The organism is Nitrospira sp. (genome assembly GCA_016873435.1).
Taxonomy (GTDB): Bacteria; Nitrospirota; Nitrospiria; order Nitrospirales; family Nitrospiraceae; genus VGXF01.
The window spans coordinates 1-56745 of sequence record VGXF01000003.1 but is presented as its reverse complement, the minus strand read 5'-3'; the positions used below and the strand labels follow the sequence as shown (position 1 = coordinate 56745).

Annotated in this window: 55 protein-coding genes and 1 other RNA gene (1 of these 56 only partly in view); 35 read left to right on the top strand and 21 right to left on the bottom strand. The window is 61.0% G+C overall.

The genetic code is table 11. From position 1 onward, the window contains the following. Positions 1-728 carry the 5' portion of a TIGR02710 family CRISPR-associated protein gene (locus FJ248_03145; protein MBM4119884.1) on the bottom strand. It extends 607 nt beyond the left edge of the window, so the window shows 728 of its 1335 coding nt (coding positions 1-728); it begins with the start codon at positions 726-728; its stop codon lies off the left edge, out of view. 289 nt (positions 729-1017) lie between these two features. Here FJ248_03145 and FJ248_03140 point away from each other — a divergent pair, with 289 nt between their 5' ends. The 8 genes from FJ248_03140 to FJ248_03105 all read left to right on the top strand — a co-directional run bounded on the left by FJ248_03140 (position 1018) and on the right by FJ248_03105 (position 10657). Next, on the top strand, positions 1018-1596 hold the full coding sequence (locus tag FJ248_03140) for an SIS domain-containing protein (protein ID MBM4119883.1): 579 nt from the start codon (positions 1018-1020) through the stop codon (positions 1594-1596). Positions 1597-1612: 16 nt separating this feature from the next. Further along, complete coding sequence (locus FJ248_03135; protein ID MBM4119882.1) at positions 1613-2575, top strand: hypothetical protein; 963 nt, start codon at positions 1613-1615, stop codon at positions 2573-2575. Between the two features lie 4 nt (positions 2576-2579). Continuing rightward, positions 2580-3218 (top strand): SprT family zinc-dependent metalloprotease, encoded by a 639-nt coding sequence (locus FJ248_03130; GenBank protein ID MBM4119881.1) that lies wholly within the window; start codon positions 2580-2582, stop codon positions 3216-3218. Continuing rightward, on the top strand, positions 3088-4389 hold the full coding sequence (locus tag FJ248_03125; GenBank protein MBM4119880.1) for a DNA polymerase IV: 1302 nt from the start codon (positions 3088-3090) through the stop codon (positions 4387-4389). Before FJ248_03130 ends, FJ248_03125 begins: the two co-directional genes overlap by 131 nt. 387 nt (positions 4390-4776) lie before the next feature. Beyond that, positions 4777-5268 (top strand): D-glycero-beta-D-manno-heptose 1-phosphate adenylyltransferase, encoded by a 492-nt coding sequence (gene rfaE2, locus FJ248_03120; protein ID MBM4119879.1) that lies wholly within the window; start codon positions 4777-4779, stop codon positions 5266-5268. 67 nt (positions 5269-5335) lie between these two features. Beyond that, the gene (gene mfd / locus FJ248_03115; GenBank protein ID MBM4119878.1) at positions 5336-8809 is read left to right on the top strand and encodes a transcription-repair coupling factor; all 3474 of its coding nucleotides are present in this window, start codon (positions 5336-5338) and stop codon (positions 8807-8809) included. Next, positions 8806-9711 carry a hypothetical protein gene (locus tag FJ248_03110; protein ID MBM4119877.1) on the top strand — a complete coding sequence of 302 codons (906 nt, stop codon included), beginning with the start codon at positions 8806-8808 and terminating at the stop codon, positions 9709-9711. Before mfd ends, FJ248_03110 begins: the two co-directional genes overlap by 4 nt. After that, positions 9542-10657: a hypothetical protein gene (locus FJ248_03105; GenBank protein MBM4119876.1), complete on the top strand. Its 1116-nt coding sequence runs from the start codon at positions 9542-9544 to the stop codon at positions 10655-10657. The genes FJ248_03110 and FJ248_03105 overlap by 170 nt, the downstream gene beginning before the upstream one ends. A 37-nt stretch (positions 10658-10694) precedes the next feature. On the opposite strand, the gene FJ248_03100 is transcribed toward FJ248_03105, so the two are convergent. Continuing rightward, positions 10695-11318: a YihA family ribosome biogenesis GTP-binding protein gene (locus FJ248_03100; GenBank protein MBM4119875.1), complete on the bottom strand. Its 624-nt coding sequence runs from the start codon at positions 11316-11318 to the stop codon at positions 10695-10697. On the opposite strand from FJ248_03100, the gene mtgA reads away from it, so the two are divergent. Beyond that, positions 11317-12135 carry a monofunctional biosynthetic peptidoglycan transglycosylase gene (mtgA, locus tag FJ248_03095; GenBank protein ID MBM4119874.1) on the top strand — a complete coding sequence of 273 codons (819 nt, stop codon included), beginning with the start codon at positions 11317-11319 and terminating at the stop codon, positions 12133-12135. The genes FJ248_03100 and mtgA overlap by 2 nt on opposite strands. 174 nt (positions 12136-12309) lie before the next feature. On the opposite strand, the gene FJ248_03090 is transcribed toward mtgA, so the two are convergent. The 9 genes from FJ248_03090 to FJ248_03050 all read right to left on the bottom strand — a co-directional run bounded on the left by FJ248_03090 (position 12310) and on the right by FJ248_03050 (position 19534). Continuing rightward, positions 12310-12744, bottom strand: coding sequence for a glyoxalase (locus FJ248_03090; GenBank protein MBM4119873.1), 435 nt, complete (start codon positions 12742-12744; stop codon positions 12310-12312). Between the two features lie 38 nt (positions 12745-12782). Next, complete coding sequence (locus tag FJ248_03085) at positions 12783-13733, bottom strand: hypothetical protein (protein MBM4119872.1); 951 nt, start codon at positions 13731-13733, stop codon at positions 12783-12785. 173 nt (positions 13734-13906) lie between these two features. After that, positions 13907-14470, bottom strand: coding sequence for a hypothetical protein (locus FJ248_03080; protein ID MBM4119871.1), 564 nt, complete (start codon positions 14468-14470; stop codon positions 13907-13909). A 93-nt stretch (positions 14471-14563) separates the two neighbouring features. Continuing rightward, positions 14564-15010, bottom strand: coding sequence for a D-tyrosyl-tRNA(Tyr) deacylase (locus FJ248_03075; protein MBM4119870.1), 447 nt, complete (start codon positions 15008-15010; stop codon positions 14564-14566). 83 nt (positions 15011-15093) lie between these two features. After that, positions 15094-15714 (bottom strand): methylated-DNA--[protein]-cysteine S-methyltransferase, encoded by a 621-nt coding sequence (locus tag FJ248_03070; GenBank protein MBM4119869.1) that lies wholly within the window; start codon positions 15712-15714, stop codon positions 15094-15096. Between the two features lie 16 nt (positions 15715-15730). Next, positions 15731-17335: a murein biosynthesis integral membrane protein MurJ gene (gene murJ, locus FJ248_03065; protein MBM4119868.1), complete on the bottom strand. Its 1605-nt coding sequence runs from the start codon at positions 17333-17335 to the stop codon at positions 15731-15733. A 348-nt stretch (positions 17336-17683) separates the two neighbouring features. After that, on the bottom strand, positions 17684-18187 hold the full coding sequence (locus FJ248_03060) for a sel1 repeat family protein (protein ID MBM4119867.1): 504 nt from the start codon (positions 18185-18187) through the stop codon (positions 17684-17686). A 61-nt stretch (positions 18188-18248) separates the two neighbouring features. Further along, complete coding sequence (locus tag FJ248_03055) at positions 18249-18767, bottom strand: nuclease (GenBank protein ID MBM4119866.1); 519 nt, start codon at positions 18765-18767, stop codon at positions 18249-18251. A 59-nt stretch (positions 18768-18826) separates the two neighbouring features. Beyond that, entirely contained in the window at positions 18827-19534 is a 708-nt protein-coding gene (locus FJ248_03050) for a tetratricopeptide repeat-containing protein (protein MBM4119865.1), read from the bottom strand. Positions 19535-19556: 22 nt separating this feature from the next. On the opposite strand from FJ248_03050, the gene FJ248_03045 reads away from it, so the two are divergent. Then, positions 19557-19880 carry a transcriptional regulator gene (locus tag FJ248_03045; GenBank protein MBM4119864.1) on the top strand — a complete coding sequence of 108 codons (324 nt, stop codon included), beginning with the start codon at positions 19557-19559 and terminating at the stop codon, positions 19878-19880. A gap of 91 nt (positions 19881-19971) precedes the next feature. Here the strand turns inward: FJ248_03045 and FJ248_03040 are convergent, their stop codons facing one another. Further along, positions 19972-20220: a hypothetical protein gene (locus tag FJ248_03040; protein MBM4119863.1), complete on the bottom strand. Its 249-nt coding sequence runs from the start codon at positions 20218-20220 to the stop codon at positions 19972-19974. Between the two features lie 235 nt (positions 20221-20455). Between FJ248_03040 and xth the strand changes: the two genes are divergently transcribed. The 6 genes from xth (at position 20456) to FJ248_03010 (ending at position 26453) form a co-directional block, all read left to right on the top strand. Next, the gene (xth, locus tag FJ248_03035; protein MBM4119862.1) at positions 20456-21232 is read left to right on the top strand and encodes an exodeoxyribonuclease III; all 777 of its coding nucleotides are present in this window, start codon (positions 20456-20458) and stop codon (positions 21230-21232) included. 168 nt (positions 21233-21400) lie between these two features. Continuing rightward, complete coding sequence (locus FJ248_03030) at positions 21401-22867, top strand: YdiU family protein (protein MBM4119861.1); 1467 nt, start codon at positions 21401-21403, stop codon at positions 22865-22867. 314 nt (positions 22868-23181) lie between these two features. Further along, positions 23182-24585, top strand: coding sequence for a 3-isopropylmalate dehydratase large subunit (leuC, locus tag FJ248_03025; protein ID MBM4119860.1), 1404 nt, complete (start codon positions 23182-23184; stop codon positions 24583-24585). Positions 24586-24649: 64 nt separating this feature from the next. Next, on the top strand, positions 24650-25264 hold the full coding sequence (leuD, locus tag FJ248_03020; protein ID MBM4119859.1) for a 3-isopropylmalate dehydratase small subunit: 615 nt from the start codon (positions 24650-24652) through the stop codon (positions 25262-25264). Between the two features lie 13 nt (positions 25265-25277). Further along, on the top strand, positions 25278-25676 hold the full coding sequence (locus FJ248_03015; GenBank protein MBM4119858.1) for a hypothetical protein: 399 nt from the start codon (positions 25278-25280) through the stop codon (positions 25674-25676). Between the two features lie 27 nt (positions 25677-25703). After that, complete coding sequence (locus tag FJ248_03010) at positions 25704-26453, top strand: hypothetical protein (protein ID MBM4119857.1); 750 nt, start codon at positions 25704-25706, stop codon at positions 26451-26453. Here the strand turns inward: FJ248_03010 and FJ248_03005 are convergent. Further along, a complete protein-coding gene (locus tag FJ248_03005) occupies positions 26446-27165 on the bottom strand; it encodes an esterase (GenBank protein ID MBM4119856.1) in 720 nt (239 codons plus the stop codon). The two genes, FJ248_03010 and FJ248_03005, sit on opposite strands and share 8 nt — an antisense overlap. Positions 27166-27530: 365 nt before the next feature. Here FJ248_03005 and FJ248_03000 point away from each other — a divergent pair, with 365 nt between their 5' ends. Next, positions 27531-27908, top strand: coding sequence for a hypothetical protein (locus tag FJ248_03000; GenBank protein ID MBM4119855.1), 378 nt, complete (start codon positions 27531-27533; stop codon positions 27906-27908). Here the strand turns inward: FJ248_03000 and ettA are convergent, their stop codons facing one another. Continuing rightward, complete coding sequence (gene ettA / locus FJ248_02995; protein MBM4119854.1) at positions 27909-29588, bottom strand: energy-dependent translational throttle protein EttA; 1680 nt, start codon at positions 29586-29588, stop codon at positions 27909-27911. A 145-nt stretch (positions 29589-29733) separates the two neighbouring features. Here ettA and FJ248_02990 point away from each other — a divergent pair, with 145 nt between their 5' ends. Both FJ248_02990 and FJ248_02985 read left to right on the top strand, forming a co-directional pair. Continuing rightward, positions 29734-29940: a DUF1653 domain-containing protein gene (locus FJ248_02990; GenBank protein ID MBM4119853.1), complete on the top strand. Its 207-nt coding sequence runs from the start codon at positions 29734-29736 to the stop codon at positions 29938-29940. A gap of 3 nt (positions 29941-29943) precedes the next feature. Next, the gene (locus FJ248_02985) at positions 29944-31215 is read left to right on the top strand and encodes an MFS transporter (protein ID MBM4119852.1); all 1272 of its coding nucleotides are present in this window, start codon (positions 29944-29946) and stop codon (positions 31213-31215) included. Here FJ248_02985 and FJ248_02980 read toward each other — a convergent pair. Continuing rightward, positions 31208-31678 (bottom strand): MEKHLA domain-containing protein, encoded by a 471-nt coding sequence (locus tag FJ248_02980; GenBank protein ID MBM4119851.1) that lies wholly within the window; start codon positions 31676-31678, stop codon positions 31208-31210. The two genes, FJ248_02985 and FJ248_02980, sit on opposite strands and share 8 nt — an antisense overlap. Before the next feature lie 55 nt (positions 31679-31733). On the opposite strand from FJ248_02980, the gene FJ248_02975 reads away from it, so the two are divergent. Further along, positions 31734-32009: a hypothetical protein gene (locus tag FJ248_02975; protein MBM4119850.1), complete on the top strand. Its 276-nt coding sequence runs from the start codon at positions 31734-31736 to the stop codon at positions 32007-32009. Positions 32010-32196: 187 nt separating this feature from the next. On the opposite strand, the gene FJ248_02970 is transcribed toward FJ248_02975, so the two are convergent. Together FJ248_02970 and FJ248_02965 are read right to left on the bottom strand one after the other, a co-directional pair. Continuing rightward, positions 32197-33237 carry a tetratricopeptide repeat protein gene (locus FJ248_02970; GenBank protein MBM4119849.1) on the bottom strand — a complete coding sequence of 347 codons (1041 nt, stop codon included), beginning with the start codon at positions 33235-33237 and terminating at the stop codon, positions 32197-32199. Between the two features lie 8 nt (positions 33238-33245). Further along, the gene (locus FJ248_02965) at positions 33246-34730 is read right to left on the bottom strand and encodes an alternative thymidylate synthase-like protein (protein MBM4119848.1); all 1485 of its coding nucleotides are present in this window, start codon (positions 34728-34730) and stop codon (positions 33246-33248) included. A 202-nt stretch (positions 34731-34932) separates the two neighbouring features. On the opposite strand from FJ248_02965, the gene FJ248_02960 reads away from it, so the two are divergent. The 9 genes from FJ248_02960 (at position 34933) to FJ248_02920 (ending at position 45823) form a co-directional block, all read left to right on the top strand. Beyond that, entirely contained in the window at positions 34933-36189 is a 1257-nt protein-coding gene (locus FJ248_02960; GenBank protein ID MBM4119847.1) for a histidine--tRNA ligase, read from the top strand. A gap of 133 nt (positions 36190-36322) precedes the next feature. Next, positions 36323-36643 carry a DsrE family protein gene (locus FJ248_02955; GenBank protein ID MBM4119846.1) on the top strand — a complete coding sequence of 107 codons (321 nt, stop codon included), beginning with the start codon at positions 36323-36325 and terminating at the stop codon, positions 36641-36643. Between the two features lie 22 nt (positions 36644-36665). Further along, positions 36666-37013 (top strand): DsrE family protein, encoded by a 348-nt coding sequence (locus FJ248_02950; GenBank protein MBM4119845.1) that lies wholly within the window; start codon positions 36666-36668, stop codon positions 37011-37013. A 20-nt stretch (positions 37014-37033) separates the two neighbouring features. Then, on the top strand, positions 37034-37321 hold the full coding sequence (locus FJ248_02945) for a hypothetical protein (protein ID MBM4119844.1): 288 nt from the start codon (positions 37034-37036) through the stop codon (positions 37319-37321). Between the two features lie 351 nt (positions 37322-37672). Then, complete coding sequence (dnaA, locus tag FJ248_02940) at positions 37673-39010, top strand: chromosomal replication initiator protein DnaA (protein ID MBM4119843.1); 1338 nt, start codon at positions 37673-37675, stop codon at positions 39008-39010. A gap of 4 nt (positions 39011-39014) precedes the next feature. After that, positions 39015-40145, top strand: a complete 1131-nt coding sequence (dnaN, locus tag FJ248_02935) for a DNA polymerase III subunit beta (GenBank protein ID MBM4119842.1) — start codon at positions 39015-39017, stop codon at positions 40143-40145. A gap of 7 nt (positions 40146-40152) precedes the next feature. Next, positions 40153-42630: a DNA topoisomerase (ATP-hydrolyzing) subunit B gene (gyrB, locus tag FJ248_02930; protein MBM4119841.1), complete on the top strand. Its 2478-nt coding sequence runs from the start codon at positions 40153-40155 to the stop codon at positions 42628-42630. A gap of 36 nt (positions 42631-42666) precedes the next feature. Beyond that, positions 42667-45138 carry a DNA gyrase subunit A gene (gene gyrA, locus FJ248_02925; GenBank protein ID MBM4119840.1) on the top strand — a complete coding sequence of 824 codons (2472 nt, stop codon included), beginning with the start codon at positions 42667-42669 and terminating at the stop codon, positions 45136-45138. A gap of 34 nt (positions 45139-45172) precedes the next feature. Beyond that, positions 45173-45823 (top strand): hypothetical protein, encoded by a 651-nt coding sequence (locus FJ248_02920; GenBank protein ID MBM4119839.1) that lies wholly within the window; start codon positions 45173-45175, stop codon positions 45821-45823. On the opposite strand, the gene FJ248_02915 is transcribed toward FJ248_02920, so the two are convergent. After that, entirely contained in the window at positions 45812-46294 is a 483-nt protein-coding gene (locus tag FJ248_02915) for a DUF721 domain-containing protein (protein ID MBM4119838.1), read from the bottom strand. The two genes, FJ248_02920 and FJ248_02915, sit on opposite strands and share 12 nt — an antisense overlap. Before the next feature lie 169 nt (positions 46295-46463). Here FJ248_02915 and smpB point away from each other — a divergent pair, with 169 nt between their 5' ends. From smpB to FJ248_02895, 4 genes are all read left to right on the top strand, one after another. Next, positions 46464-46946: an SsrA-binding protein SmpB gene (gene smpB, locus FJ248_02910; GenBank protein MBM4119837.1), complete on the top strand. Its 483-nt coding sequence runs from the start codon at positions 46464-46466 to the stop codon at positions 46944-46946. Between the two features lie 201 nt (positions 46947-47147). After that, positions 47148-48353 (top strand): efflux RND transporter periplasmic adaptor subunit, encoded by a 1206-nt coding sequence (locus FJ248_02905; GenBank protein ID MBM4119836.1) that lies wholly within the window; start codon positions 47148-47150, stop codon positions 48351-48353. Then, positions 48350-51490 (top strand): multidrug efflux RND transporter permease subunit, encoded by a 3141-nt coding sequence (locus FJ248_02900; protein MBM4119835.1) that lies wholly within the window; start codon positions 48350-48352, stop codon positions 51488-51490. Before FJ248_02905 ends, FJ248_02900 begins: the two co-directional genes overlap by 4 nt. After that, positions 51487-52896, top strand: a complete 1410-nt coding sequence (locus FJ248_02895; protein ID MBM4119834.1) for an efflux transporter outer membrane subunit — start codon at positions 51487-51489, stop codon at positions 52894-52896. The genes FJ248_02900 and FJ248_02895 overlap by 4 nt, the downstream gene beginning before the upstream one ends. Positions 52897-53453: 557 nt before the next feature. Here FJ248_02895 and FJ248_02890 read toward each other — a convergent pair. After that, positions 53454-53876 (bottom strand): hypothetical protein, encoded by a 423-nt coding sequence (locus FJ248_02890; GenBank protein ID MBM4119833.1) that lies wholly within the window; start codon positions 53874-53876, stop codon positions 53454-53456. 140 nt (positions 53877-54016) lie between these two features. Next, positions 54017-54363, bottom strand: a transfer-messenger RNA (tmRNA) gene (ssrA, locus tag FJ248_02885). Between the two features lie 669 nt (positions 54364-55032). Here ssrA and FJ248_02880 point away from each other — a divergent pair. Continuing rightward, positions 55033-56052 carry a chromosome partitioning protein ParB gene (locus tag FJ248_02880; GenBank protein MBM4119832.1) on the top strand — a complete coding sequence of 340 codons (1020 nt, stop codon included), beginning with the start codon at positions 55033-55035 and terminating at the stop codon, positions 56050-56052. Between the two features lie 13 nt (positions 56053-56065). Further along, on the top strand, positions 56066-56407 hold the full coding sequence (locus tag FJ248_02875; GenBank protein MBM4119831.1) for a 4a-hydroxytetrahydrobiopterin dehydratase: 342 nt from the start codon (positions 56066-56068) through the stop codon (positions 56405-56407). A 24-nt stretch (positions 56408-56431) separates the two neighbouring features. Here FJ248_02875 and FJ248_02870 read toward each other — a convergent pair. Next, positions 56432-56745: 4-carboxymuconolactone decarboxylase (locus tag FJ248_02870; GenBank protein ID MBM4119830.1), on the bottom strand; the 314-nt coding region annotated here is incomplete at its 5' end.

Genomic DNA, 56745 nt, shown 5'->3' with positions numbered 1-56745 from the left:
TTGTCCCACGTCTGCCGGTACTGGAATCGTTCCCACAAGCCATAGCCTTCCGCCAGATCAGCGAAGGCCCGGTACATCGGTTTCTGCCCGCCGCTCACACGCGCTTCAATTTGACGGAACAGCCCCTGCGCCGCTACGAAGGAACCTCGGTTGAAATGGTCGCAGGCCTCGCGGCGCAATTGGGTCGCCGCGGTATCCCACGGATTGCCCTGCAGCCAGGCTCTGCTCCGTCCCTCAAGAATAACAGGGTCATCGTCAGGGCCCGCTGTGTCTCCGATCGCCACCACGCGCGAGGTGAAGGGTAGCGCCGCCAGCGACAGCGCCGCGGCCATCGCGGGCGTGGCGTCGGTCAGATCCACGACCAGCTCTCCCGGCTGTACCTCCCAGGTTTTCATCATCTCGGGTAGTGCGCGCGCGACCGCCTGATACGATGACATGAAGCGCGCCACATTCGGCGTCACAATCCAATCCCACTTGCGCACCATCTGCTCGATCTTCGGCTGCACGGACGACTCAACGAGGGGTTGAGCGGATTCGGGGCCGAAGATGCAGAGCAACTCCGGCTTGAGCCGGTTGATGACATACACCGTGGCCGGCGCGTCATTGGTCAACGCCACAAGCAATGCTTTAACCGGTTGTTCGGCCGCCATACCGCGCGGACTATAGCATCGGGGCAACAGGCGTTCAACGAACCGGTGCCCGGATGCTTTCCCTTGGCGGCTGTTCATAGACACCAGTCTTTCGCCCGCATCGCGGGCGGGCGAACACACGCGGTGGACGATGGGCGGGCGGGACTGGCTCTTGCTGAAAAATGGATGGTGGCCGGCACAGAAATGACCGCGTTGACCATGAGCCTGACCGGCAAAAGCACGAAGCACCACCCGCTGCGAAGTGCCGCACAGCGCGCCTGCGGCTGCAGCATCCCGTTCATTTCAACGGACCCGCCGCCGAAGCCCCGCGAAGGCAGGGAACGCAGTTTGACAGTTCGCGCGCGGTTCCCTACAATCGAGTTACTCCATGAACGATCGTGCGATCAAAGCGTTTGACGATAGCGCCGAGGTCAAACGTAAGTTTGTTCGTGACCACGCGGACAAAATCTCCCACGTGGTTCCCCTCATCGCCCGCGCCCTTAAAGAGGGCCGCAAGATTCTCCTGTTCGGCAACGGCGGCAGCGCCACCGATGCTTCGCATCTCGCAGCGGAATTCGTCGGCCGCTATCACAAAGACCGCACGCCGCTCCCGGCCATCGCGCTTGGGTGCGATCCGGCGGCCGTCACCTGCATCGCCAACGACTACGGCTACGAGGAACTGTTTGCGCGTCAGGTGACCGCTCACGGCCAGAAGGGCGATATCGCCATCGCCATCAGCACCAGCGGAAATTCGCCCAACGTGCTCAAGGGTGTTGCGGCAGCGAAAGCCGGGGGCCTCATCACGATCGGCTGGACGGGCGGCACGGGCGGCAAGCTGGCCGGAATGGTGGACCAGGCGTTTATCGTGCCCTCAACGGTGACCGCGCGTATTCAGGAAAGTCACATCACGCTGGGTCATGTCCTCTGTGAACTCATCGAGAGCGAACTGTTTGAAAAAGTCCGTTAAAAGACTCCGCCCCCCCGTGCTTCCGCGCACGGCCCTGCCGCCAATCGACGTGTCGAAATTGAAAACCTACTCGCTGGGCCGCCGGCACAGCAAGGTGCGGCTGTCGGATTTTGCCTCGCCGTGGCGGCGAGGTGACTCGCTCCGTTCGTTCCTGAAGAATCTCCCCGACATCCTCGCCGTCAAAAACCTGCGTGCGGTGGCGCAGGCCATCGCAAAGGCGAATAAGCGCGGCAAGCCGGTGATTGTTGGCATGGGCGCCCATCCGACGAAGGTCGGCTTGAACCCGATTCTCGTTGATTTGATCGAGCGTGGTATCGTCACCGCCGTGGCGATGAACGGCGCCGTTGTTATCCACGATTTTGAACTCGCGCTGATGGGCCACACGTCTGAGGACGTGGACGCCGAGATCGACGACGGCCGCTTCGGTATGGCGGAGGAAACCGGCCGCATGCTCAACGACGCGATCACGCGCGGCGCAAAGGAAGGCTGGGGACTCGGCGAAGCGGTCGGTCATTACATCAACCGCTATCAGGGGCAGTTTCCCAACCGGGCATACAGCCTGCTCGCCACCGGCGCGCGGCTGGGCATCCCTGTGACCGTGCACGTCGCATTAGGAACAGATATCATCCACATGCACCCGTCGGCCGACGGTGCGTCCATCGGCGCGGCGTCGCTGCTCGATTTTCGCCGCCTTGCCGCCGTCGTGTCGCAGATGGAAGGCGGGGTCTACATCAACCTTGGCTCCAATGTCATCATGCCTGAAGTGTTCTTGAAAACCGTCACGCTGGGACGTAATCTGGGCCACGCGCTGGCGGACCTCACGACGGTGAACATGGATTTTCTGCCCCACTACCGGCCGCTGACGAACGTGGTGAAGCGTCCGACCCAGAAAGGTGGCAAGGGCTATTCGCTCGTCGGCCACCACGAGATCATGGTGCCGCTGCTGGCCGCAGCAGTATTGGAAGAACTCGGAGGCTGACCGGATGGTGCGGATGCTGCTCGCCGAAACCACCCCCGTCGCGCTCGAACAACTCCACGCCCATTGGGCCGACCTCAATACCAAATATTTCGACGGCATCTTACAGACAATCCGCATCGAGTGGAGCGCGCGGCTGACCTCATCGGCCGGCATGTTCGTAATTAGAATTGGGGGGGGCGGCCGCGAGGACAACCGCCCCCGCCGGCTCATCCGCCTCTCGACGCCGTTGCTCCAGCACCGCTCCGAGCAGGAACTGCTCAGCACGCTGGCCCATGAGATGATCCATCAGTGGCAGTTCGACGTGCGTCGGCGCCGGCCGGACCATGGCGATGACTTCCTTGACAAGATGGCGGTAATGAACGCGGACGGTCTTCGTATCACGATTCATCACGCGCTTGATGAGGAAGTGGGCGCCTTCATGACCTACGCCTGGCGCTGCCTCGACTGCGGGCAGGATTACCGGCGGCAGCGCCGGACGATCCGACCCAGGGACCACCGCTGCGGGGCCTGTCATGGCCCGCTTGGCGAGGTGTTGCCGGGTAAGCTACTGCGCAAGCGGCGGCCCGTGCGCCCCTTGCATCGCTCCGCGCAGTACCGGCCACCGCCCTTCGTCCAACTGGAACTCCCCTTCCCGAACTCCTGACGAGGATCGCGCCATGGCGAAATGGCCACGGCAAATCGTCTTCGGCGACGTGGATGCGATGTTCGCCTCCGCGGCAGTCGTGGCCGATCCGTCGCTGGCCGGCAAGCCGATCGCCGTGGGCGGGCCGCCGCCACGCGGCATCATCGCCGCTGCCAGCTACGCGGTCCGCTCCTTCGGCGTCCATTCGGCCATGCCGACCGCGCAGGCCAAGAAGCTCTGCCCGGGCCTTATTCTGATTCCACCGGACCGTCCGCTCTACAAACGTCTGCATGAGCAGATGCGCGCCGTCACCGATCGCCTGTTCCCGGTGACCGAGTGGAGCAGCATCGATGAGTTCTATGCCGACGCGACCGACCTACAATTGCTCCATCCCAATCCAAAGGCCCTAGGCCAGATGGTCAAGGACGAGATGTTCAAGGCAACCGGCCTGTGCTGCACGATCGCGATCGCCACGAGCAAGCCCCTCGCCAAAATCGCCGCTGACGCCCACAAGCCGGACGGGCTTGCCATCATCGAGCCGAGCACTGAGGCGGCGTTTCTGGCACCGCTTCCGGTGAAATCGCTTCCGGGCATCGGACCAAAGACGGCCGAGGCGCTCAAGCGGATCGGCGTCCGCACGATCGGCGATTTATTAGAGCCTCGCTTCGATGTGGCGCTCGCGCGCATGTGGGGCCCGCGGCTCCCTCTCGTGCAGGCGCTCGCGCAGGGAACGGACGATGACCCGGTCGTCCCCGAACGCGACCAGAAAAGCCTCGGGCACGAGACCACGTTTGACCATGACACGACTGATCTCGCGTTGCTAGAAAAGACGCTGAAAGAATTTCTGGCTGCGCTCGCGCATGAACTGCGCGTCGAGAGGCTGGCCGCCGGGTCCTTCACGGTCAAACTGAAGGACTCGGCGCACAAGATCACGACGAAGCAGCGTCACTTTCCCAAGCCGCTCAACGACGATCCGATGATGTGGCCGGATATTCGCGCAGCGCTAAAACATCTCATGGCTCCGGACACAAGGTACCGCCTCGCTGGCGTCACACTGACCGATCTCGTCCCCGCCTCCGCCGGACTATTCGATCAGAAGCGGAGCAAGGCTCTTGCCGCCATGGACGCAATCATCGAAAAGCACGGCGCAAAGGCAATCGGTTTAGGAAAGACGTCGGAGAAGAATTCCTGACAAAACGCTACGCGTCGGGCGGCCGTACGGAGTTCAGAAACGCCTCCACTTCCTTAATCACGACGGCTTGTTCGGACGGGCTCAGCTTACCCCAGTGCTCGCGCAGCGGCTCGAAGAAGCGCCGCAGTGAAGAATACAGCGCGTAAGTTTTACTGTTCATGTCGTCCGGACCGGCCATGCTCATTTCTCCTATCGTCGAAACGCGTCTTTGCCCTTGACCACATCTTCAAGTAATTGATCGGCCAGTTTGACCGCGCGGCGCCGCTTGAGCCAGTCCCGCACAGCAAACGCGACCAGAAAAACGGCTCCGACCAGCAGGGGCAGAGTGGATTCCACCGTATCCATCGGGCTAGGATTTGCGCCTCCTGTTCCAGTAAGATGCCCCTCATGCCTGACAAGATCAAGACCAAAGATGATCTGATGAAGATCCTGCCCATCGAGCGGGCGCGGGGCCGACGGATCGTCTTCACCAACGGCTGCTTCGACCTGCTGCACGTCGGCCACGTGCGCTACCTGCAGGTCGCGCACGACATGGGTGACATCCTTATCATCGGCGTGAACACCGACGCCTCCGTGCGGACCTTGAATAAGGGCAATAGCCGCCCGATCGTGCCGCAGGATCAGCGCGCCGAGGTGTTGGCGGCGCTGGCCTGTGTGGATTACGTCGTGCTCTTCGACGAATCGGACCCCGGGCAGCTCATCGCTGACCTCCGGCCGGATGTGCTGGTGAAGGGCGGTGACTGGCAACCCGATCACATCGTCGGCCGCGAATCGGTCGAAGCCCGCGGCGGCGTCGTGCGGACCATCCCGCTCGTCCCGGACGTCTCTACGACCACCCTCGTCGACAAAATCCGTGAGGGCGCCAAGCGTGACGCGTGAAGCGTCCCTTGCGGGATGATACGATCGGCCTGATTTTTCTTGACGCGTCACGCATAACACGCCCTCCATGCCGACACCCGCGCCCCCGACGTCATGGGATCAGCTCCTCAAGCCCGCGCAGGACGCCCTGCGTGAAGCGGGCGCGCATCCCTGTCTCACCGGTTTACACGGTTCCGCGACAGCCTTTGCACTGACGCTCCTCTCACACCGGGACAATCGTTCCTGGCTGATCATCCGCGCAACAGATGAAGAAGCCGCGCGGCTGGCCGATGACCTGGCATTTTCCCATCACCTGCTGGGGCTACCGATGGACGTTCTCTCGCTTCTGCCAGAGTGGGAAACCCTGCCCTATGAAGCGATGGCGCCGCACGTCGACCTGGTCGCCCGCCGGATGCGGACCTTGCACCGGCTTGCCTTGGGCCAGCGGACGGTGTTGGTCACCTCGGTGCCCGCGCTGTTACATCGTCTGCTACCGCGCGACACGCTTGCGGGCGCCTGTCTCAAACTGGCTCCCCGCGCGTCGATCGAGCGCGACATGCTGATCGCGCGGCTGCTCCGGCTCGGCTACCGGCGCACCTCGGTGGTGGAAATCCCCGGCGAGTTCAGCATCCGCGGCGGTATCGTGGACATTTATTCCCCTGCATACGACGATCCATTACGCATCGAGTTTCTTGGCGATACGGTCGAGTCGATCCGTTTGTTCGACCAGACCACGCAGAAATCCACCGCCACGCGCGGTGAGACCTGGGTCCTGCCGGCGCGCGAGCTGATCCGACCCGAAGGCCGCGCCGACAGCCTAGACGATCTCCCGCCGGACGCGGAATGGCACGGGCCGGATGTGTACGACCGAATGGACACGCTGTTCGATTATTTTTCTGAGCCGCCAGTGCTCGTCTTCGACAACCCGCCGACCCTCGCTGCGCAGGCGGAGGCCTTCTGGAACACGCTGCCGGACGCGCACGCGCGCCACAGCGGGAAGGACAAGCGCGAACCCTATCCGGAGCCGGCCCAGCTCTTTCAGGTTTGGGCGGAGATCACCGCACGGATCGGCGCCGGGTGTTGTCTGGCGACTGCCCCGGTCGCCTCACTCGACGAGTCGTGGCAGCCGGTTTTCACCTTTCCCGTCCAATCGCTAGCCAGTGTGGGCCTGGCCCAGCGGGGTACGCCGTTTACCGAAACGCTGGCCATCCTCGACCGGCTGCGTGGCAGTGGCCTGGTCGTGCTGGTCGCACGCAGCCGCGGCCAAGTGGACCGTTTGCTCGCGCTCTTTGGCGAGCACGATCTGCCCGCCATGCGCTGGACGCCGCAACAGTGGACCGCGCTCGCGTCGACGCCTGGCGGCGCGCGGAAGCTGCCCTTCGCGTTGATCCAAGGCAATCTCTCCTCCGGCTTTGTCGCCGACGGCGGGCGGCTGACGATCGTCACCGAGGAGGAGCTATTTGCAAAGGGCGCGCGGCATCGCCCGCAGCCCAAGAGCAAGGCCGCTGCGTTCCTCTCCTCGCTAGAAGATCTGAACGAGGGCGATTTTGTCGTTCATAGGCAGCACGGCATCGCCCGGTACAAGGGGCTGCGCCGGCTGTCAGTGCAGGACTTCGACAGCGACTATCTAATTCTGGAATTCTCCGGCGGCGACATGCTCTATATACCGCTCGACCGGCTCAATCAAATCCACCGCTACTCCGGGGCAGACGGCCACGTGCCACGCATAGACCGGCTGGGCGGATCGAGCTGGTCGCGCACTACGGCACGTGTCAAAAAAGACATTGAAGAAATGGCGCAGGAACTGGTCGAGCTCTACGCGAACCGCGAACTGGTCCAACGTGCTGAATACGGAGGCGACAGCACGCTGACCCACGCGTTTGAAGCGGCCTTCGAATACGAAGAAACCGAAGACCAGCGCCGCGCGATCGAGGATATCAAGCGCGACCTGGAGTCCCCCCGGCCAATGGACCGCCTCGTCTGCGGCGACGTGGGCTACGGGAAGACGGAAGTGGCGATGCGCGCCGCCTTCAAGGCGGTGGAGGACAACCGGCAGGTGGCCGTGCTGGTGCCAACGACGATCCTTGCTCAGCAGCACTACGACAATTTCTCGCAGCGCTTTGCGCCGTTTCCGGCGCGCGTGGCGATGCTCTCGCGCTACCAGAGCGTGAAGGAGGCGAAGGCTGTCGTGAAGGATCTGGCCTCCGGCGCGATCGACGTCGTGATTGGCACGCACCGCCTGCTCCAGAAGAACATCGAGTTCCGCAACCTGGGCCTCGTGATCATTGATGAAGAGCAGTGGTTCGGCGTCCGCCACAAGGAACGGCTCAAGCAGATGCGGACGCAGGTGGATGTGCTGACGCTCACGGCCACGCCGATCCCGCGCACGCTCCAGATGGCCATGTCGAGCCTGCGTGACCTCTCGATCATCGAAACCGCGCCCGCCGGACGGCTGGCGATCAAGACCCAGGTGCTCCGTTACGGCGAGACGGCCATCCGCGAGGCCATCCTCCGCGAGCTGGGCCGCGGGGGGCAGGCCTTCTACGTCTACAACCGCGTCCAGTCACTGGAACGCATGGGCGCCAAGCTCCAGGCGCTCGTGCCTGAAGCACGCATGGTCATGGCGCACGGGCAGATGGACGAACGGCTGCTCGAGGCAGTCATGATGAAATTTCTGCGCCGCGAGGCGGACGTGCTCGTCACCTCAGCAATCATTCAATCAGGGCTTGACGTGCCAACTGCCAACACGATTCTCGTGCATCGCGCTGACACGTTCGGGCTGGCACAGCTCTATCAGTTGCGTGGCCGTGTCGGCCGCTCCGGCCAGCAGGCCTATGCGTACTTTTTGACGCCAGAGGAAGGCGAGCTGACGCCCGACGCGCAGAAGCGCCTCGTCGCGATCCAAGAATTCACTGAATTGGGGTCGGGTTTTCGGATCGCCGCCGCTGACATGGAAATCCGCGGCGCCGGGAATTTATTGGGCAGGCAGCAGTCCGGGCACATCGCGGCGATCGGCCTGGATCTCTACATGAAACTGGTGGAGCAGGCGGTCCAGCAGATCAACGGCGCGGTCGTCGAGGAGGAGATAGACCCAACGCTGCATCTCCATGTGTCGGCCTTCATCCCCGAGGACTATGTCGCCGATTCGCACCAGCGCCTCTCGCTTTACAAACGGCTCTCCTCCTGCCGGCAGGTGGGCGATCTGGCGCTGCTCCATGGAGAAATCCAGGACCGGTATAGCGCGCTCCCTGAACCGGTGGAGCGGCTATTTGAGGTGATGCAGATCCGCTTGCTGGCGCAGTCGCTCCACCTGGCCCAGGTGGAAGTCAAACCCGGCCCGCCCGCGTCGGTCATGCTGGCCTTCGACGCCCGCACCGCACTGCCGGAGCGCGGCATCCGCGCCGTCATGGACAAATACCCGCGCCGGTTCCGCCTGCTCTCGCCCCGCGCCTTCGAATTGCAGTTCCCGCAGCCAGACTGGGCCTCGGTGTTCCCGGAGCTGACCGCCGCCTTGCAAACGCTGGCGGGGTGTGATACCAAAATGCACGTCAAGCCAGCATGATCACGACGATTTCCACAACAACGACCCCCGCGCTGGCGATAGTCTCACTGTGTCTGACGCTGGCCCTATCGGGCTGCGCGCCCGCAGCCTCTGAGGAATCCCCCGTGCTCGCGGTCGTCAACGGCAAGCCCATCACGCAGAGCGAGTTCGACGTCCGATGGAGCGAGCTGCCGGAATCCCGCCGGGCGCGCTACCAGCGCGAGGGGGGCAAGAGGAAATTTCTCGACGACATGATCGCGCGCGCACTGCTGATCCAGGAGGCGCGCCGGCTCGGGTTTGACCAGTCGCTGGACGTCCGCGAGAAGGCCCAGCGGTACCAGGAACAGCTCGCGCTCGACGAACTGGTCCGCGAGGTGATGAAGAACCGCGTGCAGGTCTCACCGGAGGAGCAGGAGGCCTATTATATGGCGCATTCCTCCGCCGTACTGGCCTCGGAGCGCATCCGCGCCGCACAGATCGTTGTCCCCTCCGCCATCCAGGCGCTGAAGATCAAGAAGCAGCTCGATGAGGGCGCTGACTTTGCCCAGCTCGCGAAGAAATTCTCGACTGACGCGGCCACGAAAAATCGGGGTGGCGAACTGGGTCTCTACCGCAAGGGCTCCGCAACGCCCGAAATCGAAGCTGCCATTCTCACGCAGAATCCTGGCACGGTCAGCGAGCCGATTAAGGTGTCCGCGGGCTTCGCGCTGGTCAAGGTGACCGGCCACGATCCCCTGGACGCCCAGAGCGCGCATGTGGCCCGCGAGCGGCTCCAGCAGGAGCTCTATGCAGAAAAGCGCCGCAAGCAGTTCGAGGAATTCCTCGCTGGACTGCGCGACAAGGCCACGATCCGTATGGCCGAGGCCTCCCGCATTATTCCCGATGCGCCGGGTCAGGTGCCCGGCGTCCCCAACACGCCCTGATCCCGCCGCGCGTATGCTCATGCGTACCTGGCTCATTCAAATGGTCCTGGCCGCTGGCGTCCTGGCTCCGCTGCAGGTCATCGCCGCCGACGTGGTGGACCGGATCGTCGGCGTAGTGAACAAGGAAGTCATCATGCTCTCCGAGCTCAACACGGAAGTGGAGCCGGAGCGCAAGCGCCTGCAGAAGCAATACCGCGGCGCCGAGCTGCGGAGCCGCCTCCAGCAGGCTGAGTACCGGACGCTGACGCGCATCATCGAGCGGCGGCTTCAGATGCAGCATGCGCAGACAAAGGGCGTGGACGCCTCCGAGGAGGATCTTCGTCGGACGGCGCTGGATCTCCAGCAACGGGGCACGCCGGTGAACCTCGACGATCCAAAGGATAAGAAGGCACTCAAAGAACAGTTAATCCTCTTCTCACTCGAGAGCCGCGAGGTGCGGACAGGGATCATGGTCTCGGACAACGACCTCAGTCGGTTTTACGAGAGCCACATGACACTGTTTATGCTGCCCGATGAATACCGGATCAGCCAGATTCTCCTGTTGCCCCGGAAGACCGAGACGCGGAAGGATTTGCACCTGCGGGCCCAGGATGTGTACGGCCAGCTCAAGAAGGCTGATGAGTTCGACGATCTGGCGCTGCGGTATTCTGACGATCCCGACGCGACGCGGGGTGGGGCGCTGGGCTTCATTCGGAAGGGCGAAATGGATCCGGCCATCGAACGCAGGATCTCCACCCTTCAGCCCGGGCAAATTAGCGAGCCGGTTGAGACGCCTGACGGTTTTCATATCATCCGGCTGGATGAAAAGAAGACTGCGCAGTTCCGTCCGTTCGAGGAAGTGAAGGCCGATATGCGGGGAATCGTGTTCCAGCAGAAGAGCGCGGATCGATATCAGCAGTGGCTCACGGACCTCAAGGGCAAAGCGTATATCGAGGTCAAACTCTGACGCGGCAACGATGAAGCATGAACGGAGACTGATGACGTCAGAAGTTCGCCCTTCCTAATTCATCGTTCAACATTTTTCTGATTTCCCCCCGCAGTTCGTCCCGCCCCTCGTGCGTCACAGAAGAATAGGCCACCAGCGGTATCGCATCCGGCAGGCCGAGCAGGTCCCGGACCGCCGCCGTGCTGGCCGGGCGCTCGCTGCGGGTGAGCTTGTCCACCTTCGTCGTCACGACGACCAGTGGCCGACCGATTTCGGTGAGCCATTGGAAGGCGCCGGCATCGTGCGGTTCCGTCCCGCGCGAATCTACGAGCAGGACAATCCCCTTCAGCCCGTCGCTGTCTTCGAGATAGGCATTGATTAGCGGCTGCCAGCGGGCGCGGATCGTCTTGGACACCTTCGCATAACCATAGCCGGGCAGGTCCACCACATAAAACTCCCGCGCGTGCGGGCTATCCGTCGTCACGCGGAAAAAGTTAATTTGCTGCGTCTTGCCGGGCGTGCGACTCACGCGGGCCAACCCTTTCCGGTGCAGCAGCGAATTGATCAGGGAGGACTTGCCGACGTTGGATCGCCCCACGAACGCCACGGCAGGCAGGTGGTTCTGCGGAAACTGGTCTGGCTGTTCGCAGCTTTTGACGAAATCGGCTGAAAGAATTTTCATGCGGGCCGGCCTTTCACGTTTCACGGTTTACGTTTTTTTCCTGTATCATCGGTCCATGACGAAGTCAATCGTCCGCCGCATCCTGCTTAGGCTCCTACTGGGTCTTGTGCTGCTGACCGTCCTGCCGCTGGGCGGAGTGGCGCTCTATCTCTGGGCAACCTTCCCGGATGTGAAGGGACTGGCGAAGGAGAATCCGGCGACCACGGCGCTGATTGAGGCGCACATGGCCGAGCTCCGCGCTGAGAAGCCGGATGCGCAGCCACAGCGTGTGTGGGTGCCACTGTCAGAAATTGCCCCCGCCCTCCAGTATGCCGTAATCGTCTCCGAGGACGCCGCGTTTTATTTTCATAGGGGGTTCGACTGGGAGGGCATCCAGGAGGCTGCGCTGCAGAACTTCAAGGCCGGCAAGCTGCAGCGGGGTGGGAGCACCATTACGCAACAACTGGCTAAGAACCTCTATTTGTCATCGAAAAAAACACTGCTCCGGAAGATACAGGAAGCGTTGATCACCGACGCCATGGAGAAGGCCCTGACGAAAAAGCGTATTCTGGAAATTTATCTCAACGTCGTTGAATGGGGTCACGGCGTGTACGGCGCGGAGGCCGCTGCCCGGCACCACTTCAACAAGCCTGCGGCTGATCTGTCGCTGGAAGAAGCCGCTTTGCTCGCCGCCGTGCTGCCCTCCCCGCGCAGCTACGACCCAATGCGCATCACGAAATATCTGTTCGTTCGTTCGCAGCAAATTGCGCGGCTCGTCGCCGAACGCGAGGGCAAGAAGTCGTTGACCGGCACCAATCACCGCGAAAAACCTGACTAACTGCGCCTTCATCGCCACCCAGCCCGGTCCCGTCAAAACGCTGGGCGCTCTGTGACGCATGATAAGCGGATTAAAGTCGACTATCGTGGGGGTTGGTTGGTTTGTCTGGTTCGTTCGGAGCAACCAAGCAAACGCAACAAATCAGATGCGCTGTCCGGCAGCCTGCTACTGCGGTTACCCTTTTGCGTCGCCGATCTCGAGAGAGCCCTGTTCGCCAAAAATTGCCGATTCGTGCGCATAGTATTTGAACTCGAGCAGATTGTGCGAGGGATCTTCCAGAAAGAAAGTCAGATGTTCCGTCGGCTTGCCTTCGTAGCGCCGACGCGGCTGCTGATAAAAAGTCAGACCGTTAGCCCTGGCCCGATCCGCCAGCGCCTGCCAGGCTTTTTCCGTTGTAAACACCAGCCCGAAGTGGCGCGGGTAGACGCCTTTCTGCTTCGGCAGCGGCTCCTCCACCAGATGTGCCACGATCTGATGCCCTGCCAATCCGAAAATCACGGCGTCGCCCGTTTCACGACCGAGCGAACAGCCCAGCCCGGCCACGTAAAATTTCTTTGCCGCAGCGAGATCGGTGATGGGAAATGCGAGATGAAAGAGCGCCTCGGTCATGCGGGTACCTTACCGCGGCCGCGTGTCGGGCGCAATGCTCATGTAAATCGGTCCCGGACAACCGGTTTGTCGGTTCCATCCCACCAACCAGCGGTCATGTGCGGGGTTGTGTGGCGGATGGCGAAGCGGTTGTCGGGTGACAGTACGAGTGCGCCGGCCGCGCCCTTGATGCGCGAGACCAGTTTGCGGAGCACGCGCTGGGTCGCCGCCTTCGGAGTCTCCCCCGCTTCCAGGCAATCCACAATTTCCTTGGCCACTGCGACTCTGATGATGCTTTCACCAAGACCTGTCATGGACACGGCACCGGCTTTATCGTCAGCGTAGACCCCGCAGCCAATTAGTGGTGTGTCGCCGACGCGGCCCGGTAGCATAAGCGCGATGCCGCCAGTCGACGCGCCAGCCGCCACATGGCCTTGCCGGTCAAGCGCGACTGCCCCGACAGTCTCGCGTCCGAGCGCATCGCTCGAACGAAGTTTCCGAAACAGCGCCCGCGTGTGCCCTGTCTGTGGTTCCGATAGACTGGCTATGCGTTGCTTTGCTTTCGCGGTGGCCTGTTGTTTGGCGGTCGGATCTGGCTGCCGTTCAAGTTGGAAGCGCCGCGCGAATTTCGTGGCCAGCTCCCCGACGAGTAGCACATGCGCCGTTTCGTCCATGACAAGCCGCGCAGCCGTGATGGGATGACGAACCTCCTGGATGGAGGCCACCGCTCCAGCGGCCAGCGAGCAACCATCCATGATCGAGGCGTCCATGCGGCGCGCGCCGTCCAGTTGCAGATTCGAGCCGGTCCCCGCGTTGAATAATCCAGAGCCCTCCAGCGCGTGGATTGTCGCCTCCACTGCATCAAGCGCTGAGGCACCACGCTGCAGGAGTTGATACCCGATGCGCAGGGCCTCCGTGAGACCGCCGCGCTGCTCGCCGGTCATGGGCCGTGCGCCCGCCCCGCCATGGGCGAGAATGATCGGCGTGTGGCGACGAGCGTGTGTTACCACGAAGGGCTCGCCGTGTTCTTCGTATCGTGTCGTCCGCGAAGCGAGACGGGCCAGACTCGCGCGACAGGGGGACCAAACTTATGGCACGTTTTGCTTTGCTCGCCAGTCCTGCGAGTCGCGCACGAGAAACGAGATACATCCCGGGCTTGACAAGATTTGATCATCGAAGCGAACTAGCTCAGGAGAATGTTTTTCGCTTTTCTGTAGGAGGAATCCTGCATGCGGTCTAGATCGCCCCGCACAAAGCCGAGCCCCGCGACGCAGAGCTCAAAGTTCTCCGAGAGCTGCCGGAACAGCGGTGCGCGGCCGTCGGAAGTCTCGCCGCAACGGGCGACGATTCCGTAGGACCGCTTGCCCGTCTTGACGTAATCCACAAGGAAATCTTTGTGGTAGATCATACTTGCGGACTTGAGCCGCGTGAGATATTCGGGAAACAGCCCTGCCATGAAGAGCGTGAAGTCTCCGATGTGGCGATGGACCTCCTGCTCGCGTTTGAGGGTCCGCGCCTCCAGCAGCACTTCCGACTCGTAGAGAAGGTCGACAACCGTGTCGAGTTGCTTGCCCCGTTGGTTGCGGATCTTGTATAGGCGGTCGAGATGCGTGAAGTCCACGAGGAGATTGGTGACGTAGCCGGTGACGGTCTGATTCGGCCAGCCCAGCGTTCCGGCGAAACGCCGTTCGGTCAGAGCGCCGAACAGCTTTCGGAGCGGGTGATGCTTAGAGATGGGACACTCCATGTCACCCTCCTGCGTGAGAAAGTATGCCAAGCCGGCTTCCGTTTGGCAACCCGGCGGTTTCCCCGTCTTCGTTACCGGTACATTTTTGCTGACTTAACCGCGACTGTCTAATACAAATGTCACCGGGCCGTCATTAATCAATTCGACCTTCATGTGCGCGCCGAAGACACCGGTCTGGATCGTCAGGTCTGTAGTCTTCTTCAGTTGTTCGACGAACTGCTCGTACAACCGTTTGGCCACGTCAGGATCGGCCGCCTGATCGAATCCGGGCCGCCGTCCCTTTTTTGTATCGCCCAGCAGCGTGAATTGCGAGATGGCCAGTATGCCGCCGCGAATCTCAGCCAGCGAGCGGTTCATCTTGCCGGCCTCGTCGCTGAAAATGCGGAGCGCCGGAATTTTTTCGACGAGGTGCGCGAGATCGGTTTCCGTGTCGCCCTTGGCCACGCCGAGCAGGACGACGAGACCGGCACGGATCTGCCCTACGATTTTCCCGTCCACTTCCACTGAGGCCTGCGTGACGCGCTGAATGACGGCTTTCATGCCCCCCCCTGTTGCTCGTCATTCATTATCCGTCATTCGTCCGGAATCACTCGGATGAACCGCTACGATTGACGAGTGACGAATTACGAATGACGTCGCTGTCCTTGCTGCAGCAGTGCCAGCGTCCCTTCCAACTTCAGCAGCTTCCGCTTCACGGGCAATCCACACGAAAACCCGCCGAGCGAGGCGTCATACGCGAGTACGCGGTGGCAGGGCACGATGAGCGGCACTGGATTGGTGCCCAGTGCATGGCCAACCGCCCGCGCGTAACGCCGCCCGCCGAGCTTGGAGGCGATCCAGCCATAGGAACGGGCGCGGCCGTAGGGAATCCGGAGCGCGGTCTGCCAAACGCGCCGCTGAAACGACGAGCCGCCTGAGAGATCGATCGGCACATCGATGGTCTTCCGTTTCCCGGTCAGAAAGGCCACGACCTGCCGCTGAGCGTCGCGCAGTAAGTGGCCAGTGGCCCGTGACGAGTGTCTGGTCTTCCCCTGCCCCTGGCCTCTTCCCAAGAGCCTCACGCCTGCGAAGGTCGCCAGGGCTTGCTCGGCTGCACTGCGCGACGGTTTGGAGAGCACAATGGCCGAGACGCCTTTGTCCGAGACGGCGACTCCCGTCCAGCCCCAGCGCGTCCTGAAGACCGTATGCGGCACACGGTGAGAAACGTGAGGCGTTGGTTTTTCGGCGATTGTTTTACTGCTCATCCCTGCCCCCTAACGCCTACCCTCTTACCTTTCGTCGCACGATCTGCCAGACCGTATCTAGCTCGTCAGACTTCAGCAGCGCGTGAATGCCGATGTAGCCGGTCACGCTCAGACTGATGCCGCCCGTCAGTATGACCGTCTTGCCGATCCAGTCGCCTTCATGCGTCCAGGCCTCCGCACCTGAGACTCGGAGGCAGACTGCCACCAGCGGTACCGTTGCCAGCAGCGTGCGGAGAGCCGATTGCCCAACACTCAACCACGCCACTCCGCCCAGCCGCCGCGTCAGGATCGCCACGAGCAGGCCAACGTTGACCATGGAGGCCAACGCGGTGGCCAGCGCAAGCCCGGCGGCTTCGAGGTGATCCATCAAGAGAATGGAGAAGGCCAGGTTGGCCAGCACGGAGATGGCGGCCACCGCCGCTGGGGTGACCGTGTCCTGCAGTGAGTAAAAGGCCGCGACGATTATCCGCACGCCGGCGAAGGCCCAGAGCCCGACGGCGTAGCACAGCACCGCCGTGGCTGTAGCAGCGGTATCCGTCGCGGTGAACGACCCGTGCTCGAAAAACAGATGTACGATCGGCTGGCGCAGCAGGATCAGCCCCAGCATCGCCGGCAGGATGATGAATAGGATCATCCGTAGACCGAAGGTCAGCGTGACCCGCAATTCGTCCAGGGCACCGCGCGCCGCCTGTGCAGAGAGCGTCGGCAGAATGGCCGTGGCCAGCGCCACGCCGAAGATGCCGAGCGGAAATTGAATGAGCCGCATGCCATAGAACAGATAGGTCGGCCCCCCCGCAAAGAACGAGGCCAGGATCGTGCTGACCGTGATGTTGATTTGCGTGACGGAGAGGCCGAGCAGCGACGGAATCATGAGCGCACCGATGCGCTTGACGCCGGGATGCCGGGGGTTAAAGCGCCAGCCAAAGACCATCCCTCGAAATGCCAGCCCCGGCAATTGCATTGCGAACTGCGCCGCCCCGCCGGCCACCACGCCGATCGCCACGCCGATGATCGGCTCCGAGAAGGTTGGTGCGAGAAAGAGCGTACACCCGATGATGAACACATTGAAGAACACTGGCGAAAGAGCCGGCGCGGCGAAGGCGCGCAACGAATTGAGAATGCCCATGGCCAGCGCGGCCAGGCTGATGAATAAGAGATAGGGAAACATGATGCGGGTGAGCACGGTGGTCATGGCCAGCTTGTCGGGCTGGCTGTGGAAACCGGGCGCGAGCAGCCAGACGATGCTAGGCGCCGCGACGATGCCCAGGAGGGTGATAGCCGTGACGATCGTCAGCAGCGTCGTGAAGACGGCGCTGGCCAGCTCCCAGGCGTCTTTTTTATCGCGCAACGTGTGATATTCGGTGAAGACCGGAATGAAGGCCGATGACATCGAACCTTCGGCAAAGAGTTCACGGAGCAGGTTGGGAATGCGATAGGCAACGAAGAAGGCGTCAGCCGCGGCGGTCGCGCCGAAGAGGCGCGCCAGCACTATGTCGCGGATGAAGCCCAGAAGGCGACTGGCGAAGGTGGCCAGGCCGATCAGACCTGCGGATTTGACGACATGATGGTTCTCGGTGGACGGTGGACGCGGCAACTCAGGCGGGGGGGTCGGACCGGACATCGGCCGGATTGTAACTAAAGCGGCAGGGGGAGTCTACGGGCGCGGTCCGGGTCTGGTGTATCGTTGATGGGCTGACCGCCCCTCTTTAAACCAGGCCCGCGGCAGCAAAGAAAATTGGAAGTCTATTGAGGATCGATACCATTGTGATTGGATCATACGCTGGCATTGGAGATAAAGCGGTAGAAATTAATTCGACACCGTAACCGTTACGACAGGAGAAGTTCTTGGTGTGGGCTCCGTACGGGTTCCTAAAGCAGCCGTTCCATAAATGCTGCCGTACTGAGAATGACAGGCGCCGCCCCAAAAGAGGGGCAAAACAGTCAGCGCGAAAAACGCATTTGAAGCAAGTCACTTTTTCTTCTTCAATCGTGTGTAGTTCTCGCACCCTGCCTCATACATCTTGTCGCACGCTTTATCGTAATAATCCAGTGCGTCTGAGTTGCTTTGTCTGACGCCTTTCCCATATCCATATTCGTACATCGTACCAACTAAAATACACCCCGCTGCAAATCCTCCGTCGCACGCTTTGCGAAACAGCGCTACCGCCTGAAACGAATCTTGTGTGACGCCTGTGCCTTTTTCATACATCAGCCCCAGTAAGGTGCACCCTTCCGCATCGCCTCCGTCACACGCTTTACGATACACCGCTGCCGCCTGTATCGAGTCTTGTGTGACGCCTACGCTTTTTTCAAGTTTGTGCATCACACCCACACTGGTACACGCTGTCGCATCGCCTCGGTCGCATAGTGTTCTGAGATGTTTGACCGCGGGAGACTCTTCCGACCATGAGGCATTCGGAAAGCCACTCGCTGCGAATAGAGTAATGGCGAGAAGCAGATAACGAGGATTCATAGGTCACCCTCCAAGAAGAGTTTACGAGAAAACGAGCCGGGACAAGCATACAATAAAGGGGCTATTTGTAATTATTCTTCCGTCGCCAGTCCCACGGCGGGATGGGGTTGGCATCAATCCAGAGCCCGCGCTTGGCGTCCCGCGCTTGGCGTTCTAACTGTTTCAAAACTGCGTCGCTCTGTGCATACTTCTGGTACCACCAACAAAACCCCTGCCGAACTAATTCCTGATTGAGATTGCGTCCATCAGTAAGAGTAATCAGTCCAATGATGCGTTGGTACTTGTCCCGCCCAAAATCTGTGACTATCACTTCTTGCTTATCTGCAAGCCCCCTGGTGAACTCGGTCGCCTGTGGTCCCCAGGGTTGATCGGTTTCAGGGCAATCAATGCCGTTGAGGCGAATCTTTTGTAGGGACCCGTTGGCCGAGACCGTGACGGTATCCCCATCGTGAACGCTCGCCACGGTTGCTCGAAAAGTGGCCTCTGGTGTGACGGGAAGGGACGATGAGCGCGGAGCGGGCGTTGCACAAGCAACGATTCCTAGTGAGAGCAGTATGACTAAACTACAAGGGCGTATCATTGACGCATGGAGCCTCCGCACGCGAAGTGTTTGATTCTAAATTCAAAGGCTTGAAACGCTCACCCCTTGGATGATGGGGAGCTTTTGGGAAAGCCGGTTAGAATAGCCTGTGAGCGGAGTTCGAGCGGTACGGCTTCTTTTTCACGCCCCATCTGCCGCAGCAGCATGGCATGCTCATCGAGACTTCGGGCGACATCCGGATGGGATGGACCCTGGACCTTTTCGCGAATGGCAGTGATGCGGCCGAACAGCGGCTCGGCCTGCGCGAACCGGCTCTGGCTCGCATAGAGCTGTGCCAGATTTCTTAGCGTGAGCGCCGTCTCTAGATGTTCCGGGCCGAAGACCTTCTCCTTGATCGCCACGGCCCGGACCAGCAGCGGCTCCCCGTCGGCGTACTGGCCGTGCCGACGATAGAGCACGCCGAGATTGTTGAGCGTTGCCGCCACGTCCGGATGCGTCTCGCCATGAACCGCCTGATAGATCTTCAGCGCCCGGAGGTAGGCCGGCTCCGCTTCGGCATTCTTGTTCTGGGCCGCATAGGCCTGCGCCAGCGCGGACAGGGCCTGTGCGACCCGCTTGTCGTCAAATCCAAAGGCCTCCGCCTTGACCACAGCTGAGGAGAAAATCCGCTGTGCGTCGCTGTAGCGCGCCTGCTCGACGGCTTGCTGCCCGGCCACCATGGCCTCCTCCCACGACGGCTGGCTGCACCCCGCCAGAAGCAGCAGTGCACCCGTGACCGCGCGAAATTTTCCCTTGGTTTCCCCCATCCTGCGCGCCTACGATACTCCCATGGCCGACAACGCCCAGCCCGCACCTTCACTGACCGTCCGGCAACAGTTGATGCAGGTGCTGACCGGCGTACGCTATTCCGCCCGCGAACTGGCCGAACTGATCGGGGCGCCGGAACGGCAGATCGAAGAGCACCTGGTTCACGTCGTCCGCTCGCTCGCCAAAGACCGGACGCGCCGCTTTATGCTGGAGCCCTCCGTCTGCCACGACTGCGGGTTCGTCTTTCGCGACCGCATCCGCCTGACCACGCCCAGCCGCTGTCCCGTTTGCCACAGTGAAGGCGTGGCCTCGCCCCGATTCGGCATCGACCGGCGCACACCTTGAACAGCATTAGCACGGCGTCGAGCCCCGGAACGGTATCGGGCTCGGCACCCCGGGACGAATGGTTCCCGGCCCTCAAGTAGCCCCGCCATCTTTAGCGATCCTCGCGGGGTTTCTGCCCTTCCTGTTCAGCCCGTTCGCGCTTCCACCGGATCGTACACCAGAGCGCGTAGCCCTGCGCGAGCAGGCCGGTGACGATGAGGCCTTGGGCCGTTGGCAGCCAGCCCGACCCCGGGTCGTCCAGCCCCTGCATCCCCGCCATGAACCCTAACGCGATGGTCATGACGCCGACCACGCGGGCGATCGTCGCACTTTGTCTCAATTGCAAGATGGGATCGGACATGGTCCTTCTCGATGCCCTGCGACCGGAGATCAGCCGCCAGCCAGTGGTCGTCCCGCGCCGACCGGTGGAACTCAGGCCGATCCGTCAAAAAGGCCAGCTACAGCCGGACCGGAATGCGCTTGTGCGCCCAGTGGACGCCCATTGTACGCAGTCAAGAGCTCAAAGGCGAGCAAGACATGTCGACCTCACCGTGTTATGCTCCGTCTGGCGCCATGCCATTTGGACCGTGCCGCGCATGAAGATCGCCACCTACAACGTCAATTCAATCCGCAAGCGTGTGGACACGGTTCTTGCCTGGCTCGAGTCACACAAACCGGATGTCCTCTGCCTGCAGGAGACAAAGGTGCAGGACGCGGACTTTCCACTGCTCGCGCTGCAACCATCGGGATACCACATTGCCTTCCGCGGCATGAAAGCCTACAACGGCGTGGCCATCTTCAGCCGGGAGCAACCGGAGTCCGTCGCTTACGGACTGGACGTCGACAACGGGGATCCGGACGAATTCCGGCTCATTCGCGCGGTGATTCGCGGGGTCCCCATCGTTAACACTTACATTCCACAGGGCTTCGAGATCGATTCGCCCAAGTACCAGTACAAGCTCGCCTGGTACAAACGGCTGCGGAACTATTTCGCGAAACACCTATCCCCCAAAAAGCCGGCCATCTGGTGCGGAGACATGAACGTGGCGCCGGAGCCAGTGGACGTACACAGCCCGGACAAGCACCTCACCCACGTCTGCTTCCATGAAGATGTGCGAAACGCCTACAAGGAAACGGTGGGCTGGGGGTTCGTGGACGCGTACCGCAAACTCCATCCCAATACACAGCAATTCACGTTCTGGGACTACCGCGCACCCAATGCGCTGGAAAACAACCGCGGTTGGCGCATCGACCACATCCTGGCCACTGCACCTCTGGCCGAGAAATGCATGAAGGCCGGCGTGGACGTCGAACCGCGCAGACAGCCGAACGCCTCGGACCACACGTTTCTTTGGGCCGAATTCTCCGTCTAGTTTTCCCCGACCCGAAAGCTATATTGCCCGCCTGTCTTGCTGCATGACACCTTCTGCAAACCATCGCTTTGTTCGTCATGGCCCTGGCGCTCGTCATCGGCGCGTCGGGCTGGGACGCCGACACACGGGCCAGTTGCCCGGCGTGGGAACCCCGTGCGATCATGCGCCATGGCCAAACTGGAAGAGCTGTCCTTCGACAATACCTATGCCCGGCTGCCCAGCGCGTTCTACGCGAAAGTCGAACCGACCCCGCTGTCGAATCCACACCTCGTCAGCTTCAATCCAGATGCGGCCGCGTTGATCGATCTTGACCAGGACGAGGCGAAACGGCCCGAGTTCGCCGGGGTGTTCGGGGGCAATCTCTTGATCCCCGGCAGCGAGCCGGTGGCCATGATCTACTCAGGCCACCAGTTCGGGATCTTTGCCGGCCGGCTGGGCGATGGGCGGGCACTGCTGCTTGGAGAAGTTCGCAACAGCCGAGGCGAGAAGTGGGATTTACATCTGAAGGGCGCTGGGCACACGCCGTTCTCGCGCGACGGCGACGGCCGCGCCGTCCTGCGTTCCACGATTCGCGAATATCTTTGCGGCGAGGCCATGCACGGCCTCGGCATTCCGACGACGCGGTCGCTCTGCATTGTGGCGGGTGACGAAGCGGTATTGCGGGAGCGACCTGAGCCCGGCGCCATGTTGCTTCGTATGGCGCCCACACACGTGCGATTCGGATCGTTTCAGACCTTTTTCGCTTGGCGGCAGCCCGATCACGTCCGGCAACTCGCGGACTACGTGATCACCCAATTCTATCCGCATCTCGAGCAAGCCGACGAGAAGTACCCGCGCTTCTTTCGCGAGGTCGCCGCCCGCACCGCGCGGCTGATCGCCGGGTGGCAGGCCGTCGGCTGGGCACATGGCGTCATGAACAGCGACAACATGTCCATCGTCGGGCTCACGCTGGATTACGGTCCGTTCGGCTTTATGGACGCCTACGATCCGGGCTTCATCTGCAATCATTCCGATCACCATGGCCGGTATGCGTTCCGGAACCAGCCCGACATCGGCTACTTCAACCTGCGTTGCCTCGGTCAGGCGCTCTCGTCGCTGATCACGCCAGAGCAGGAGCAGGATACGCTGACGGCCTACGAAACCGCCTTCGCCGAACGGTACTTAGACTTGATGCGGGCGAAGCTGGGGCTGCAGGAGGCGAAGCTGGACGATGAGGTCCTGGTGGGCGACTTACTGCGCCTCCTGGCCGCGAGCCGATCGGATTACACGATCTTCTTCCGGACGCTGGGCGGATTTGCGAGTGGTCCGGACGAGCGAAATGAGACGCTCCGCGATTTCTTTCTGGATCGTGCAGGGTTTGATCGCTGGGCAGCTCGGTACAAAGCGCGCTTGCATACCGAGGGCAGCCGTGATGCGGAGCGTCGGCCCCGCATGGATCGGGCTAATCCCAAATATGTCCTGCGCAATTACCTGGCGCAGGTTGCCATCGAGCGGGCGTACCAGAGGGACTATGCCGAGATTGATCGTCTGCGTCAGCTCCTCGCGCGGCCCTTCGACCAACAGCCGGAAATGGAGGCCTACGCCGCGATACCGCCGGACTGGGCCAAGACCATCAGCGTCAGTTGCTCGTCCTGAGTCGGGTGACAAGAACGGCAGCGTGCAGAGGCCCGCTTCACTGCTAGCCGTTCGATGCTGGCCCGCGTGTGACACGTCCACGCACAGCGCCGTGTCACGGCGTCGAATACCACGCGGAAGGCTGCTGCTGCTAAGTGTTGAGCAACATTTTCGTTCCTTCTCCCGGTATAACTTTGATCGGGTCCGCAATGTTGCGAGAGGCTGACGGTGCGTGCAGCCCGGTCCGCTTGCTGATCCCGCCCCCGGTCGCCCTGCTTTCGAAGCGCGAGACGAACCTGTTATACTGCGGCCCTTGTTGGAGATGGAGTGAGTTGATGGCCGGGCAGACCCTCTTCGAAAAAATCTGGAACGCCCACGTCGTCCGCACGGAGCCGGATGGCACGACGCTGCTCTACATAGACCGGCAGCTCGTGCATGAAGTCACGTCCCCGCAGGCTTTCGAGGGACTGAAACTCGCGGGCCGCAAGCCGCGCCGTCCCGGCGCCACGCTCGCGGTGCCCGATCACAATGTCCCGACGACGAACCGAAAACTCGGCATCGCCGATCCTGTCAGCGCCAAGCAGATCCGGACGCTGGAAGAAAACTGCAAGGACTTCGGCATCACCATTTTTACGATGAGCGACGCCCGCCAGGGCATCGTCCACGTGATCGGGCCGGAGCAAGGCTTTACATTGCCCGGCATGACGATCGTCTGCGGCGATTCGCATACGTCCACTCACGGCGCCTTTGGCGCGCTGGCTTTTGGCATCGGCACAAGCGAGGTCGAGCATGTGCTGGCCACGCAATGCCTCTTACAGACAAAACCCAAGACGATGGAAATCCGCGTGGACGGAAAACTCTCTGAGCGCTGCTCGGCCAAGGATGTGATTCTCGCCATCATCGGCAAGATCGGCACGGCGGGCGGGACCGGCTACGTAATCGAATATACGGGCTCTGTCATTCGGGCGCTCTCCATGGAAGGCCGAATGACGCTCTGCAACATGTCCATCGAAGGTGGCGCCCGGGCTGGCATGGTGGCACCCGACGAGAAAACCGCCGCCTACGTCAAGGGACGACCTATGGCGCCGAAGGGCGACCTATGGGAAAAGGCCGTGGAAGCCTGGCGGGCGCTGCCGACGGATGCGGGCGCAACGTACGACGCGACGGTCGAGTTGAAAGCCGAACAGATCGCGCCGCAAGTCACGTGGGGAACCAGCCCCGGCATGGTCACCGGCGTGAACGAAAACGTCCCGGATCCCAAGACCATGCCCGACGAGAAATTGCGCAAGGCGACGGAGCGCGCGCTGGAGTATATGGGCCTTATGCCCAGCCAGCCGATCACACAAATCAATATCGATAAGGTCTTCATCGGCTCCTGTACCAACTCGCGCATTGAGGATTTACGCCTCGCGGCGAGCTTTGCAAAAGGTAAAAAGGTCGCAAAGAGCGTCCACGCGATGGTCGTGCCCGGCTCCGGTCTCGTGAAACAGCAGGCCGAGCAGGAAGGCCTGCACAGGATTTTCACGGACGCCGGCTTCGAATGGCGCGAGGCCGGCTGCAGCATGTGTTTGGCGATGAATGCCGACGTGCTCAAGCCCGGCGAGCGCTGCGCTTCGACGAGTAACCGAAACTTTGAAGGCCGGCAGGGGGCGGGCGGCCGCACGCATCTTGTGTCCCCCATCATGGCCGTGGCCGCCGCAGTGGAAGGACATTTCGTGGACATCAGAAATTGGAGCTAGCAAATTGTGAGCGTTGAATTGTTCATTTAGATTTCGGGAGCTCTCCGCGCAATTCAAAATTTTTATGCAGCCCTTTACCAAGCATACGGGCCTCGTCGCGCCGCTCGACCGGGTCAACGTGGACACGGACCAGATCATCCCCAAGCAGTTCTTGAAGACGATCAAGCGCACGGGCCTGCGCGAGGGGCTCTTCTACGACTGGCGCCGAAAAAAGGACGGTTCGCCCGACCCTGATTTCTTCCTGAACCAGGCACAATACGAAAACGCCACCATCTTATTGACTCGCGACAACTTCGGTTGCGGCTCCTCGCGCGAGCATGCACCATGGGCTCTGCTTGACCAGGGTTTCCGCTGTGTAATCGCGCCGAGCTTCGCGGATATCTTTTACAACAACTGTTTTCAGAATGGGATTCTCCCCGTCGTGCTGAAGGCCGATGAGGTGCAGGCACTCTTCAGCAGCGCGACGAAGGACGGCTACGCGCTAACGGTGGATCTGGCCGCGCAGGTGGTCGCCACGCCGCAAGGCGCGACGTATCATTTCGACGTCGACCCCTTCCGCAAAGACTGTCTCTATAAGGGGCTGGACGCGATCGGCCTGAGTCTCCAGTACGACGCGGCCATCGCTGCCTATGAGCAGACGCGCAAGGCCGGGGCCCCGTGGCTCTTTGCGGACATGTAAGCCGGAGGCCCGCGTGACGACGGACGCTCCTGCACCCCTTCCCGCCTGGCTCGCCGCTGTCAAAAAAATCCTACTGGCGCTGGTGATCGGGGCCCTCCTGCTGGCCGCAGTCTATCTGGCCATCGTCTTCAACTGGAGCTATTCGGATGGCGATCGAGCCGGCTACCTCCAGAAAATTTCCCGCAAGGGATGGCTGTGCAAGACCTATGAGGGCGAGCTGGCCATGACGACTGTCCCCGGCACGGCGCCGGTGATCTGGGCCTTCACCGTGCGCGACGAAGCCGTGGCCGGGCGGATGAACGCGCTCCTGAGTAAAAAAGTCATACTCCATTATCGCGAACTGCGGTTTCTTCCGACCGCCTGCTTCGGCGAGACGCCCTATTTCGTGGACGGAGTCACCGCGGCAGATTGATCTCGCATCTCACCGGAAAGGCTCGCCATGACAAAAACCGTCCAGGTCGCGTTCGCGGCGGTGGTGCTGCTCGGCGTCGGGGCCGTACTGTTCACCAACCTGTGGCTAGGCACGATCGTCAAAGCGGCGATCGAGCAAGCCGGCCCATCCATCACCAAAACCACCCTCAAGCTCGATGGCGTGAATATTTCGCCGCTGCGCGGGCTCGTCCAACTCAAGGGCCTGGAGGTCGGGAACCCGTCCGACTACAAATCGCCGACGGCCATTAAACTCGGCAACGTCCGTATCCACCTAAACGTCTTCTCGGTCCTCTCGAAGACCATCGTCATCGACGAAATCTGGATCGAGGCGCCGGAGATCACCGTGGAGGGCGGTCTCTTCAAGAACAATCTCCTGACGATCCAGGATACCGTGATGCGGGCGATCGCCAGCGGCGGTGCCCCGGCGGGCGGCGACAAGAAAGCGTCCGAACCGGCCTCGTCGTCGATTAGGATTCTCATCAAGGAATTCGCGGTCAAGGATGGGAAGGTGGCGGCACATTTCGTCGCGGGCCCCCTAAGCACGCAGGACCTGTCCATGGGGCTGCCCGACATCCACCTCACGGACATTGGCAAGGAAACCGACGGCGCCACGCTGGAACAGGTCGTCTCGGCCATCTTCTCAGCCATCACGCGCGCCACCACCGGCCCGGTCACCGAGTCGGCAAAGTCACCTGGCAAGAACGTAACGGACGCTGCGTCTGAGGCCGTGGAGGGGGGGAAGGAGCTGTTCAAATAAGGACGGTTCGGAGAAACGCGCCGAGTCTGTCCAGCACAAGTCCCGGTATTTCGTGCCCGCCCCGGAACCCTACCCAGTCGACGGACAGTCCCGCCTGCGTGAGCAGATCGCGTAATTGCTCGGCCGTGGAAAAAGGCAGGAGCGGATCAGCGTTGCCGTGGCTTTGAAAGAGTTTGAGGCCTTTGCGCTTGGGCATCAGCGGCGTCCATTCATCGGCCGCCAGCAATGTTCCTGACAGAAGAATGACTCCGGCGAGCGGCCTCGTGCTGCGCAGGGCCGTGTCGCAGGCCAGCATGGCGCCCTGCGAGAATCCGCTCAGCACGATCTGTTTCGTGCCCAGCTTCTGTTCGACTTCATCGAGCAGCGCGATGACTTTCTCGCGCGCTTCGTCCAGTCCGTTCGGCACGTCCCGCGAAAGATCTCGCGCCCGCCCGGCAGCGATTTCGCGTTGACGCTTCTGAATGTCTAGCATCCACCACGCTCGCCCGGAAGCACTCAATGGGCCGAACCCCGTCGGCAGTGAGAGCGGCGCCTCGGGGAAAATGAACCGCGTCCCCGCCGGCGCATCGATCTCCTGTCCGAGCGGTACCAGATCGTCGCCCGGTGCGCCCCAGCCGTGCAGTAGCACCACGGCCGGTCCGTTGCCACTGCCCCGGCCATCTCTGCCCCCAGTGATGCGGACCGTCAACCCACCAAACCGTTCGGTTTTCATCGTGCGGACTCGAGTTTCATGGGGCGCAGGGTGTAGGTGCCGCCTGGTTTAGCACGCGGCAGGCCGGCTTTGATGCACGTGCCCCGCCAGCGGTCGTTACCGTTTGAAAAACCCACCGCCAGCGCCACTTCGCATCCGCCGTCACAGTCGTTTTCTTTGAGAAGAAGCTTCAATACTTTATTTAACTCGTCACTGTAGCATAAAAAGCAATCATCTGCGTGTATTCTGTCTGCTCGCTAAACATATGCTGAGGTATCGGGGGGGCCCCAAGGACGAAAAGCGCAAAGGCTGCTCGCGGGTCTAAGCGAAAAAGCCATTGCCCCGCCCGCGCAGCCGCGTCGGTGGGTACAATGCTATAATCAAGCATGTCGCGATGGCTCCTCCCAATCATCTTCGCGCTCCTCGCCGTGGACGGCTCCGCGCAGGAGCCGCTTCAGCCCGCCGATCCACCGCCGGAAATCGAAGTGCCCATCACGCAGATGCGGTTCGACCATCCCGTGCGCATCGAAGGACGCGTACTCTATCCCGACACCTACGACGAGGCAATCTGGATTCAGTGGCTCCGGGTCCATGACGGCAAGCGGTGGCTGTCGATATCAGACGACCGGCAGTTCGTCGTCTACCCAGCCAACGAGAAAATGTGGCCGGCGCTCAAGGCCTTTCCAGCGGGCACGGTGATCCGCCTGACCATCCAGCGCGACAAAGACGGCAAGCGGCGCGTGTTGTTTCTGGAAGGTGCGTAACTAGCGGGTCAGCTTTCTGTAGCGGATACGGTGAGGCTGGTCGGCTTCCTTGCCGAGCCGTTTCCTGCGGTCGGCTTCGTACTCGGTGTAGTTCCCCTCGTACCAGACGACCTGGCTGTTGCCCTCAAACGCAAGGATGTGCGTAGCGATGCGGTCGAGGAACCAGCGATCGTGGCTGCTCACGACTGCGCAGCCGCCGAATTTCTCCAGGCCTTCTTCCAGCGCGCGCAGCGTGTTCACATCCAGATCGTTGGTCGGCTCGTCGAGGATGATGAGATTGGCGCCTTCCTTGAGCATGCGCGCGAGGTGCACGCGATTGCGTTCACCGCCTGAAAGGTCCTTCACTTTTTTCTGCTGCTCCGTGCCGCCGAAGTTGAACCGCCCGCAGTAGGCCCGCGCGTTGACCTCGACCTTCCCGAGCTTGAGCGTGTCCTGTCCGTCGGAGATCACTTCGAAGACGGTCTTGCTTGCATCCAGGGATCGGTCCTGGTCCACGTAGCCGAGCTTAACGGTCTCGCCGATGCGGAGCGTGCCGCTGCCCGGCTTTTCCTTCCCGACAATCATGCGGAAGAGCGTCGTCTTACCCGCGCCGTTGGGGCCGATGACACCGACGATGCCGCCCTTCGGCAGACTGAAGCTCAGCGTTTCAAAGAGCAGCTTGTCGCCGAAGGCCTTCGTCAGGTCTTTGGCTTCCACAACGATGTCGCCCAGGCGCGGGCCAGGCGGAATGTAGATTTCCAATTCCTGGACCTGTTGCTTCTGCTCCTGATTGACCAGTTCCTCGTACTTCGAGATGCGCGCCTTGCCCTTGGCGTGGCGGCCCTTGGGCGACATGCGGATCCATTCCAACTCACGCTCCAGCGTCTTGCGCCGCTGCGATTCCGCTTTTTCCTCCTTGGCCAGCCGCGCCTGCTTCTGCTCCAGCCAGGAGGAATAGTTCCCCTGGAAGGGGATGCCCTCGCCGCGATCCAGCTCGAGAATCCAGCCAGCGACGTTATCAAGAAAGTAGCGGTCATGTGTGACGGCAATGACCGTGCCTTTGTACTGCTGGAGATGTTGCTCAAGCCACTGGACCGATTCGGCGTCCAGATGGTTAGTCGGCTCGTCGAGCAAGAGGATATCCGGTTCCTGAATCAGCAGGCGGCAAAGCGCTACGCGGCGGCGCTCGCCGCCAGACAGTGTATCAACTTTTGCATCGGACGGCGGACAGCGCAAGGCGTCCATCGCCACTTCGAGCTCATGCTCTAATTCCCAACCGTTGGCCGCTTCGATTTTCTCCTGAAGGCTGCCCTGCTTTTCGAGCAGCTTGTCCATCTCGTCTGGCTTGCAGTCGCCCAGCTTGTTGCTGACGGCCTCGTACTCCTTGAGCAGCGTCGTGATCTCGTGCTTGCCCTCCTCAACCACTTCCTTGACCGTCTTGCCCTTCGTCAGTTGCGGCTCCTGTTCGAGCAGGCCGGTCGTGTAGCCCTTCGACATCGTGACTTCACCGAGATAGTCCTTGTCCACGCCGGCGATGATCTTGAGCAGCGAGCTCTTGCCTGAGCCGTTCAATCCGAGCACGCCGATCTTGGCGCCGTAATAAAAGGAGAGATAGATATCTTTGAGGACCTGCCGCTTCGGCGGGTAGACCTTCCCGACGTTGATGAGGGAGAAAATAATCTGTTTATCGTTCGTAGCCATGGAACTCCTTAATAAAGGTCAAAAGTCGTCAAGTTCAGTGGGTCATAAAGTCCGAAGTTGATTTCGACTTGAAGACTTGATGACTTTGTGACCGTATGCAAGCGCGTTTTGTGGTACACCATCAAGTGAAGGAGAAGCAAGCATGATCACCCCTGGCCGTTATCAGCACTATAAAGGCAAGGACTACGAGGTCATCGGCTGTGCCAGGCACAGCGAGACGGAGGAGGAGCTTGTCGTTTACCGCGCGCTCTATGGCGAGCGCGGGCTCTGGGTGCGGCCTAAGAAGTTGTTTCTGGAAACGGTCACGGTAAACGGACTATCCGTGCCGCGGTTCCGGCTGGTGAAGGATTAGTGCGTGGTTGATTCTTCCCTCGCGCACCGCGCTTCCCCCTGGCGGGCGCTGGCCCATCGCAACTTCGTCTGCTTTTTCGTCGGCCACGGCCTCTCACTCTGCGGCACCTGGATGCAGTCCATGGCGCAGGCCTGGCTCGTCTACCGGCTAACTGGCTCGCCGCTGCTACTGGGGGTAACGGAATTTCTGTCGCGCGGGCCGATCCTCCTATTCGCTCCGCTGGGCGGCGTGCTGGCGGACCGCTGGCCGCGCCACCGCCTCATGATTTTGACGCAATCTCTTTTCATGGCCCAGGCAACCGCGCTCGCCGCGCTCACATTAAGCGGTCTGGTCACAATCTGGTGGATTCTCGGGCTGGCGCTGGCGCAGGGCCTGATCAGCGCGCTGGAGGTGCCGACGCGCCAAACCTTTTTGACCGATCTGGTGCCGAAACGCGACATTCCTTCCGCCATTGGTATGAATTCGTCCATCTTCAACGCATCGCGCATCATCGGTCCCTCGATCGCTGGCGTCGTCGTCAGCACGGCGGGCGAGGGTTATTGCTTTCTGGTCAACGCGGCCAGCTTTCTGATTGTGTTGGCCGGCCTTGCGTTGATCCGCGTGAAACAAACACGGAGTGAGCATCCGGCCGGCGCCCTCGGATTGCTCCGAGAAGGGTTGTCCTACGCTTGGCGCACGCCGCATGTGCGCGCGCTGCTCATGCTCGCGAGCCTTATTAGCATTGCCTCGATGCCCTATGCGACGTTGCTGCCCGTCTTTGCACGGGACATCTTGCGGATCGGCCCAGACGGTCTCGGCTGGCTCATGGCGGCGACGGGAGCCGGCGCGCTCACCGCGGCCCTGCTCCTGGCCCGGCGAAGCAGAATACAGGAGCTGGGAACACCCATTGCCTTGTCGGTGGCCGGATTCGGCGTGGGCCTGCTAGCGCTAGCGAGCAGTTCAATCCTATGGGTGTCGTTGGCGGCGCTCTACGCGATTGGCTTCGGGATGGTCAGCAGTCTCGCCGGTTGTAATACGCTCTTGCAGTCGCTGGCACCGGACCGAATGAGAGGACGGATCGTCAGTCTTTACACAACCGCGTCGTTAGGGCTGACGGTCTTCAGCAGTTTGCTGGCGGGATCTGGGGCGACCTGGTTTGGTGCGCCGGTTGTCGTGGCGGCCGGCGGGCTGCTGACGATCGGTGCGGCGGCCTGGTTCTGGTCAGTGCTCCCGGCCATCCGCCCCCACATGCACGCATACAAGCTGCTTCCCGAGGACGAGCTGCCTGCTACATGAACTCCCATTTCGAAAACGTCGCCGCCTGCCCGACCTGTTCTCCTTCTATTCCGACCACATTCCAGACCATCGCCTGTTCGACGAGAAATCTTTTCCCACTACCCGAAATCCGCACGCCCTTGTAATTGTCGATGAAGCCTTTTTCTTGCGCCTGCGCGAGCATGCGCGCCCGTTGCGCCTGGTTGACTGGTTCGGCCGTGAGGCGCGACGGGGTGTGTGTGAATTGTTCCCACTCCATCTCCCATAATTCCAGTGCCGCCTTGTTGCCATATTTGAGGACGGGGTCTGCTTCTATGCCGTGTGACACCACGACGAACGGAGCGTGATAGAGCGCTTTCGCCTGTTCTTCCGGGCTCCCCTTCCGCTCGATCAGCTCACGCCCCAGCCAGTGCCGGAAGCTATTCAGGAGCAGCTGGTTCCCGTTGATGACAGCCGGATCGGTCCACGGGTCGACGGTTTTCATGGTCTTGTCTTCCGAATCTTGATTCTCTACAATGGGCCGCCTTGGGAGGGTCACCGTGAACGAAAAGGGCTTGCGGTTCGAGCGCATCGGCACCGACCGCCACTACAACATCGTCCTGCACATCGGCAGTACCTACGTACCGGTGAGCGATGACACGCTTGAAGCCTTGAAAGCCCAGACCCTCTTGCCAGCCGAACGGTTTCTCGACGTCCTAGTCGACAAGATCGGCTACTCGTCTTATTTAAAGGAACAGATCCGCGGCGAGCTCGCGGTCAACGGCGACCCCCACACGCAGATCACCGTGCTTCAAGGCACGATTCGCGATCTGTAAGCCTTCGGGATCGCATTGGCTCCCGGTCCTCTGTGAGGCGCGTTCTGCTTGTGCCTCATGCAGGCGAACATCGGCCTACGCCGGCTTTCGAAATACGCCCCCCCGGTCAGGTCAAGGCCACGGTTGAGGGGAAGGTCTGGGAAGACCTTCCGAATTGGCCTTCCGTGACCTCAGCCGTAACCTGTCTTCACACATCCCACGTCCCACCGATTTTAAACAGGTGGGCGAGAATCGCGTTCTTCTTGGACTGGTCCTTCTCGAACTTGAGCGCTTTCGCGAAATGCTCCATTGCCAGCGTGCCCTTGCCGCGGTCCGCATAGAGCATTGCCACGCCATGATAGGCCCCGGCATCCTCCGGATCGAACTTGAGCGACTTACTAAAGGCCTCCAGCGCCTCCTGTTTCCGCCCTTTATTGTAGGCGATCCAGCCGAGCGCCGTGTGGGCCAGTGCGAAGTCGGGCTTGACTTGAATCGCCGCCTCGTATTCCTTGAGCGCCAGATCCATTCGATTACGCGTTTCATAAAGGCCCCCGAGCGCGAAATGAATCTCCGCATCGTCCGGATTGAGCCGCAACGCCTCCTGATATTCCTTGAGCGCCGGTTCCTGCTTGCCCTGCTCGGCCAGCGCGCAGGCCAGATTGGCGTGGGCGTTGGCGTCGTTTGGTGTGAGCTTGAGCACCTCGCGGAACTGCGGGATCGCCATCTCCAGATTGTCCTGTCCCTGATACGCCACGCCCAAATTGGTGCGCGCCGCGATGTAGGCGGGATCGAGCTTGACCGCCTCGCGATAGGACTTGATCGCCATCTCGGGTCGGTCGGCCCGCTCATGAATCTGCGCAAGGAAAAAATGAGGGTAGGGCGACTTGGGCGCGAGCTGGGCGGCTTTCTTGTAATGCTCAACCGACTGCTCGGACTGCCCGCCCTGCGCCAGGAACAACCCCAGCACGAGCTGGATATGGCCGTCCTCCGTCCGTGCCGCAGCCATCGCCTCAACCCACTCGCGCACTTTCGTGAGATCCTCCCCCTCCTGAAGAAACTGTGCGTGGACCTTCCAGGCCGCCGCAAACTCGCCACGGATCAGGTGCACGACATTGAGCGCGAAGGCCGGGCGCGGATCGCGCTTGGCGGTGCGCTGCAGCGACTGCATCCACAGTGTCGCGTCGCGAACCACGGTGGCCCAGTCGCCCCGCACGATCGCGTCTTGAATACTGGTGGTGAGATCGGTCATGCGGCACGCTACCGCACGAGGCTGTCTTCGATGTCCGGAGGCGTGGCGGCTATTTCTCCGCCCAGGTAGGGATATTTTCTAGCGAGCTGCTGCTTCATCTGCCAGGCGATCATGCGGTAGGACCAGTGGCCTTTGACCCCGGAGCGCAGCTTCGAAAGATATTCTACCTCGGCGTAATCCATTTTAAAGAGGCAGCGCACTTTGAAGCCGAAGGGGAGCGCATAGAGCGCCGCTTCCTGACTGGCCTTGCGGAGCCGTTCGATATCATCCTTCACCGCGGTCATCGCGGCGCGATAATCCTCGTCAAGACCGGCCTCGCCCAGCACGGGCGGAACGTCGTATCCGTGCACCGTCGTGAAATTCTGCTGCACCTGCTGGCAACGGCGGTGCCGATGCATGTCGCGCCAGCCGCCGATGTCCATTAGGATGTCGAACACAAACGCATACCCGCTGCGAAATTCGCGGATCAGCTCGTCGTAGGGACCGCGCTTGCGAAAGCCGACTTCGATCGTTTCCTGTTTCTGCTTCTCCGACCAGTCTTTCACAACGGCGAGAATCTTTCGATAAGGGGCCTGGCTCGCGCGGTACAAAAGCGTAGCGGCCAGTTCGTCGAGAGGATGGTGCGCGTCGATCAGCTCCACTGGTTCGACCGTGCCCCATGCGCCCGGCTCATCCAATCCGGTTCCCTTGAGCACGTCCTTTGCATGCTTGGCCAGGTCCACATAGACCGACGCCTGGTATTCATTCGCCCGCGCGTGCCGGGCCAGCGTGCGCGCCAGCGGATCCACCGGAGCAGCCTGCCCACAGAGCTCGCCCCAGATGTTCATGGGCGGTTTCTGGCAGGCATCCTTCAAATCGTCCCCGATCATCTGCAACTCCGGCAGTTGCGAGGAGAGCAGCCGCGTGATCTGTTTCTCCAGCGTGCGGATGCTGACGACCTGGCCGACGTTCGTGCGGACCGCCAGCGGCAGCAGGTAGCGCGTGACGTCGAAGGCGCGCGCAGCGATTGCGCGATCGTAGTCGGCTTCTTTCATGTCCGCCGGTTTCGGATTTTTGCTTGCGATGAATTTTTTTAAGGGGTCGTGTAACTGCGCATAGCAGGAAAAGAGGCTGCTGAGGATGCCGCGATAGTGGGCTTCCGTTTCTGTGCCACGGATCGCATTCGGCGCGTAGCAGCCGCTGGGGCCAAAATTTTGATACCGGCTCGACTTCGCCTGTCCGTCCCAGAGCGGTTCATCCTCGAGCCGGATTGCGGCCAGTTCCGAAATGTTCTCGAAGCAAATGGTGACATGGCCTAGATCCGCGATCGAGGCGTGGCCGTAGGCGAAGTAGAACTGCTCCCAGAATTTTTCCGACGAATGGGCGTGGACCCAGCGCAGGCTGTCCTCAATGGAATCTGCCGAGCGGCTGTAGCGCGCCAGCGCGTAGGCGGATTTCTCCGGCGGCAGGGGTGCGACCGCGATCACTCGTCTGGCTGGTCCGTCGTGTGTCATCGTTGTCGTTGTGACTGCGCCGCACTATACCCCCGGCTTTGGGACGGCGCAAGCGGCCGGCCCCGGCATTGGTCAGTTGTGATTCGTCATTCGCAAGAACTGAATCGAGGTATTTTCGGCGTCCCAAATGACGGGTAACGGATGACGATTGACGTCTTCTGCCCGCGTTGACTTGCCCTGGACCCGCCGTTATAGTCGCGCCATGATTCGCGGCATCAAGGGCGTGAAGGATATTCTTCCCGACGAGATCGGTCGCTGGCAGTTTATCGAGTCCGTTGCCCGCCGCCTCGCGGAGACCTACGGATTCCGGGAAATCCGTGTTCCAACTTTCGAGGTGACGGAGCTTTTCGCGCGGAGCATCGGCGCCAGTACGGACATTGTCGAAAAGGAAATGTACACGTTCGCGGACCGGGACGGGACCTCGCTCACGCTCCGGCCCGAAGCAACGGCTGGGGTGGCCCGCGCCTACATCGAGCACAACCTGACCGCCTCCCCGACCGCGCAGAAGCTCTATTACTTCGGGCCGATGTTCCGCCACGAGCGCCCGCAGGCCGGGCGGCTGCGGCAGTTTCACCAGTTCGGCGTCGAGTCGTTCGGCTGCGCGGATCCAGCGGCGGACGTCGAGGTGATCGCGCTGCTTTGGCGGTTCTTTGCGGCGCTGGGGCTCCCGGATCTCACCCTGGAAATCAACAGCCTGGGCGAGACCGGCGACCGTCCGGCGTATAAGACGGCCCTCGTGGAATTTTTGAAACAGCACACGGAGAATCTCTGCCCGAACTGCCGCCGCCGCATGGAGGCCAATCCGCTGCGAGTCCTGGACTGCAAGGTGCCGGCGTGCCGGACCGCCACAGAAGGCGCGCCCAAACTTACGGACCACCTGTCTGCGCCTGCGCGGACACATTTCGACGAAGTGCTGGTCGGGTTGAAGGTGCTCGACATTCCCTATGTGTTGAATCCGCGCCTCGTACGCGGGCTGGACTATTACACGCTCACAACCTTTGAGGTGACGACGACGCACTTGGGCGCGCAGAACGCGATCGGAGCCGGCGGGCGCTATGACGGGCTAATGGAAACGCTGGGAGGGCCGAAAACCTCGGCCGTGGGCTTTGCCGTTGGGCTAGAACGGATCGCGCTGGCGCTTTCCGACAAGCCCGGTTCCGCTCCTCCGAAGCTGGTCTATGTGGCAGGGTTTGGCGCGCAAGGCCGGGCTGCCGGGCTGCGTCTTCTCTACGAATTGCGCGCGCTTGGAGTTCGGGCCGATTCGGATTTCCGGGCCTTGACATTGAAAGCCCATATGAAGCAGGCCGATCGTCTGGGCGCAACGCTGACGGCAATTGCCGGTGATGACGAAGCTGCCAAGTGTATTGTTTTGATTCGGGACATGAGCACGAAAGAACAAGCCGAATTTCCTCTCTCATCCGCTTCACAAAATCTCTCCGTGCGACTCAACTCGGCATAAAATAAGCACAAAAATATACGTTTTTACCTGTTGACTTTTTTGGTTGAAAACGGTACGTTTGCGCGTCCTTCTAAGCAATTATAACGCGTTGTTTTTGCTGCTATTTTTATCTTTACTCTTCTTGTGATTTTTGATGGAAAAAAAGAGGCTCGGCGTACTTCTTTCCACACCTCCTTCGGGCCCCGATGTTGATACTGTGGCCGGGCTCTGCCGGGAAGCCATAAAGTCCAATATTGACGTCTACTTGTACTTGATTGACGAGGGGGTTAGGAACCTGAACGATGAGCGTTTAATTGGGTTGTCTGGCTCTGGGGCGAAGTTTTTTGTCTGCGCTTATGGGTGCCAGCAGCATGGCGTGGCGACAGATGCACTGGCTCCCGGCGTGACGCTGTGCGGGTTGGTCGTGCTGTCGAATATCATCAACGGCTGCGACCGGTTCGTGTCGTTTAACTGACCGCGGGAGCCTCCGGGGATTCATGTCTCCCAGTGTTATCGTCGTGATCCGGCAGGATCCTCGGAAGACGCATCGCCCGGTGGAGGCGCTCCGGATCGCGCTGGGGTTAAGTACGGGAGAAAATCCTTTGAAGGTGGTGCTGCTGGGTGAGGCTCCCTTATTGCTGGCCGAGGAGCCCGGGGACGATATTGTTGACGTGGAGATACTTGAAAAGTATCTCCCCTCCTTAAAGCATCTCGAAATTCCGTTTCTGGTTCCGGTTGGGAGTATTACGCGGTTTGGGATGGATTCTGATTTTTGTTTGACCGAATCCTCCTTGGAGGCCATCCGTTCGAGCGTGGTGGCTTCCGATCGGGTTTTGGTGTTCTGAGCGTCTTTGGGGAAACCAGAATGAGAAAGACTTTATATATTGTCCGTGGGGCTTTTGATCAAGATATTCTTCCGTCCGCCGAGTCTGCCCAGGAGGAAGCCTCCCTCTTGCTCATTCAGGACGGTGTAAACCAACCAGGTGGCACTTTTGATCGTGTCTTTGCTTTATCTAATGACGCACCGGCCAGGAGTAGTTCGTCTTCTCTCCCTACTGTTTCCTATCAGGGCATGCTGCGCATGATTTTTGAGGCCGATACGGTGACGGTATTGTCACTATCCTCAATCCTTATTTCTGGATTGGTTGCGTAGATGAAGAAAGATAGCCGGAGTAGGAAGGGATAGGAGTAATGGTTGTGAATATGTGGAAACAGGAGTTGAACGAAGCACCGGTGCGCAGTTCTGATTACGCGATCATGTGTAGAGAGAAGTGAAGAGGCTTCTGATTAGGCGTGAAGAGGGCTTCAGTAATCTGTGGATAAAGTAGAGAAGGTGGGTAGATCAAGGAGTAAAAGAAGGCACGAAACTCAAATTTTGTAATAAGCCATCACACTACCACATATTGGTTGATATGATTACAAGTGACAAGATATATGGTGTTTCTAAACATTTATTCTTATTCACAGGTGTTAATAAATCTGTGAATACAGAAGGAGATGGAGTATGAGTTTAAACTCCGTATGGGAGCGGGCCTTGGTGTACATCGAAACCAAGGTTTCAAAGCAGGTTTTCGAGACCTGGTTCACGCCGACCAGGCTTAAGGGAATCGAGAATTCGTCCGCTCAGATCGAGGTCCCGAACAAATTCTTTGGCCAATGGCTAATGGAACACCACAAAGGACTTCTGTCTGAGGCCTTGGCGGCGGCTCAAAACGGGCCGCCCTTGTCCGTAGCGTTCGTGACCACTGAAAACACGGCCATGAAGGCAGCGGAAGGACGGGCTTCGACAGCACGAGTCGTCCCAGCCAGTCGGGCACGGCGCGCCTCGCCCATGAACCCAAAGTACACGTTCAAGAACTTCGTCGTGGGCGCCAGCAACCAGTTCGCCCATGCGGCCTGTCTAGCTGTCGCGGAATCCCCGGCCCAGGCGTACAACCCGCTCTTCCTGTACGGGGGCGTGGGACTCGGCAAGACGCACCTGCTCAACGCGATCGGCAACCACATCGCCGAGACCACCGATCTCCGCATTGCCTATGTGACAACCGAGCAATTCACCAACGAAGTGATCAACTCCATCCGCTACGACAAGATGATGGATCTCCGGAAGCGGTTCCGGAACATCGACATGCTCTTGATCGACGATGTGCAGTTCCTGGCCGGTAAGGAGCGCACGCAGGAGGAATTCTTCCATACCTTCAACACGCTCTATGAGGCCCGCAAGCAGATCGTACTCTCCAGCGACCGCTCACCCAAGGAAATCGCCAACACCGAGGAACGCCTGCAGTCGCGGTTCGGCTGGGGCTTGATCGCAGACCTGCAGCCGCCCGACGTGGAGACCCGCATCGCCATTCTTCGCAAGAAGTCGGACGACGAAGGCATCGTGCTCCCCGACGAAGTCATCCAATTCCTCGCGGCTAACATGAAGAGCAACATCCGTGAGCTGGAAGGCTCCCTGGTGCGGCTCGGGGCCTATGCCTCGCTGACCGGACAGCCGGTCGCGCTGGACATGGCCAGGAACGTGCTGCGGGACCTGATCGGCGAAAAAAAGAAGATCGTCTCGATGGACGACATCGAGGCAATCGTGGCCAACCGGTTCCACGTGAAGATTTCCGATATGAAGTCCCGGCGCCGAAGCAAGACACTGGTCTATCCGAGGCAGATCGCCATGTATCTCTGCCGCGAGCTGACCGACGCCTCCTTCCCGGAGATCGGCCAGCACTTCGGCGGCAAGGACCACACGACGATCATTCACGCGTGCAAGCAGATTTCCAAAGCCAGGGCCGCGGACAGCACGGTGAACGCCACGCTTGAGAGTCTGAAAGAGCAGATCACAAAGGGGTAACCCGATGAAACTGCGAATCGCGCGAACGGAGTTGCTGACGGGCTTGCAGCGGGTGCAGGGCGTGGTGGAGAAGCGCAACACAATGCCGATTCTCTCCAACATCCTGCTCGAAGCCAAGGCCGACGGCGTGGATATCATCGCGACCGACCTCGAGCTGGGCATGCGCGGCCTCTACAAGGCGACCGTGAAGGAGCCGGGCTCCATCACCCTCTCCGCCCGCAAGGTGTACGAGATTCTCAAGGAACTGCCGGACGGCGAGATCGAGCTGACCGTGGGGGCCAACAACTGGGCGACCATCCAATCGGGCAAGAGCCAGTTCAAGGTCGTGGGCCTGCCCAGCACGGAGTATCCTGCCCTGCCGGCGATTGAGCGCGAGGGGCTGACGCCGCTCTCGGGCGCGGGCCTGGCCAATCTCATCAGGAAGACGCTGTTCGCCGTCGGTGACAACGACGCGCGCTATATCCTCAACGGCCTGCTTATCACGCTGACCGTCTCGGATAAAAAGACGACGCTGCGGCTCGTCGGCACCGATGGGCACCGCCTGGCCGTGGCCGATCAGGAAACAAGTCAGCCCGCCGGCAAGGAGGGCCCCAAGGAGATCAAGGCGATTATTCCAAAGAAGGCGGCGCTGGAGATGCGGCACCTGCTCGAAGAGGGCAACGGCGAGCCGCTCATTGGCTTTACCAAAAACCTAATGATCTTCCGCAAAAGCGGCCTGCTTCTCACATCGAGGCTGATGGAGGGGACCTATCCCAACTATCAGCAGGTCATCCCCAAGGAAAAGGAGACGGACAAGCGCATCTCCGTTTCCAAGCCCGACCTGGAGGGCGCGCTGCGCCGCGTGGCAGTTCTCTCCCGCGACAAGACCAATGCCGTCAAAGTGACCTTCGCGTCGGGCAAGATCACGCTCTTTTCGAGCAACCCGGATTTCGGCGAGGCTACCGAGGAGCTCCCCGCCCAGTACAAGGGCGAGGCGCTCACAACCGGCTTCAATGCGCGGTACCTGCTGGACGTTTTGGGCGTCGTGGATGGCGAATCCGTGACGATGCAGATGGACGCGCCGCTGAGTCCCTGTTTAATCCGCGAGCCGGGCAACGCCGGCTTCACCTGTGTCGTGATGCCGGTGAAGGTGTAGGAGCTGCATGGCCGAGGACGTCAAAAACGATCAGCCGGACCAGAAGTCCGACAGCTACAGCGCCGACCAGATCAAGGTGCTGGAGGGGCTGGATGCCGTCCGCAAGCGGCCCGCCATGTACATCGGCAGCACCGGCGTGGACGGCCTGCACCATCTCGTCTACGAGGTCGTGGACAACAGCGTCGACGAGCACATGGCCGGCTTCGGCGAAACGATCGAGATCGCGATCCATATCGATGGCAGCGTCACGGTCGTGGACAACGGCCGCGGGATCCCGACCGGCATGCATTCCACGCAGAAGAAGTCTGCGGCGGAGGTCGCGCTCACTGTCCTGCACGCAGGCGGCAAGTTCGAGCAGGGGGCCTACAAGGTCTCCGGCGGCCTGCACGGTGTCGGCATCTCCGTCGTTAACGCGCTCTCAGAATGGCTGGAATTGGAAATCTGGCAGGAGGGGCAGGTCTTCGAGCAGCGTTACGAGCGGGGCAAGCCCACCGCGCCGCTGAAAGTCACGGGCACGACGAAGAAGCGTGGCACCAAGGTCGCCTTCAAGCCGGACGGCGAGGTCTTCGAGACGCTGGAGTTCAGCTTCGACGTGCTCGCCCAGCGCCTGCGCGAGCTGGCCTTCCTGAACAAGGGGCTCGAGATTGCGCTCAAGGACGAGCGCAAGCAGAAGGAGCAGACCTTCAAGTACAAAGGCGGCATTATCTCCTTCGTCGAGCATCTCAACGGTGCCAAGACGCCACTGCATAAGCCGATCTTTGTCGAGATGGAAAAGAACCAGGTCATGCTCGAAGCCGCCATTCAGTACAACGATGGCTACGCCGAGAACATGTACTCCTTCGCAAACAACATCAACACGCGCGAAGGGGGCACGCATCTGGTCGGTTTCAAGGCGGCCCTGACGCGGACGATCAACGGCTACGCCAACGCCCACGAGCTGCTGAAGAAGGGTGACGAATCGCTCACTGGCGACGACGTCCGCGAAGGCCTCACGGCGGTCGTGAGCGTGAAGCTCCGCAACCCGCAGTACGAGGGCCAGACCAAGGGCAAGCTGGGCAACAGCGAGGTGAAGGGCATCGTTGAGGCGGCCGTCAACGAGGCGCTGGGCTCCTACTTCGAGGAAAACCCGTCCGTCGCCCGCAAGATTATCGCCAAGGCACTGGAAGCGGCCCGCGCGCGCGAGGCGGCCCGAAAGGCCAAGGAGCTTATCCGGCGCAAGAGCGCGCTGGATGGCGGCTCGCTGCCCGGCAAGCTGGCCGATTGTTCGGAAAAGGACCCGGCTCACAGCGAGCTCTTTATCGTCGAGGGCGACTCGGCCGGAGGCTCAGCCAAACAAGGCCGCGACCGGAAATTCCAGGCCATCCTGCCCCTCAAGGGGAAGATCCTGAATGTCGAGCGGGCGCGCTTTGACAAGATGCTCACGAGCGACGAAATCCGCACGCTCATCATGGCGCTGGGCACCGGCATCGGCCGGGCGCGCGCTGACGAAGAGAGCAAGGACGAGAAGGACAAGGAATCGTTCGACGTCGCCAAGGCCCGCTACCACAAGATCATCCTGATGACCGACGCCGACGTAGACGGCAGCCACATCCGCACGCTGCTGCTGACTTTCCTCTACCGTCAGATGCACGAACTGATCGAGCGCGGCTACATCTATATCGCCCAGCCGCCGCTCTTCAAAGTAAAGAAGGGCAAAAGCGAGAAATACCTCAAGGACGAAAAGGCGCTCAACGAATACCTCTCCGATCTCGCCGTCGAAGATGTGGAGGCGGCGATCGAGGGGCAGGGCTTCGTGGGCGGTCGGCGCCTGCTTCCCGTGCTCAAGAAGATGATTCAGTTCGAGGAACTACTGTCTCGCTTGGGCAGCAAACAGTACGAACCCAGCATCCTTCGCATGGTGGTGGACGAGCCCGGCCTCGATCGCGAGATGCTGAAAAACAAAACCGTGCTCACAAAGGCCGTTGCCAACATTAAAAAGAGCCTCACGCTCGCCTATCCCAAGGCCAACATCACGGTGGATATCGCGGATGACGAAGAGCACCGCTCCAGCAAGATCCTCTGCCAGGTGCAGGCGAACGGCCTCACCCGCGAGCAGGACATCACGCACGACGTCGTCGCCTCCGCCGACTTCCGCGAGTTACAGAAGCTGGCGCCGTCAGCGATCGGTCTCGGCCACCCACCCTACAAGCTCAAAGCAAAAGGAACCGAGACACAGTACGCGAGCACGGGCGAGCTGGCAAAGGCCATCCTCGACATTGGCAAGCAGGGCCTCAACATCCAACGCTACAAGGGGCTGGGCGAAATGAACCCGACCCAGCTTTGGGAAACCACGATGGATCCGGAGAAGCGCACCCTGCTGCAAGTGAAACTCGAAGACATGACCGGCGTGGACGAGATCTTCTCCGTGCTCATGGGCGATGAAGTGGAGCCGCGCCGCGAGTTCATCCAGAAACACGCCCTCGAAGTGCGCAATCTGGATGTGTAGTAATTAGTTGCCCCCCAGTAAACCGCTAAGGAACACATGCCGCTCGATGAACGTCTAGCACAAATTGCGATCGAAGACGAGATGCGCTCGTCCTACCTTGATTACGCCATGAGCGTGATCGTGGGCCGCGCGCTCCCCGACGTGCGCGACGGCATGAAGCCCGTGCACCGACGCATCCTCTTTGGCATGAACGAGATGGGGCTTGCGCACAACCGAGCCTACCGCAAGTCGGCCAAAATCGTTGGCGAGATCATGGGCAATTACCACCCGCACGGCGACTCAGCCATCTACGACACACTTGTCCGCATGGCGCAGGATTTCAACATGCGCTACATGCTGGTGGACGGCCAGGGGAACTACGGCTCGATGGACGGTGATCCGCCGGCGGCCATGCGCTACACAGAGGCGCGCATGACCCGGATGGCGGAAGAAATGCTGGCTGACATCGACATGGAGACGGTGGACTTCGGGCCGAACTACGACGAGTCACGCACCGAGCCACTGGTGCTTCCGGCGCGGGTGCCGAACCTGCTCGTCAACGGCGCGGGCGGCATCGCCGTTGGCTACGCCACCAACATTCCGACGCACAACGTCGCCGAGATCGTCAATGGCCTCGTCCGGCTGGTGGACAATCCCGAGACGACGATTGCCGAACTGATGCAGGACATCCCGGGCCCTGACTTCCCGACCGCTGGCTTCATCTACGGCACGGGCGAGATCAAGAAGGCCTACGAGACCGGGCGCGGACTGCTGACGCTCCGGGCCAAGGTGAACGTCGAGGTGGAAGAACGCACCGACCGCAGCCGCCTCATCATCACGGAAATTCCCTACCAGGTGAACAAGGCCACTCTGATCGAGAAGATCGCCGAGCTGGCCCAGGACAAGAAGGTCGAGGGCATCTCGGACCTGCGCGACGAATCGGACCGCGACGGGGTCCGCATCGTCATCGAGCTCAAGAAGAACGAAATCCCGCAGGTCGTGCTGAACAACCTATTTAAGCATACGCAGCTCCAGACGACCTTCGGCGTCATCATGCTGGCACTGGTGAACAACCGGCCGGAGGTGCTCAATCTCAAGCAGGTGCTCGAATACTTCATCGAGCATCGACGCGAGGTGATCGTCCGCCGCACGGCCTTCGAGCTGCGCAAGGCGGAGGAGCGGGCACATATCCTCGAAGGCCTCAAGATCGCGATCGATAATCTGGACGCAGTCATCAAGCTAATCCGCGCCTCGTCCTCGCCGGAAGCGGCGCGCACAGGCCTGATGCGGCAGTTCCAGTTGAGCGAGATGCAGTCGAACGCGATCCTGGACATGAAGCTGCAGCGGCTGACGCAGCTCGAGCGCAACAAACTCATCGAGGAATATCAGGAACTGCTGAAGCGGATCGAATATCTGAAATCCGTGCTGGCGAGCGAGGCACTGGTCCGCAAGATCATCAAAGACGAGCTGCTGGCCGTAAAGGAGACCTACAAGGACGAGCGGCGCACGCAGATCCTCAAGGAAGCGGCCGAAATCAGCGTCGAGGACCTCATCGCCGCCGAGGAGGTCGTCGTCACGGTGTCGCATGCGGGCTACATTAAGCGGAACCCCGTCTCGCTCTACCGTGCGCAGCGGCGCGGCGGCAAGGGCAAGATTGGCATGGGCATCCGCGACGAGGATTTTGTCGAAACGCTCTTTACCGCCTCCACGCACGATTATCTGCTGTTCTTTACGGATGCGGGCAGGGTCTACTGGCTGAAGGTCCACGAGATTCCGGAAGCCGGACGTGCGGCGAAGGGTAAGGCGCTGGTCAATCTGCTGGCGCTCAAAGACGACGAGAAGGTCACGGCCACCCTCCCCGTGAAGGAATTCCGCGAGGATCAGTTTGTCGTCATGGCGACCCGGCAGGGTATCATCAAGAAGACGGAACTCTCCGCCTACGGCAATCCGCGCTCAGGCGGCATCATCGCGCTGACACTGGACGAGGGCGACAAGCTGATCGGCGTGCAGATCACCGATAGCTCACGCGAAATTCTCCTTGGCACGAGACAGGGTATCGTCATCCGCTTTAAGGAAGATGAAGTCCGGCCGATGGGCCGCACGGCGCACGGCGTCCGCGGCATCACGCTGGAGGATCAGAACGTCGTCATCGGGATGGAGACGATCACGCCGGACTCCACCACGGCTATCCTGACGGTCACCGAAGGCGGCTTCGGCAAGCGGACGCCGGTCAACGAGTATCGCATCCAGGGCCGAGGGGGCAAGGGCATCATCAGCGTCAAAACCACGGAGAAGAACGGTCTCGCGATCGGCTTTCTACAAGTGCGCGGTGACGACGAGATCATGCTCATGGCAGCCATGGGTAAGATTCTCCGCTGTAAGGTGAACGACATCCGCGAAGTCGGCCGCAATACGCAGGGTGTCCGCGTGCTTGAATTGGAAGGCGACGCCGACCGCGTGGTCGGCGTGGCCCGCATCGCCGAACGCGAAGACGAGTCGACCGAGAGCGCTAACGGCGAAGCGAAGTAGCGCAGCTGGACAGATTGCGGTTTCATCCCTCCCCATGACCGTGTCCTTCACTCCAGAGTGGTTCCGGAAGCTCGACACCGTCGTCAAGATGGGCCTGCTCGTTTTCCTCAGCGCCTTTGGCCTGATCTGGGGCGGCATGTACCTCACGCGACCGGACCGGACGATCCCCCCCTACAGCGTGGGGTCGCAGGAGGGCATCACGGTCGCCATGCACGTGCCGGCCTGGACGAGCGACACGGAGATCGAAACACTCCTCTACCGGTTTCAAAAGGAGGCGCACGGGGGGCGGGACTTCGGAAGGATGAAAATTCAGCCGACGACCAAGGGCGACCCCATCGGTCACTATCAGCGCATGACGGTCTTCGTCTTTGCCAACGATCACATGACCGAAGCGGACGTGCTGCACCGGTATCTGGCAACAGAATCCTCGCGCGATCAGGCCGAACAGGCCTTCCGCGCGGATTTCGAAAAAACCGTGCGCGGCTACTACCGACTGGATGGGTTGGACGAAGAAGCCTGGGTCGGGCGAATTTATGAAGCGCTGCAGGGCAGGGACACGGCGGGCACCGCTGCCTACGCGCGCCAGCTCTTCAAGGGGTCCGTGACAGAGGCTCTTGGATCGCCCTCGCCGTCGTCACCGGCTCCGTCCGGCAAGCCGGCCCCCCCGGCCATCTCACCGTTTTGAACGGGACGGCCCACTGAGGGCTTTTGCCACCACATCCGCTAGTTTGGCCCGCAGTTCAGGATCGGAGACCGGCGCGACCGTCGTTGCCGCTTGCGCGAATACGGCGGGACTCGGCTCGGTAGCGGCTGGTGCATCCTCCGCCGGCGCTGCGGTTTCTTCCTCCCGCACGACTGGCCCCACGCGCAGCACAATGTCTGTGACGAGATCGCTCCCGGCCTCCGCGTTGATCTTTCCGACCAATTCGGGTTTCATGAAGGTGAGTTGCTGAAGCCAGATCGAGTTTTCCGCGATCAGGTAGAGCTTCTTGAATTTGATCTGGTCGGGCTTCGTATGGGAGGCCACCGGCTCTCCGACGATGGCAGGCCATTGCTTGAGCAGCTTGTGTTCGAGCAGCTTCGCTTGCATCCCGTGCCGGCGTGCGAGACCGCTCAATACAGAGGCGACGGAATCGAAAAAGGAATTAAGGGGCATGTTCTGGCGTTATCTCTCTGGCGCGAGTAGATGTTGTTTCACGAGACCCCGAAAATTTCAAACGACTGGGCGGTGACCAGATCGAGGTCCCGATCGAGTATAAACTCCCCGTATATTTGCAGCAAGGACGCGGGAGACAACCTTACCCTCCATGCTATAGTGGCAGGCCATGAGCAAGGAGAAGGATAAAGAAAAGGGCGAGAAAGTCGTGGCGACGAACCGGAAGGCGTTCCACGACTATCATATCGAGGATAGGCTCGAGGCCGGTATCGTGTTGCGCGGAACGGAGGTCAAATCGCTCCGCGAGGGCCTTGTGAATCTCCGGGACAGCTACGCCAGCGTGAAGCATGGCGAGGCGCTTCTGCACAACTGTCACATCAATCCCTACAGCCACGGCAACATCATGAATCATGAACCGCTCCGGTCGCGCAAGCTCTTGCTCCATCACAAGGAGATCAATCAGCTCATTGGCAAGACGCAGCAGAAAGGCCTTACGCTCATTCCTCTCCGCCTCTATTTCAGCCCGCGCGGCCACGCCAAGGTCGAGCTTGCACTGGCCAAAGGCAAGAAGCAGTACGACCGCCGCGAGACAATTAAGGAACGGGAGGCCGGACGTGAAGTCGAGCGGGCGATGAAAGGCGGACGGCGATAACCGTTAGCGCGCATTCCTCAACCAGTTGATTTTACTCGATAATTATCATCGGCACCTGTGTGCCAACCGGGGTCCCAGGCGGCCCCATGTGGACACCCACGAGGGGATCTAGAAACACGATCCAGGGGCCGCTGTCTCGCCGATCAGGCCACTTCGACTTTGACGCGCAATCAGCACCTCTTCTGTTATCATAGCCATGCAATGACAAGATTTTTCTTACATGACCAGCGCGCCCTGCCGGGCATTTTGGTCTGCCTGGCGTTGGTCGGTGTGGTGGGCTGTAAGGATGAGACGGCCTCGGCACCGCCTCCGCACAAGCCGCTGCCTCCGTCCGTGCAGGTCCTGGCCGTCTTGTCCCAGAATGTGGCGGATGAACCGGAGTTCATTGGCCAGTCGGAATCCTCCCGTCCGGTAGAGATTCGCTCGCAGGTCACCGGCATCGTCAAGCAGCGGTTTTTCCAGGAAGGGCGGGACGTCAAGAAGGGCCACAGGCTCTACCAGATCGATCCGGTTCCGTTCCAGGCCGCCGTCGCCAGTGCCAAGGCCATGGTCGCGCAGACTGAGGCGCGGCTGGTCCGGGAAAAGCAGAATCTGGCGCGCGTCAAGCCGTTGCTGAAGGAGCAGGCGGTCAGCCAGAAGGATGTGGACGACGCCGTGGCCGAAGAGCTGGCTGCCACCGCAGCGCTGGAGGGAGCTCGGGCGCAACTGGTCAAGGCGAAGTTCGATCTCGACAACACGCGTATCACCTCGCCCATCGATGGCCTCATCGAACGCACGCGGGTTTCTGAGGGGCGGCTGGTTTCCGCGCAGACGGATCTGCTGACGATCGTCCATCAGACCGATCCGATGTACGTGATCGTGAGCGCCCCGGAGCGCTTCCTGTTGCAGCGGAGGCGCGAGCTAGCCGAGAAAAAGGTGGAGCGTCCCGACCTCTACCAGTTGAAGGGAACGCTGACCTTCTCTGACGGCACCGTCTATCCGCGCGCGGGCCAGCTCGACTTCACCGACGTGGGCCTGCGTACCGAGACGGGCGCGCGGCAGGGCCGGTTCGTGTTCCCGAACCCGGAGCGCGTGCTGCTGCCCGGTCAGTTCGTCAAGGTGCGCGTGCAGGGTTATGTGCGGCGTGACGCCATTCTCGTGCCACAGCGGGCCGTGCAACAAGGGCCCAAAGGCCCCATCGTCTTCCTCGTCAACCAGGAAAATAAAATCGAGATCCGTCCCGTCCAGGCCACAGGCTGGCAGGGCGACCAGTGGCTCATCGAGAACGGCCTCAAGGCCGGTGATCGTGTCGTGCTCGAAGGCCTGCATCTGCTGGCCCCGGGCGCACCGGTCAATCCGGTCCCCGTCGGCCAGGTAGCACCGGCTCCTCCCCCAGCCGCCGGAGTGAAACCCGGGCACGCGCCGTGACGCCGCAGTTTTTCATCGACCGGCCGATCTTCGCATCCGTTGTGTCCATCGTCATCGTCGTCGCCGGGCTGGTCTCGCTGCAAGTCCTCCCGGTCGCGCAGTTCCCCGACATCGCCCCCCCCATGGTCCAGATCGACGCCGATTATCCTGGCGCGAGCGCCGAAATCGTCGCGGATGCCGTGGCGCGTCCCATCGAAGTGCAGCTCCCGGGGATCGACCACCTCCTCTATTACAGTTCCACGAGTACCAACGACGGGCATATGACGATCCAGCTCACGTTAGAGGTGGGCACGGACGTGGACATCGCGCAAATCCAGGCACAAAACCGGCAGAAGTTGGCGGAGCCGCAGCTCCCGCCGGAGGTCGTCCGCCAGGGCATCACGGTGAAAAAGGTCTCGTCAAATTTCGTCGGAGTCATCGCGCTTAGCTCGAGTGACCCCTCGCATGACACAATCTTTCTCTCCAACTACGCCGTGCTGCGCGTGCTGGACCGGCTGCGACGGGTGACCGGCGTGGGTGACGCGGTCGTCTTCGGCCAGCAGAACTACGCGATGCGGCTGATCCTCAACCCGATCCGTATGGCGCAGTTGAGCCTCACGCCGACGGATATCGCAAATGTCGTCCGCGAGCAGAACCGGGATTTTCCCTCCGGCACCATCGGGCGTGATCCGGCACCCAAGGGCACCGAGCTGACGATTCCCATCATCACGCAGGGCCGTTTGACGGAGGTAAAGGATTTCGAGGAGATGATCGTCCGTGCCCTGCCCGACGGTTCGATGATCCGCCTCAAGGACGTGGCCAAGGTTGAATTGGGCGCACAATCCTACACGCTGGAAGGCCGCTGGAACGGCAAGCCCAACGTCTTTCTGTTGATCTTTCTGGCGCCCGGCGCCAACGCGCTGGCGACGGCCCAGCATGTCCGTGCGGAGATGGATGAGGTGGCCAAGGGCTTTCCCGCTGGCGTGTCCTACGACGTCCCCTACGACACGACCAAATTCATCGAGGTCTCGATTCGGGAGGTGGTCAAGACGCTCGGCGAGGCGATGGTCCTCGTCATCTTGGTCGTCTATCTGTTTCTCCAGAGTTGGCGCGCGACGATCATCCCGGCGGTGGCTGTGCCCGTCTCGCTGATCGGCACTTTTGCGGGCATGCATCTAATGGGCTTCTCGATCAACACGCTCACGCTCTTCGGCATGGTGCTAGCCATCGGCATCGTGGTGGACGACGCCATCGTCGTCGTGGAGAACGTCGAGCGCCACATGAGGCAGGGAGGCTTGTCCCCGTCTGACGCCGCTCGGAAGAGCATGACGGAGGTTACCGCCCCGATCATTGCTATCGTGCTGGTCCTCTGCGCCGTCTTCGTGCCGGTCGCCTTTCTGGGCGGCATCACCGGCGAGCTCTACAAGCAGTTCGCGATCACGATCGCCATCGCCGTCATCATTTCCGGATTTGTCGCGCTCACGTTGAGCCCGTCCCTCTGTGCGCTAGTGTTGACACCGCAGCACGGGCCTCGTCGCAGCTTCTTCGGGCTGTTCAACCAATTCTTTGACCGGACGCACCACCGCTACACGACGATCGCGGGCGGGGTGCTGCGGCACGGCGTACTGGCCATGATGATCTTTGCCGGCGTCGTCACGGTGACCGTGGGGCTGTTCCTGATGATCCCGCACAGCTTTCTTCCTGAGGAGGACCAGGGCTATTTCATCACCGTCGTGCAGCTGCCCGACGGCGCCTCCCGGGAGCGGACCACGGGGGTGATGCAGAAACTGGAGCGCTACTTTCTGGCCAATCCCGCGATCCATAGTACGGATGCGCTGGTCGGTCAGAATTTCGTGTTCAGCACGCGCGGGCCCAACGCCGCCACGATATTTCTGCCCCTGCATCACTGGGACGAACGGCGGGCGCCGCACCAGCATGTCCAGGCGCTCATCGGCGCGGCCTTCGGCGAGTTTATGAAAATTCCCGAGGCGCTGATCCTGGCCTTCAACGCGCCCCCCATTCAGGGGCTGGGAGCCACAGGCGGCTTTTCCGTGCAGATTCAAGATCCCTCCAGCGGGGATTTCAAAAAGTTTTCCGCCATTATCGAGAAATTCATCGCGAAGGCGCGGCAGACGCCAGGCATTGGCGCCATCGGTACGAGCTTCCGCGTCAGCGCGCCGCACCTCCGCGCCCGCATCGACCGAGAGCGGGCGAAGTCGCTGGGCGTGCCGATTTCCGAGGTGTTCGACACGCTGCAAGCCTTTTTTGGCAATTTCTATATCAACGACTTTGTCAAGTTTGGCCGCGTGTACCGGGTACAGACGGAGGCCGAGCCACAGTATCGGTCTAAGCCTGACGACATCGCAAAAATCTACGTGCGGGCCCAGACCGCACGGGGCCAAAGCATGATCCCGCTTGATACGGTGGTTACCGCTGATTATTCGAGCGGCCCCGATCCGGTCACGCACTTTAACGGTTACAACACGGCGGTGGTGCTCGGCGCGGCCGCGCCCGGCTACAGCTCCGGCCAGGCGCTGGATATGATCGATCGGCTGTCGAAGGAAATTCTCGAGCCGAATGGTTACGGCATCGATTGGAGTGGGATTTCCTACCAAGAGCACAAGTCTGGCTCCCAATCCGTCTTTGTCTTCGCCTTTGGCCTACTGATGGTCTTTCTCGTGCTCGCCGCTCAGTATGAAAGCTGGACCGTCCCGCTCGCAGTGATTCTCTCTGTGCCGTTCGGCATCTTCGGCGCGCTTGCGGCGGTGTGGCTGACCGGGCTGGCCAACGACATCTACTTTCAGATCGGACTGGTGACGCTGATCGGCCTCTCAGCCAAAAACGCGATCTTGATCGTCGAATTCGCCACGAAGCGCTACGAGGCGGGCATGCCGGTGCTGGAGGCGGCGATCGAGGCCGCGCGGCTGCGGTTCCGTCCGATCATCATGACCTCGATGGCGTTCATTGGCGGTGTCGCCCCCTTGATGCTGGCGGGCGGGGCCGGCGCGGCCAGCCGCCATTCGATCGGCACCGGTGTCTTCGGCGGCATGCTTGCGGCCACGTTCCTCGCCATCTTCTTCGTGCCGCTGTTCTTCGTGCTGGTGGAAAAGCTTTCCCGGCGTGCCCCGTCCGGTTCGGCTCAGCAGGAGCACCGATGAGACGCCTTGTGCTCGCGGTGCCGCTGCTCGTTCTGGCTGCCTGCACCATGGGGCCGGAGTACACCCGTCCCGACATCCCCACGGGCGACGCCTTTCGAATGGCGGAAGCGAAGGACCAGGCGTCCATCGCCAATCTCCTCTGGTGGGAGCTACTGCGCGACGAGGAGTTGCAGAAGCTAATCCGCATCGCACTCGAGGAAAACAGGGATTTGAAGCGCGCGGTGGCTGCTGTTGAGGAGTTCCAGGCGCGGGCCCTGATCGCAAAAATGGACTTCGCTCCTCAGTTGAGTAACACGACCAGCACGCCGTCGTTCGGACGCCAGTCGACCTTCTTGTTCCCCGGCTTCCCCACCCAGTTCAACTACTACACGCAGGGCACACTTTTCTGGGAGATCGACGTCTGGGGCCGCATCCGCCGGTCCAACGAAGCCGCCCGCGAGGACCTGTTTTCGAAGGAGGAAAACCGGCGAGCCGTCGTGCTCCAGTTAGTAGGCGGCGTGGCCGAAGCCTATTTCGACCTACTGCAATTTGACATGCAGCTCGACATCGCCCGGCGCACGCTGAAGGCGTGGGAAGAGTCGGTGCGCATCGCCCAGGCCCGGCTCAAGCAGGGCATGACATCCAAGCTGGATGCCGACCAATTTGAAGCGGAACGGGCTAACGCGGCTGCGCGCGCGGCCGAACTGGAGCGGCAGATGGTCCAGAAGGAAAACCAGATCAGCGTGCTGCTGGGGCGCAACCCGCACCGGATTCAGCGCGGCAGGGCGCTCACGGAGCAGGTGATGCCGTTGGAGGTGCCACCGGGCCTGCCGGCCGAACTGCTGCAACGGCGTCCGGATATCATGCAGGCGGAACGCGAGCTCCATGCCGTCACGGCCCGGATCGGCGTGGCCAAGGCCGAGCGGTTTCCCAAGATCAGCATCGGCGGCATTCTGGGCGTGTCCAGCCCGCAACTCGACCAGCTCATCACCAAGGAGGGACATTTCGCGGTGGTCGGGCCGGGCTTCACGGCGCCCCTGTTCAACGCGCAGGTCCTGGGTTTTCAGCAGAAGGCCGTCGAGGCCCAGGCGAAACAGGCCGTGGCCCGCTACGAGCAGACGATTCTGACCTCCCTTAAGGAGGTGGAGGACGCGCTTGTGGCGGTACGGACGGCGCGTGAGCAGCGCCTGGCCCAGGTGCAGCAAGTCGACGCGTTGCGCTCCGCGCTCCACCTCGCCAATCTTCGATATAAAGGCGGGCTCGCGAACTATCTGGACGTGCTCGTGGCGCAACGCAATCTGTTCGAGGCCGAACTCGCTCTCTCCGGCAGCCACCGGCTCCATCTGGTATCGATTGTGCAGTTGTACAAGTCGCTTGGTGGTGGCTGGCAGCCGGCCGACAACGAGGCGAAGCAAACGGCCAGCTAGGCGGCAGATGGAAAGAAGTAGGACGGGCACCGCACGTTCAATGATCGCCAGCACGCCTCTTACTGGCCTGCTGGCGGAGGCTTCTGTGCACGTGGCAGCCTGAGGTGACGCAGAGCATGGCCGGGCCGTCCTCAACGGCACGAGCAGCTGTTCCTATTGCGCGGAGTCGACAACCGTTGTGATCAACGCTCACAGCTCAACAAGAACCCGGTCGACGTCGTCGCCCGCCCGTCGCGCCAGTTTGCGCGACGCGAAACATCTTCGCTTGACGAACAGTCGCGAAGGTACGAAGATCATTCGCGAACAGCACGCGGACTCCGCCATACTGCCGGAGCCCAGTCTGACGGAGCAGGAGATTGCCGACACGCGTGTCCGTCTTGTGGAGCTACGAGGTAAGTAGCCGCGATGGCGCAGACGAACTGCCAACGGTGCGGACGCGAATACACCTACCACTGCTGCGACGGGCCTATCTGCATGCCCTGCCCGCACTGCGGATTCGATGAGTCGGATTCGGAATCTGTGGGAAATCAGAATTGGTCTGCAAAATCAGAGTCCCGCTAATCCCCGCCCTTGGGCGTGTCCCGTGTGAACTCGATCTGAATCTCGTCTTCCTCGTCGAGGCCAAGCCCAGCCCGGAAGGATTCATACAACTCGGCGATCTGTGCGAGATCGTGCGCCGGTTTTCCGTTTTGTGCGGCGAGGTAGGTTTCGCAGAGCTTGATGCCGGTTTGGAAATGGCGCGGGATGGTTTCCTCGGTTGCCTGCTGCCAGGTGCTGTAGATGCAGAAGGCGTGAAACGCATGGGCACGAGGATGGCGCTCGACCAGGGCCACGAGTTGGTCGTAGGCCTCCCGTCCCTCCGCGCCGGCGCTTGAGGAAAACGTCTCTTCCAACTCGACAACCGTGTTCCAGTCGGAACCGAGCTCCGTTTCGGCCCTTTGGAATGCCTGTTGTGCGGCCAGCGCGGGATCGAATTGCATGCGGGCAGGATACGCGGAGCGCGTGGGAGGAGTAAAGATGGTTACAGGAAGAGCAGGGCGGAAATTACTTGAGGGTTTTTCTCCCGTGACAGCAAGCACGATAAAACGCAAAATAACAGCTGGCACGTGCAAGCGAGATTTGGTGGAGGCGGGGGGAGTTGAACCCCCGTCCGAAGACCTTCAGCGCACCAGACCTACATGCTTAGCCGATTGTTTGTGTTTCGCCGCCGCCCACGCCCATCGGCAGGCTTAGAACAGCCGCTAGCCCAGGAAGTTCTCGTCCGCCGCCGCTGAGCACCAGCCTTGGACCAGCCCGCTGCATCGCGCCCCTTCCACCCCCGCGGGCCTCAGGCAGAGGGACGTCACGGCTTAAGCCGCGAGTGCCAGTTCTTGATTGGCAGTTGCAATTTCCCGGAGGTTTAACGAGTCCCCGAGAGCTCGGCATGCACTAGTGGCCTCTTGATCCCCGTCGAAACCGGTCGCCCCCTTGTATTAGGTTGTTGAAAAAGTCCGCTAGCTACGTTCTCGCATCGCGCCACGTGTCGACGTACCAGCCAAAGAGTACGGTCCGACTTTTCGCTCGCCGCGGTTTTTGCTGAACGGCCATTTTGAACAACCTGCGAGATCAGACCGTTCAGACCGTCGTCAAACTTCGATCGGCATCCTACAGCATCAATCAAGAGGATGCCAGCATTGCCAAGGTTTCAAATCACCCCACGCTCGCCCATTCCTCGTCATCCGAGGTGGGCAGTAACGTCAGCTATTCCCGTCGTCATCTTCTGCCATCGTGGTCGTGCTGATGAAGCGCACGCCCTCCTCCATCGAGGCCGGGGGGGCCTTCACGAAGCCCTTAGGGAGGGAGGGCGCCAGCGGGGTGATCTTCTCCGATGCGGTGGCATCGTTTAGCATTGAGGCCTGCTCCTGCTATAGGGGATCTGTTACCGTGGCCACGCGTAACCTCCGGAGATCCTGAAACCGTGAAGTTTTTAATCGACAAGTCTGTGCGGCAGGCCCCTCCACATGGACCATGCGCAGAAGCCGTGTCGATAGACGCCCGCGCATGTCATACATGACTGCAGGCGCCGCGATAACCGATGCAAAGGATCGTCCTGACAGGACTTTCTTTTGTCATGGGACTGCCCTACGATACCACCCCATGGCAGGGAAGAAACCGAAATCGATGCCGCGCAGAGGGGTACGCCGCCGCTACAAGCCGGCTGGCGTTGCGACCGGCTTGACCGCGACCGAATTGCAGATGGCGGCACCTGGGCCTGAGGTGGCCGAACTGCGCCGGGCCATTGAGGGCGACGGTGGTAAGGCGCTGGCCATTTACCGCGAGCCCTATGGTGGCAAGTGGGTCTGTATGGCCGCCCTGCCAATCGAGATGGTCGAGCCCACCCCCTACCAGCGCAATCTGTCCGACACGCACGTCCGCAAATTGGAGATGGTGATAGGGAAGCTGGGCCGGTTTCTCGATCCGATCATCGCCGTGCGCACGCTCGTGGAGAGAGAGGGGGGGCTAGGGGAAGTAAAGGGGCATGTCAAATACTGGACGCCGAACGGCAACCACCGGCTTTCGGCGATGAAGACGCTCGGCGCCAAAACCATTGTGGCCATCGTGATTCCCGAAGCCGGCACCGCCTATCAGATTCTGGCGCTCAATACGGAGAAGGCGCACAACTTGCGCGAGAAAGCCCTCGAAGTGATCCGCATGTACCGCGAACTGGCGCGATTAGACCGCGTGAGCGAGGAACACTATACGCTGGAGTTCGAGGAGCCGGCCTTCATCACGCTGGGCCTCTGTTATGAGGCTCGGCCGCGCTTCAGCGGCGGGGCGTATAATCCAGTGCTCAAGCGCGTCGAACAGTTTCTGCCCAAGCCGCTCCGCGTCGCCATGACCGTTCGGCAGGAACGGGCCAAGACGGTGCTGGCGCTGGACGATCTGGTTGTCCAGAAGGTCGAGGCGCTAAAGGCGAAGGGGTTCTCTAGCCCCTACCTGAAGAGTTTCGTCGTCGCACGCATCAATCCGATTCGGTTTCGGCCGAAAGATGCTCCGGCGCTCTCGTTTGACGAAGCGCTGGACCGCATGGCCAAAGCCGCTGAAAAGTTCAATCCGGATAAGATCAAGGACAGCGATCTGGCCGCCTCCGGAGGCGCGCTGGACGAAAGCGAATAAGGGGGGACACACCATGAGTCTTGCTGACAACAAATGCGTACCGTGCCGGGGCGGGGTCCCCCCGGTAGAAAAAACGAAGGCGGATCAGTTACTCGGCCAATTGGGCAAGGGCTGGGCCTTCAACACGGCCGGCCATCTGGAGCGGCTCTACACGTTCAAGGATTTCGCGCAAGCGCTTGACTTCGTCAACAAAGTGGGCGCCATCGCGGAAGCGGAGGGTCACCATCCCGACCTGCATCTGGCCTGGGGCAAGTGCGGCGTCGAGATCTGGACCCACAAGATCAACGGCCTGACGGAAAGCGATTTTTTTCTGGCGGCCAAGGCCGACCGCGTCTTTGAATCGTTCAGGGCCTGAACGCCAGGAGTTACCATCTCTCTGTCACATCGACAGTTTCCCGACCGCGTTCCGCATCTGCACGCCGTGGACGAGAGAAGCACCACCGCGAATCGCGCAGGCGACGTGCACCGCTTCGGTCATCTCCTCCACGTTCGAACCCTTTTCCAGACTCGCCTGCGTATAGGCGTCGATGCAATAGGGGCACTGCACCGTATGGGCGACGGCGAGCGCGATGAGCGCCTTTTCCCGCTCCGTGAGCGCGCCCTCCTTGAACACGGCCCCGTAGTAGGCCATGAACTTATCCCATAGTTCCTTGTTCCCCTTTTCCATGTCGCCAAATTTTCCGAGATCGTGAG

What these genes read in the sequence shown, in the direction of transcription:
- FJ248_02945 (MBM4119844.1), top strand. Translation starts at nt 37,034, where the DNA reads ATGAGAAAGACTTTATATATTGTCCGTGGGGCTTTTGATCAAGATATT.
- leuD (MBM4119859.1), top strand. Translation starts at nt 24,650, where the DNA reads ATGCAGCCCTTTACCAAGCATACGGGCCTCGTCGCGCCGCTCGACCGG.
- FJ248_03075 (MBM4119870.1), bottom strand. Translation starts at nt 15,010, where the DNA reads ATGAAAGCCGTCATTCAGCGCGTCACGCAGGCCTCAGTGGAAGTGGAC.
- FJ248_02880 (MBM4119832.1), top strand. Translation starts at nt 55,033, where the DNA reads ATGGCAGGGAAGAAACCGAAATCGATGCCGCGCAGAGGGGTACGCCGC.
- FJ248_02950 (MBM4119845.1), top strand. Translation starts at nt 36,666, where the DNA reads ATGTCTCCCAGTGTTATCGTCGTGATCCGGCAGGATCCTCGGAAGACG.
- FJ248_03125 (MBM4119880.1), top strand. Translation starts at nt 3,088, where the DNA reads ATGGCCCGCTTGGCGAGGTGTTGCCGGGTAAGCTACTGCGCAAGCGGC.
- FJ248_03080 (MBM4119871.1), bottom strand. Translation starts at nt 14,470, where the DNA reads ATGGAGTGTCCCATCTCTAAGCATCACCCGCTCCGAAAGCTGTTCGGC.
- FJ248_02920 (MBM4119839.1), top strand. Translation starts at nt 45,173, where the DNA reads ATGACCGTGTCCTTCACTCCAGAGTGGTTCCGGAAGCTCGACACCGTC.
- mfd (MBM4119878.1), top strand. Translation starts at nt 5,336, where the DNA reads ATGCCGACACCCGCGCCCCCGACGTCATGGGATCAGCTCCTCAAGCCC.
- FJ248_03040 (MBM4119863.1), bottom strand. Translation starts at nt 20,220, where the DNA reads ATGTCCGATCCCATCTTGCAATTGAGACAAAGTGCGACGATCGCCCGC.
- FJ248_03130 (MBM4119881.1), top strand. Translation starts at nt 2,580, where the DNA reads ATGGTGCGGATGCTGCTCGCCGAAACCACCCCCGTCGCGCTCGAACAA.
- FJ248_03100 (MBM4119875.1), bottom strand. Translation starts at nt 11,318, where the DNA reads ATGAAAATTCTTTCAGCCGATTTCGTCAAAAGCTGCGAACAGCCAGAC.
- FJ248_03090 (MBM4119873.1), bottom strand. Translation starts at nt 12,744, where the DNA reads ATGACCGAGGCGCTCTTTCATCTCGCATTTCCCATCACCGATCTCGCT.
- FJ248_03005 (MBM4119856.1), bottom strand. Translation starts at nt 27,165, where the DNA reads ATGAAAACCGAACGGTTTGGTGGGTTGACGGTCCGCATCACTGGGGGC.
- FJ248_02960 (MBM4119847.1), top strand. Translation starts at nt 34,933, where the DNA reads ATGATTCGCGGCATCAAGGGCGTGAAGGATATTCTTCCCGACGAGATC.
- FJ248_03070 (MBM4119869.1), bottom strand. Translation starts at nt 15,714, where the DNA reads ATGAGCAGTAAAACAATCGCCGAAAAACCAACGCCTCACGTTTCTCAC.
- smpB (MBM4119837.1), top strand. Translation starts at nt 46,464, where the DNA reads ATGAGCAAGGAGAAGGATAAAGAAAAGGGCGAGAAAGTCGTGGCGACG.
- FJ248_02905 (MBM4119836.1), top strand. Translation starts at nt 47,148, where the DNA reads ATGACAAGATTTTTCTTACATGACCAGCGCGCCCTGCCGGGCATTTTG.
- FJ248_03060 (MBM4119867.1), bottom strand. Translation starts at nt 18,187, where the DNA reads ATGAATCCTCGTTATCTGCTTCTCGCCATTACTCTATTCGCAGCGAGT.
- ettA (MBM4119854.1), bottom strand. Translation starts at nt 29,588, where the DNA reads ATGGCTACGAACGATAAACAGATTATTTTCTCCCTCATCAACGTCGGG.
- FJ248_03010 (MBM4119857.1), top strand. Translation starts at nt 25,704, where the DNA reads ATGACAAAAACCGTCCAGGTCGCGTTCGCGGCGGTGGTGCTGCTCGGC.
- FJ248_03030 (MBM4119861.1), top strand. Translation starts at nt 21,401, where the DNA reads ATGGCCAAACTGGAAGAGCTGTCCTTCGACAATACCTATGCCCGGCTG.
- murJ (MBM4119868.1), bottom strand. Translation starts at nt 17,335, where the DNA reads ATGTCCGGTCCGACCCCCCCGCCTGAGTTGCCGCGTCCACCGTCCACC.
- FJ248_03000 (MBM4119855.1), top strand. Translation starts at nt 27,531, where the DNA reads ATGTCGCGATGGCTCCTCCCAATCATCTTCGCGCTCCTCGCCGTGGAC.
- gyrA (MBM4119840.1), top strand. Translation starts at nt 42,667, where the DNA reads ATGCCGCTCGATGAACGTCTAGCACAAATTGCGATCGAAGACGAGATG.
- FJ248_02980 (MBM4119851.1), bottom strand. Translation starts at nt 31,678, where the DNA reads ATGAAAACCGTCGACCCGTGGACCGATCCGGCTGTCATCAACGGGAAC.
- dnaN (MBM4119842.1), top strand. Translation starts at nt 39,015, where the DNA reads ATGAAACTGCGAATCGCGCGAACGGAGTTGCTGACGGGCTTGCAGCGG.
- FJ248_03055 (MBM4119866.1), bottom strand. Translation starts at nt 18,767, where the DNA reads ATGATACGCCCTTGTAGTTTAGTCATACTGCTCTCACTAGGAATCGTT.
- FJ248_02890 (MBM4119833.1), bottom strand. Translation starts at nt 53,876, where the DNA reads ATGCAATTCGATCCCGCGCTGGCCGCACAACAGGCATTCCAAAGGGCC.
- FJ248_02915 (MBM4119838.1), bottom strand. Translation starts at nt 46,294, where the DNA reads ATGCCCCTTAATTCCTTTTTCGATTCCGTCGCCTCTGTATTGAGCGGT.
- mtgA (MBM4119874.1), top strand. Translation starts at nt 11,317, where the DNA reads ATGCGGGCCGGCCTTTCACGTTTCACGGTTTACGTTTTTTTCCTGTAT.
- xth (MBM4119862.1), top strand. Translation starts at nt 20,456, where the DNA reads ATGAAGATCGCCACCTACAACGTCAATTCAATCCGCAAGCGTGTGGAC.
- FJ248_03140 (MBM4119883.1), top strand. Translation starts at nt 1,018, where the DNA reads ATGAACGATCGTGCGATCAAAGCGTTTGACGATAGCGCCGAGGTCAAA.
- FJ248_03050 (MBM4119865.1), bottom strand. Translation starts at nt 19,534, where the DNA reads ATGGGGGAAACCAAGGGAAAATTTCGCGCGGTCACGGGTGCACTGCTG.
- FJ248_02965 (MBM4119848.1), bottom strand. Translation starts at nt 34,730, where the DNA reads ATGACACACGACGGACCAGCCAGACGAGTGATCGCGGTCGCACCCCTG.
- FJ248_02955 (MBM4119846.1), top strand. Translation starts at nt 36,323, where the DNA reads ATGGAAAAAAAGAGGCTCGGCGTACTTCTTTCCACACCTCCTTCGGGC.
- FJ248_03105 (MBM4119876.1), top strand. Translation starts at nt 9,542, where the DNA reads ATGTGGCCCGCGAGCGGCTCCAGCAGGAGCTCTATGCAGAAAAGCGCC.
- dnaA (MBM4119843.1), top strand. Translation starts at nt 37,673, where the DNA reads ATGAGTTTAAACTCCGTATGGGAGCGGGCCTTGGTGTACATCGAAACC.
- leuC (MBM4119860.1), top strand. Translation starts at nt 23,182, where the DNA reads ATGGCCGGGCAGACCCTCTTCGAAAAAATCTGGAACGCCCACGTCGTC.
- FJ248_02970 (MBM4119849.1), bottom strand. Translation starts at nt 33,237, where the DNA reads ATGACCGATCTCACCACCAGTATTCAAGACGCGATCGTGCGGGGCGAC.
- FJ248_02875 (MBM4119831.1), top strand. Translation starts at nt 56,066, where the DNA reads ATGAGTCTTGCTGACAACAAATGCGTACCGTGCCGGGGCGGGGTCCCC.
- FJ248_03045 (MBM4119864.1), top strand. Translation starts at nt 19,557, where the DNA reads ATGGCCGACAACGCCCAGCCCGCACCTTCACTGACCGTCCGGCAACAG.
- rfaE2 (MBM4119879.1), top strand. Translation starts at nt 4,777, where the DNA reads ATGCCTGACAAGATCAAGACCAAAGATGATCTGATGAAGATCCTGCCC.
- FJ248_02895 (MBM4119834.1), top strand. Translation starts at nt 51,487, where the DNA reads ATGAGACGCCTTGTGCTCGCGGTGCCGCTGCTCGTTCTGGCTGCCTGC.
- gyrB (MBM4119841.1), top strand. Translation starts at nt 40,153, where the DNA reads ATGGCCGAGGACGTCAAAAACGATCAGCCGGACCAGAAGTCCGACAGC.
- FJ248_03110 (MBM4119877.1), top strand. Translation starts at nt 8,806, where the DNA reads ATGATCACGACGATTTCCACAACAACGACCCCCGCGCTGGCGATAGTC.